The sequence below is a fragment of the Promicromonospora sp. NPDC057138 genome (assembly GCF_042670845.1).
Lineage (GTDB): Bacteria > Actinomycetota > Actinomycetes > Actinomycetales > Cellulomonadaceae > Promicromonospora.
Map to the genome: position 1 here is coordinate 1 of NZ_JBHUUX010000052.1, position 42464 is coordinate 42464.

Annotated in this window: 40 protein-coding genes and 1 rRNA gene; 29 read left to right on the top strand and 12 right to left on the bottom strand. The window is 71.7% G+C overall.

Annotated features, from left to right (window positions below):
• Positions 1–74 precede the first annotated feature (74 nt).
• From ACFT2C_RS21975 to ACFT2C_RS21985, 3 genes are all read right to left on the bottom strand, one after another.
• Positions 75–1028, bottom strand: coding sequence for a glycosyl hydrolase family 18 protein (locus tag ACFT2C_RS21975; protein WP_377209209.1), 954 nt, complete (start codon positions 1026–1028; stop codon positions 75–77).
• Between the two features lie 294 nt (positions 1029–1322).
• Complete coding sequence (locus ACFT2C_RS21980) at positions 1323–2771, bottom strand: catalase (RefSeq protein ID WP_377209210.1); 1449 nt, start codon at positions 2769–2771, stop codon at positions 1323–1325.
• A gap of 47 nt (positions 2772–2818) precedes the next feature.
• The gene (locus ACFT2C_RS21985; protein ID WP_377209211.1) at positions 2819–3247 is read right to left on the bottom strand and encodes a Fur family transcriptional regulator; all 429 of its coding nucleotides are present in this window, start codon (positions 3245–3247) and stop codon (positions 2819–2821) included.
• Between the two features lie 284 nt (positions 3248–3531).
• Between ACFT2C_RS21985 and infC the strand changes: the two genes are divergently transcribed.
• The 4 genes from infC to ACFT2C_RS22005 all read left to right on the top strand — a co-directional run bounded on the left by infC (position 3532) and on the right by ACFT2C_RS22005 (position 6249).
• Complete coding sequence (gene infC / locus ACFT2C_RS21990) at positions 3532–4599, top strand: translation initiation factor IF-3 (protein WP_377209245.1); 1068 nt, start codon at positions 3532–3534, stop codon at positions 4597–4599.
• Between the two features lie 103 nt (positions 4600–4702).
• Positions 4703–4897, top strand: coding sequence for a 50S ribosomal protein L35 (gene rpmI, locus ACFT2C_RS21995; RefSeq protein ID WP_129783196.1), 195 nt, complete (start codon positions 4703–4705; stop codon positions 4895–4897).
• A gap of 69 nt (positions 4898–4966) precedes the next feature.
• Entirely contained in the window at positions 4967–5350 is a 384-nt protein-coding gene (rplT, locus tag ACFT2C_RS22000) for a 50S ribosomal protein L20 (RefSeq protein WP_108490904.1), read from the top strand.
• Between the two features lie 62 nt (positions 5351–5412).
• Positions 5413–6249, top strand: a complete 837-nt coding sequence (locus ACFT2C_RS22005; RefSeq protein WP_377209212.1) for a TrmH family RNA methyltransferase — start codon at positions 5413–5415, stop codon at positions 6247–6249.
• A gap of 37 nt (positions 6250–6286) precedes the next feature.
• Here ACFT2C_RS22005 and ACFT2C_RS22010 read toward each other — a convergent pair whose 3' ends face one another.
• The gene (locus ACFT2C_RS22010) at positions 6287–7108 is read right to left on the bottom strand and encodes a MarR family winged helix-turn-helix transcriptional regulator (RefSeq protein ID WP_377209213.1); all 822 of its coding nucleotides are present in this window, start codon (positions 7106–7108) and stop codon (positions 6287–6289) included.
• 167 nt (positions 7109–7275) lie between these two features.
• Between ACFT2C_RS22010 and ACFT2C_RS22015 the strand changes: the two genes are divergently transcribed.
• Positions 7276–7719, top strand: a complete 444-nt coding sequence (locus ACFT2C_RS22015; RefSeq protein WP_377209214.1) for a hypothetical protein — start codon at positions 7276–7278, stop codon at positions 7717–7719.
• A gap of 16 nt (positions 7720–7735) precedes the next feature.
• Here ACFT2C_RS22015 and ACFT2C_RS22020 read toward each other — a convergent pair whose 3' ends face one another.
• Positions 7736–8113 (bottom strand): hypothetical protein, encoded by a 378-nt coding sequence (locus ACFT2C_RS22020; protein WP_377209215.1) that lies wholly within the window; start codon positions 8111–8113, stop codon positions 7736–7738.
• Between the two features lie 15 nt (positions 8114–8128).
• Between ACFT2C_RS22020 and thpR the strand changes: the two genes are divergently transcribed.
• From thpR to ACFT2C_RS22050, 6 genes are all read left to right on the top strand, one after another.
• Positions 8129–8725: an RNA 2',3'-cyclic phosphodiesterase gene (thpR, locus tag ACFT2C_RS22025; protein WP_377209216.1), complete on the top strand. Its 597-nt coding sequence runs from the start codon at positions 8129–8131 to the stop codon at positions 8723–8725.
• Between the two features lie 400 nt (positions 8726–9125).
• Positions 9126–10193, top strand: a complete 1068-nt coding sequence (gene pheS, locus ACFT2C_RS22030) for a phenylalanine--tRNA ligase subunit alpha (RefSeq protein ID WP_377209217.1) — start codon at positions 9126–9128, stop codon at positions 10191–10193.
• Between the two features lies 1 nt (position 10194).
• The gene (gene pheT, locus ACFT2C_RS22035; protein WP_377209218.1) at positions 10195–12786 is read left to right on the top strand and encodes a phenylalanine--tRNA ligase subunit beta; all 2592 of its coding nucleotides are present in this window, start codon (positions 10195–10197) and stop codon (positions 12784–12786) included.
• A complete protein-coding gene (locus ACFT2C_RS22040) occupies positions 12779–13651 on the top strand; it encodes an SDR family NAD(P)-dependent oxidoreductase (RefSeq protein WP_377209219.1) in 873 nt (290 codons plus the stop codon). Before pheT ends, ACFT2C_RS22040 begins: the two co-directional genes overlap by 8 nt.
• Positions 13652–13802: 151 nt before the next feature.
• Positions 13803–15050, top strand: coding sequence for a hypothetical protein (locus ACFT2C_RS22045; protein WP_377209220.1), 1248 nt, complete (start codon positions 13803–13805; stop codon positions 15048–15050).
• A 106-nt stretch (positions 15051–15156) separates the two neighbouring features.
• Positions 15157–16986, top strand: a complete 1830-nt coding sequence (locus tag ACFT2C_RS22050; protein ID WP_377209221.1) for a glycoside hydrolase family 15 protein — start codon at positions 15157–15159, stop codon at positions 16984–16986.
• A gap of 3 nt (positions 16987–16989) precedes the next feature.
• On the opposite strand, the gene ACFT2C_RS22055 is transcribed toward ACFT2C_RS22050, so the two are convergent.
• Positions 16990–17772, bottom strand: coding sequence for an LLM class F420-dependent oxidoreductase (locus ACFT2C_RS22055; RefSeq protein ID WP_377209222.1), 783 nt, complete (start codon positions 17770–17772; stop codon positions 16990–16992).
• 139 nt (positions 17773–17911) lie between these two features.
• Between ACFT2C_RS22055 and ACFT2C_RS22060 the strand changes: the two genes are divergently transcribed.
• Complete coding sequence (locus ACFT2C_RS22060; RefSeq protein ID WP_377209223.1) at positions 17912–18337, top strand: SRPBCC family protein; 426 nt, start codon at positions 17912–17914, stop codon at positions 18335–18337.
• Positions 18338–18370: 33 nt separating this feature from the next.
• On the opposite strand, the gene ACFT2C_RS22065 is transcribed toward ACFT2C_RS22060, so the two are convergent.
• From ACFT2C_RS22065 to ACFT2C_RS22080, 4 genes are all read right to left on the bottom strand, one after another.
• Positions 18371–19129, bottom strand: a complete 759-nt coding sequence (locus ACFT2C_RS22065; protein WP_377209224.1) for a methyltransferase domain-containing protein — start codon at positions 19127–19129, stop codon at positions 18371–18373.
• Positions 19130–19159: 30 nt separating this feature from the next.
• Complete coding sequence (locus tag ACFT2C_RS22070) at positions 19160–19642, bottom strand: OsmC family protein (RefSeq protein WP_377209225.1); 483 nt, start codon at positions 19640–19642, stop codon at positions 19160–19162.
• The gene (locus tag ACFT2C_RS22075) at positions 19639–20274 is read right to left on the bottom strand and encodes a GntR family transcriptional regulator (protein ID WP_377209226.1); all 636 of its coding nucleotides are present in this window, start codon (positions 20272–20274) and stop codon (positions 19639–19641) included. The genes ACFT2C_RS22070 and ACFT2C_RS22075 overlap by 4 nt, the downstream gene beginning before the upstream one ends.
• Positions 20275–20412: 138 nt before the next feature.
• On the bottom strand, positions 20413–21396 hold the full coding sequence (locus ACFT2C_RS22080) for a quinone oxidoreductase family protein (protein ID WP_377209227.1): 984 nt from the start codon (positions 21394–21396) through the stop codon (positions 20413–20415).
• A gap of 92 nt (positions 21397–21488) precedes the next feature.
• On the opposite strand from ACFT2C_RS22080, the gene argC reads away from it, so the two are divergent.
• The 12 genes from argC (at position 21489) to ACFT2C_RS22140 (ending at position 33692) form a co-directional block, all read left to right on the top strand.
• On the top strand, positions 21489–22571 hold the full coding sequence (gene argC / locus ACFT2C_RS22085; protein WP_377209228.1) for an N-acetyl-gamma-glutamyl-phosphate reductase: 1083 nt from the start codon (positions 21489–21491) through the stop codon (positions 22569–22571).
• Positions 22568–23749, top strand: coding sequence for a bifunctional glutamate N-acetyltransferase/amino-acid acetyltransferase ArgJ (argJ, locus tag ACFT2C_RS22090; RefSeq protein WP_377209229.1), 1182 nt, complete (start codon positions 22568–22570; stop codon positions 23747–23749). The genes argC and argJ overlap by 4 nt, the downstream gene beginning before the upstream one ends.
• Positions 23746–24735, top strand: coding sequence for an acetylglutamate kinase (argB, locus tag ACFT2C_RS22095; RefSeq protein WP_377209230.1), 990 nt, complete (start codon positions 23746–23748; stop codon positions 24733–24735). Before argJ ends, argB begins: the two co-directional genes overlap by 4 nt.
• Complete coding sequence (locus ACFT2C_RS22100; protein ID WP_377209231.1) at positions 24732–26027, top strand: acetylornithine transaminase; 1296 nt, start codon at positions 24732–24734, stop codon at positions 26025–26027. Before argB ends, ACFT2C_RS22100 begins: the two co-directional genes overlap by 4 nt.
• Positions 26024–26971 (top strand): ornithine carbamoyltransferase, encoded by a 948-nt coding sequence (gene argF, locus ACFT2C_RS22105; protein WP_377209232.1) that lies wholly within the window; start codon positions 26024–26026, stop codon positions 26969–26971. Before ACFT2C_RS22100 ends, argF begins: the two co-directional genes overlap by 4 nt.
• Positions 26971–27489, top strand: a complete 519-nt coding sequence (locus ACFT2C_RS22110; protein ID WP_377209233.1) for an arginine repressor — start codon at positions 26971–26973, stop codon at positions 27487–27489. Before argF ends, ACFT2C_RS22110 begins: the two co-directional genes overlap by 1 nt.
• Positions 27490–27540: 51 nt before the next feature.
• Entirely contained in the window at positions 27541–28770 is a 1230-nt protein-coding gene (locus ACFT2C_RS22115) for an argininosuccinate synthase (RefSeq protein ID WP_377209234.1), read from the top strand.
• The gene (argH, locus tag ACFT2C_RS22120) at positions 28767–30293 is read left to right on the top strand and encodes an argininosuccinate lyase (RefSeq protein WP_377209235.1); all 1527 of its coding nucleotides are present in this window, start codon (positions 28767–28769) and stop codon (positions 30291–30293) included. Before ACFT2C_RS22115 ends, argH begins: the two co-directional genes overlap by 4 nt.
• Positions 30294–30396: 103 nt before the next feature.
• Positions 30397–30975: a uridine kinase gene (locus tag ACFT2C_RS22125; protein ID WP_377209236.1), complete on the top strand. Its 579-nt coding sequence runs from the start codon at positions 30397–30399 to the stop codon at positions 30973–30975.
• A gap of 62 nt (positions 30976–31037) precedes the next feature.
• Positions 31038–31400 (top strand): PadR family transcriptional regulator, encoded by a 363-nt coding sequence (locus ACFT2C_RS22130; protein ID WP_377209237.1) that lies wholly within the window; start codon positions 31038–31040, stop codon positions 31398–31400.
• Complete coding sequence (locus ACFT2C_RS22135) at positions 31400–32797, top strand: permease prefix domain 1-containing protein (protein WP_377209238.1); 1398 nt, start codon at positions 31400–31402, stop codon at positions 32795–32797. The genes ACFT2C_RS22130 and ACFT2C_RS22135 overlap by 1 nt, the downstream gene beginning before the upstream one ends.
• Before the next feature lie 145 nt (positions 32798–32942).
• The gene (locus ACFT2C_RS22140) at positions 32943–33692 is read left to right on the top strand and encodes a DNA-3-methyladenine glycosylase (protein WP_377209246.1); all 750 of its coding nucleotides are present in this window, start codon (positions 32943–32945) and stop codon (positions 33690–33692) included.
• Here ACFT2C_RS22140 and ACFT2C_RS22145 read toward each other — a convergent pair.
• Positions 33680–34657 carry a RimK family alpha-L-glutamate ligase gene (locus ACFT2C_RS22145; RefSeq protein ID WP_377209239.1) on the bottom strand — a complete coding sequence of 326 codons (978 nt, stop codon included), beginning with the start codon at positions 34655–34657 and terminating at the stop codon, positions 33680–33682. The two genes, ACFT2C_RS22140 and ACFT2C_RS22145, sit on opposite strands and share 13 nt — an antisense overlap.
• Positions 34658–34774: 117 nt before the next feature.
• Entirely contained in the window at positions 34775–36091 is a 1317-nt protein-coding gene (locus tag ACFT2C_RS22150) for an MFS transporter (protein WP_377209240.1), read from the bottom strand.
• A gap of 169 nt (positions 36092–36260) precedes the next feature.
• Here ACFT2C_RS22150 and ACFT2C_RS22155 point away from each other — a divergent pair, with 169 nt between their 5' ends.
• The 5 genes from ACFT2C_RS22155 to ACFT2C_RS22175 all read left to right on the top strand — a co-directional run.
• Entirely contained in the window at positions 36261–38084 is a 1824-nt protein-coding gene (locus ACFT2C_RS22155) for a SpoIIE family protein phosphatase (protein WP_377209241.1), read from the top strand.
• Positions 38081–39340 carry a tyrosine--tRNA ligase gene (gene tyrS, locus ACFT2C_RS22160; protein WP_377209242.1) on the top strand — a complete coding sequence of 420 codons (1260 nt, stop codon included), beginning with the start codon at positions 38081–38083 and terminating at the stop codon, positions 39338–39340. The genes ACFT2C_RS22155 and tyrS overlap by 4 nt, the downstream gene beginning before the upstream one ends.
• Positions 39341–39516: 176 nt before the next feature.
• Positions 39517–39780 carry a hypothetical protein gene (locus ACFT2C_RS22165; RefSeq protein WP_377209243.1) on the top strand — a complete coding sequence of 88 codons (264 nt, stop codon included), beginning with the start codon at positions 39517–39519 and terminating at the stop codon, positions 39778–39780.
• A 34-nt stretch (positions 39781–39814) separates the two neighbouring features.
• Complete coding sequence (glmS, locus tag ACFT2C_RS22170; RefSeq protein WP_377209244.1) at positions 39815–41638, top strand: glutamine--fructose-6-phosphate transaminase (isomerizing); 1824 nt, start codon at positions 39815–39817, stop codon at positions 41636–41638.
• 760 nt (positions 41639–42398) lie between these two features.
• Positions 42399–42464, top strand: a 16S ribosomal RNA gene (locus ACFT2C_RS22175); the annotation flags it as partial.

The window sequence follows — 42464 nt, forward strand, 5'->3', positions numbered from 1 at the left end:
CGGAAGAACGTCTGGTGGTCGGTATTCCGAGGTACCGACCACCTGACGTTCTGCCGATCACCCGCGTCAGCCTCTCAGGAGCCGACGACGTTCGCCGCGTGGGCGAACCAGGTGGCGCGGCCGCCGCCGTCGTAGCCGACGGAGTTGAAGTACTCCCAGCCGAAGACGCCGCCGAAGTCCGGGTGCGCCGCCACCAGCGAGCCGACCGTGGCGTCGAAGGTGGGCCAGTCCACGTACCCGCTGCAGTTCGCAGGGTTGGTGACCGTGCCCGCCACGACGCGGTCGGGGGTGAACCCGTTGGCGAGGATCTGGTCGTAGACCGTGGTGGACCGCAGGTCGCCCCAGCCGCAGTAGAACTGGGTGTTGTACCAGTCGATCCGGTCGCCGGCCCGGCGCTCGAGCTCCGCGTAGGAGAAGCCGCCCGAGAAGCTCGACCGGCCGGCCATGTCCGTCGCCACGGGCGTGAGCGTGACGACGAAGTCGGGGCCGAAGTCGGCGCGCAGCCTGTCGACCAGGTGGATCGTGTCCGCCAGGGAGAACGTCTCCTCGATGTCGAGGTCGACGCCGTCCAGCCCGTAGGCACGCAGGAAGTCGCGCAGGACGGGGTAGTACCGCTCGAAGTCCTCGTGCAGGTAGCGGTAGGTGCCCGGCGCGGCGCCGCCGACGAACGCGCTGACGGTCACCCCCTGGTCCTGCATGGTCGCCAGGTCGTCCCACATGACGCCGAGCTCGGCGTGGTCGGCCGGGATGTCGTTGACCGTGAGGGAGGCGTCGGCGTTCAGGTGGATCGCCCCGACGTTGACGTCGGTGACCGAACCGAGCAGCGGCTTGGGGTCGACGTACCGGCGGACGCCGTCGGAGCCGGTCTCGTAGATCGTCTGGTAGAAGGCCAGGACCCGGTGGGAAGCGGCGGCCGGCTCCGGCTTCGGGTCGTGCTTCGGTGCAGAGGTGGCCGGGCCGGCCGCTGCCGTCAGTGCCAGCAGGCCGGCCGCGAGAGCGGCGCCGATCCGGAAGAGCGAGCGGGACATCGTTGACTCCCTTGATCTCGATGCGGTGTCGTGGGCGTCGTCCGCCCTAAAGCGGTTTAGAGCGCATCGAGGACGGTAACGGGACCAACGACGTCGGGCAAGAAGCCCTGCGAACTCCTGCGGAAACCCCTCATGCCGACTGCTGAGCTGGGTTCAGCAGGCGAACGGCGACCATTGTCGGGCCGATTCCGGTCGCCTGCGGCCTGCTGAACCCAGCTCAGCAGGCCGTGTGCGGCGGGACAGCAGAGGCCGGGTCCCCGACAAGGGGACCCGGCCTCCGGCGGAGAGGGTGGATCAGGCGGAGACCGCCGAGCGCAGCTTGGCGCCCAGCTCCTCGTCGACGTTGGTCCAGTACTGGAAGAAGCGCTCACGGATCTCGTCGACCGTGATGGCCTGGCCCTGACCGGTCAGGGTCTCCAGCAGGCGGGCCTTGGCGCCGTCGTCGTAGACGTCGCGGTAGAGCGTGCCCGGCTGACCGAAGTCGCTGTCCTCGCTGTGCAGCGTGGCGGCGGAGCGGACCAGGGCGCCGTCCGACTCCCAGGCGCCGTCCTGGCCGCGGGCCGGGTCGGCGACGGGGCCGCCGAACGAGTTCGGCGCGTAGTTGGGCGTGCCCACCTCGTTGAAGTGGTGCCGCTGCGAGCCGTCCTGCGAGTAGTTGTGCACCTCGGCGGCGTGCGGCTGGTTCACCGGCACCGACTGGTAGTTGGTGCCCACGCGGTAGCGCTGCGCGTCCGGGTAGGAGAACACGCGGGCCATCAGCATCTTGTCGGGCGAGATGTCGGTGCCCGGGACCTGGTTGGCCGGGGACAGCGCGATCTGCTCGATCTCCGCGAAGTGGTTCTTCGGGTTGCGGTTCAGCGTGAAGTGGCCGAAGTGGATCAGCGGGTAGTCCGCGTGCGGCCAGACCTTGGTCAGGTCGAACGGGTTGAAGCGGTAGGTCTTCGCGTCGTCGTACGGCATCACCTGGACCTTGATGTCCCAGACCGGGTTGTCGCCGCGCTCGATGGCCTCGTAGAGGTCGCGACGGTAGTAGTCCGCGTCGGCGCCGGCGATCTTCTCGGCCTCGTCGCTACCGAGGAACTTCACGCCCTGGCGGGAGATGAAGTGGTACTTGACCCAGAACTTCTCGCCCGCGTCGTTGGTCCACAGGTAGGTGTGCGAGCCGTAGCCGTTCAGCTCGCGCCACGAGGACGGGAGGCCGCGGTCGCCCATGAGGTAGGTGACCTGGTGGGCCGACTCCGGGGACAGGGTCCAGAAGTCCCACTGCATGTCGGCGTCGCGCAGGCCCGACCACGGCAGGCGCTTCTGCGAGTGGATGAAGTCCGGGAACTTGATCGCGTCGCGGATGAAGAACACCGGCGTGTTGTTGCCGACGATGTCGAGGTTGCCCTCGGTCGTGTAGAAGCGCAGGGCGAAGCCGCGCACGTCGCGCCAGGTGTCGGGGGAGCCCATCTCGCCGGCGACGGACGAGAAGCGCAGCGCCACCTCGCCCGCGGCGCCCGGCTGGAAGGCCGCGGCACGCGTGTACTGCGACACGTCACCGGTGATCTCCCACTCGCCGAAGGCGCCGCCGCCCTTGGCGTGCACGATCCGCTCCGGGACGCGCTCGCGGTTGAACTGCGCGAGCTTCTCGACCAGGTAGCGGTCGTGGAGGACCGTGGCGCCGTCGGCGCCGACCGTCAGCGAGTGCGCGTCGCTGACGACCGGCGTACCGGTCTGCGTGGTGGTGTAGGGAGTAGTCATCGCGTGGCTTGCCTTCCTTTGCTGCTTGCGGGGATTCTTTGCTTCGGTCAGCGGCAGTCAGGGCACAGGCCCCAGTAGGTGACCTCGGCGGTCTCGACCACGAAGCCGTGGTCGTCGCTCGGGGTGAGGCACGGCGCGTGGCCGACAGGGCAGTCCACGTCGCCGATGGCGCCGCACGAGCGGCAGACGACGTGGTGGTGGTTGTCGCCGGTGCGGCGCTCGTACCGGGCGGGGTGGCCGGCGGGCTCGATGCGGCGCAGGAGCCGTGCGTCGGTCAGCGCGTGCAGGACGTCGTAGACCGCCTGGACGGACACCGTGCCGAGCGCCGCCCGGACCGAGCCGAGGACGTCGTCCGCCGTGGCGTGCTGCTTGTCGCCCAACGCGTGCAGCGCCGCGACGCGGACGGCGGTCACGCGCAGGCCGACGCCGCGGAGGAGGTCCTCGGGCGTCGTGGCAGCGGGGGCGGTGGACGGCATGCCGAGCACCCTAGACCGTAATCTGGAATGATTCCAGTTGGGCTGCCCGACGCCGCCCCGCCCGGCCCGAGCGGGTGATGTCACACTGTCCGGGCTGGCCCCCGGCGTCGTGGTGTTGTTATGGTGTACGCACGACCGACCCGGTGCGAGCCGGGTGCGCAAAGTGGATCCCATCCCACCCGAGTCACGACAGAGCGCCGCAAGGCGCCGACAGAGTCCGGGTCCTTGGTCGGGTAGGAAGTCTCGACGGCATTCCCGTCGGGTCTGCATACCCTTTCCTCGTGATGGCCTCCACCTGTGTTCAGGGCGGGGGCCATTTCCCGTTCCTGGTGGTCCATCAACGACTTCTTAGGAGCATCACCATCACCGAGCCTCGCATCAACGACCGGATCCGTGTCCCCGAGGTCCGACTCATCGGTCCCGGCGGGGAGCAGGTCGGCGTGGTTGCCACGGCGGTCGCCCTGAAGCTCGCCCAGGACGCTGACCTCGACCTCGTCGAGGTCGCGCCGGACGCCCGCCCGCCTGTCGCCAAGCTCATGGACTTCGGCAAGTTCAAGTACGAGTCCGACATGAAGGCGCGAGAGGCGCGGCGCAACCAGGCGAACACGGTCCTCAAGGAGATCCGGTTCCGTCTGAAGATCGACCCGCACGACTACGGCACCAAGAAGGGCCACGTCGTTCGCTTCCTCTCGGCCGGCGACAAGGTCAAGGTCATGATCATGTTCCGCGGCCGCGAGCAGTCGCGCCCGGAGATGGGTCGTCGCCTGCTGGAGCGCCTCGCGGAGGACGTCTCCGAACTCGGTTTCGTCGAGTCGATGCCGAAGCAGGACGGCCGCAACATGACCATGGTCCTCGGGCCGGTCAAGAAGAAGGCTGACGCCAAGGTCGAGCAGCGCAAGCGCGCTACCGAGATCAACGCAGGCCGGATGACCAAGTCGGAGGCCAAGGCACAGGCCCGCGCGGCGGACGAGCCCGAGGGCTCCGAGCCGGTCGAGGACCTGGTGGACGAGACGGTCGAGGACCTGGTGGACGAGACGGTCGAGACCTCGGTCGAGGAGCCCGCCGCGGCGCCCGAGCCGGTCGCCGAGGCCGAGCCCGTCGTCGAGGCCGAGCCCGTCGTCGAGCCCGAGCCCGTCGTCGAGGCGGAGCCCGAGCCGGTCGCCGAGCCCGAGCCCGTCGCCGAGAAGCCAGCCCCGGCAGCGCCGAAGCCGGCCACCAAGCCCGCGGCCAGGACTGCCACGAAGCCGGCAGCGAAGCCCGCCGCCAAGGCAGCTCCGAAGCCCGTACCGGCCCCCAAGCCGGCGCCGAAGCCCGTGGCCCCCAAGCCGCGTGCGCCCCGCAAGGCCGGCTGAGGCCACGGTCCCCAAGACCACCACGACACCGGGCCGGCCCACCGGCCCTGGTAAACGTCGCCGCTCCAGCAGCGGTCGACCGACATGAGGAGAGACGGCAGTCATGCCGAAGAACAAGACGCACTCCGGCTCCAAGAAGCGGTTCAAGGTCACGGGTAGCGGCAAGGTCATGCGCGAGCAGACCAACGCCCGCCACTACCTGGAGCACAAGTCCAGCCGTCGCACGCGCCGTCTGGCCATGGACCAGGTGGTTGCACCGGCCGACGTCAAGAAGGTCAAGAAGCTGCTCGGTAAGTGACCTTTGTGGTGTGCGCCTGACAGGCGTCACCAAGAACCCTTTTAAGCCCCGAAGTACAAGGAGTCTCACGTGGCACGCGTGAAGCGGGCAGTAAATGCCCAGAAGAAGCGCCGTACAACCCTTGAGCGCGCCGCCGGTTACCGCGGCCAGCGCTCGCGCCTCTACCGGAAGGCGAAGGAGCAGGTCACCCACTCGCTCGTCTACGCCTACCGCGACCGGAAGGCGCGCAAGGGCGACTTCCGCAAGCTGTGGATCCAGCGCATCAACGCTGCGTCCCGCGCGCAGGGTCTGACCTACAACCGCCTCATCCAGGGCCTCAAGGCCGCTGGTGTCGAGGTCGACCGCCGCATGCTCGCCGAGCTCGCGGTCAACGACGTGGCGGCGTTCAACGCCCTCGTCCAGGTTGCCAAGGACGCGCTGCCGGCGGATGTCAACGCCCCGGCCGCTGCCTGAGGTTGAGCAGTTCACCGGACGCCCGGTCAGTGCACTCTTCGGAGGCCCCGACGGCGCTTGACGTGACGCTCGCGAATCCGCGAGCGGACCGCGTCAAGCACGTACGGGCACTGGCCGGGCTTTCGGCGCGCTCCCGGCACGGCCAGTACCTGGTCGAGGGCCCCCAGGGCGTTCGGGAGGCCGTCCGGCACGCGCCGTCGTCCGTCCGCGACGTCTACCTGACGCCGTCGGCCGCGTCGCGGTACCCGGAGATCGTCGACGACGCCCGCTCGGCCGGGCTTTTCCTGCACCTCGGCACCCCCGAGGTCCTCGACGCCATGAGCGCCGACGCCCAGGGCGTGCTCGCCGTCGTGCGGTCCGCCGCGCCGACGCTGCGCGAGGCGCTGGGCGCGCGCGACCCCGAGCGTGCCGGACGGCCCTTGCTGGCCGCCGTGCTCGCCTCCGTTCGCGACCCCGGGAACGCCGGCACCGTCGTCCGGGCCGCCGACGCCGCCGGCGCGGACCTCGTGGTCCTCGCGGGGGAGAGCGTCGACGTGCACAACCCGAAGGTCGTGCGCTCCACCGCCGGGTCGCTGTTCCACCTGCCCGTCGTCACCGGGCTGTCGCTGGAGGCCGCGCTTGCGGAGCTGCGCGCCGCGGGCTGCCACGTCCTCGCGGCGGACGGCGCCGGGCCGCTCGATCTGGACGACCTGCAGGACGCCGCTGGCAGCGGCGCCGGCCCGGACCTCGCCGCGCCGACCGCCTGGGTGTTCGGCAACGAGGCCTGGGGCCTGCCCGAGGAGGACCGCGCACTGGCCGACGCCGTCGTGCGGGTGCCGATCCGCGGCAAGGCCGAGTCGCTCAACCTCGCGACGGCGGCGACCGTCTGCCTGTACGCGAGCAGCCGCGCCCAGCGCTGAGAGCGCCGGCCGCGGCTGAGTACCGGCGCACTCGCCGTCACTCCTCGCCCTGGTCGTCCCGCCGACCGCGCCGGCCACGCCGGCCGTGCGGGCCGTGCGGGCCCGGGTGGTCGGGGTGTCCGGGGTGTCCGCCGGGGCCGCCAGGCCCGCCAGGCCCGCCGAACCAACCCGGTCCGCCGAATCCGCCAGGTCCGCCGAACCCGCCGGGGAACCCGCCGCGTCCGAACCCGGGGCGCATGCGCGGGTCGAACCCGCCGCGGGACCGCCAGAACTCCTCGAACGCCTCGCGACGCTCGCCGAACTCCTCGGCCCAGTCCTGCTCCGCGCGCTCGAGGACCCGGCCCAGGTAGCCGGACAGCTGCGCCACCTCGTCGTCGTCGAGGACGTCCAGCAGCTCCGCCGTCCCGTACGGGGGGCGCTCGGTGGCCTGCTCGGCGGCCTTGCCCGCCTCGGTGAGGCGAACCACGACCACGCGCTTGTCGTCGGCCGAGGGCTCGCGCTCGATCAGCCCCTGCTTCTCCAGCTTGGACAGCAGCTCGGCCGTCGCCTGCCGGGACATGCCCAGCAGGAACGTGAGGTCCTTCTGCGTGGTCTCGGGCTTGAGCTGCAGCAGGGCCAGCACCCGGCCCTGTCCCTGGCTCGGGTCCAGCCACGGGGCTCCGCGCCCGGTGCGCTTCGCGCGCCTGAGCTGGTGCATCTGCAGCATGCCGACCGTCGACAGCCGGTGCATCGCCTCCTGGCGCGGGTCGTCGGTCTCGTGCTCGGTCTCGTGCTCGATCTGGTCGGTGTCGTTCATGGTGGCCTCGCTCTCGTTCGTGCTCTCGTCCGGGGCGTTCTCGTTCTCGTTCGGGTCGTTCATGCTTCTCCTTGGATCGTCAGGCACCTGTCTGTCAGGCGCCTGACAATGACTATGCGCCTCTGTCGTCGAACTTGTCAAGTGCCTGACTGTCGTGTGCCTGACATCTAGCCGAGGAGAGGCGGCGGCGTCGGCGTGATCGCGGGGCGTCCGTCCCCTACGGTGGACGGATGAGGCATATACCGGACCTGCACCGGATCAGTGAGGCCGTGGCCGAGTCGTTCGGCGCGCGGGAGGTCTACGGCGAGCCGATAGAGCGCGACGGGGTGCTCGTCATCCCGGCGGCGCACGTGTGGTCCAGCGGGGGCGCCGGTGCCGGCGGCCCGGACCATGGCGCGGCGACTGCGCCGGACTCGCCCGAGGGCGCGCCCGCCGAGGCGGCCGCGGACCGCTCCGAGCCGGATGCCGGTCCGCATCCCCGACCGGACGGCGGCGGTGGCGGCGTCGGCTTCGGGCGCCGGGCCGAGCCGGCCGGCGCGTTCGTCGTCGAAGGCCAGGCTGTGCGCTGGGTCCCGGCCGTCAACGTGAACCGGATAGTGCTCGGGGGCCAGGTGGCATTCGTGCTCGCGGCGGCGCTCGTCGGATGGGCTGTAGTGCGCCGCCGCCGCGGATGACGTCCGGCGCCCAGGCTCACCCCCGGTTGCCGGTGCTTCGTCCGAACGCGCCGGGACCCGCGTGGAACAGGCCGATCGCCAGGACGCCGAGCGAACCCGAGATCCAGGCGGCGACCGGGTGGTCCGCGGCCGGCGACCACAGGAGCCACAGCGGAGTGGTGGCCAGGGCCAGCCAGCCGGCGACCAGGTTGGGGAGCGGCCCGCTGCCCAGGGCCGACGGGTAGTCCTGCTTGGTGATGCCGCGGACGAAGTGGGGGATGCCGTTGCCGCCCCACACGCCGGCGAGAAAGCTCAGGATGATCGTGGTCAGCATGACGACAAGCATGTCGCAGTCCGACGTCGAACCGCAGGCCATGGTCGGCACAGAAATCATGGCGTGCGGTGAGTTGCGCACGCATAGGATCGTGACGTGCGGTTGTTCACGGCGGTCATCCCGCCCACGAGTGTCAAGGACCATCTCGGGCTCGCCGTCGACGGTGTGCCGGCCTCTCCACGCTGGGTTCCCCGGGAGAGCCTGCACATCACCCTCGCGTTCTACGCGGACCTCCCCGAGGGGACGGTCCCGGAGCTGTGCGAGGACCTGTCCGACGTCGCCCGCAAGCACGGGCCCATCGACCTACGGCTGCGCGGCGCCGGGTCGTTCGGCGCCCGTGTCCTGTGGATCGGCGTCGACGGCGGCACCGGTGCGCTGAAGGACCTGGCGACCGACTGCCTGGCGGCGTCGCCGCGCGAGGTGCCGGACGACGTCAAGCCGCACCGCGCGCACGTCACCGTCGCCCACGCGCGGGCCGGCCAGGTGCGGCCGCCGCGAGGCCGGGACCGCTGGGGCGGGCGTGCGGGCGGCGAGCCGCGCTCGGCGCTGGAGCCCGCCGCCCAGGCGCTGTCCGTGTACGCCGGGCCCGACTGGACGGCGGACTCGTTCGCGCTGGTGGAGTCGCACCCCGGGGAGGGCGCGCAGGGCGGCTCGCGCTACGAGATCGTGGAGACCTGGGCTCTCGAGGGTTGATCGGCGGACGGTAGCCCGCCGCGAGAGGCCCGTCTCCACGGCCGGGACCAGGGCCGCCCCGGCCGTGGAGACAGGGGTTGTCCGAAGCGCTTCGAACATGTGTTGCACCCTACGCCGGCTCACTGACACGCCCAAAAAAGTATGCCAAGCACGCATGCTCCGAACGGGGGAATCGACGTTGCCCGCGCTCACCCCGCCATGGAATGATGGATTCATGCAGCCGATGACCCGCCGATTTATGCGGCCCGCTACGGGCCGTGCGGCGAGCGCTGCGCGCGGGCACTGAGCTGCCCTGTGGACAACGCGTCCTGAGCCCTGGCGGGCACATAGACTCCAGATGCCGGTACGGGTCCCCAGGCAGGGGACAGAGCCGGCTCCCGAATCCGCCAGGAAGGCAAGCATGTCCACGCCCGATGAGAAGGCACCCATCGATCCGCTCGACGAGGCGGCACTCGACGCCGCGGTCAAGGCCGCCCTCGACGACATCGCCAAGGCCGGCGACCTCGACGCGCTGAAGGCTGTTCGTACCCAGCACACGGGAGACCGCAGCGCACTGGCCCTCGCCAACCGCGGGATCGGCGCACTGCCCGGTCCGGACAAGGCGAAGGCCGGCAAGCTCGTCGGCCCGCGCCGCGGCCGGCTCAACCAGGCGATCGCCGCCCGTCAGACGGAGCTGGAGGCCGAGCGCGACGCACGCGTGCTCGCGGAGGAGACGGTAGACGTCACCCTCCCGGTCCAGCGCGCGACGTCGGGCGCCCGCCACCCGATCGAGCTGGTCCAGGAGCGCATCGCCGACTTCTTCGTGGGCCTCGGCTGGGAGATCGCCGAGGGACCCGAGGTCGAGGCCGAATGGTTCAACTTCGACGCGCTGAACTTCGGCCCGGACCACCCGGCCCGGCAGATGCAGGACACGTTCTACGTCGCCGGGGACGGCGCCGCCGACTCGAACCTCGTTCTGCGTACCCACACGTCGCCGGTCCAGGCGCGCTCCCTGCTGGAGCGCGGCGTGCCCCTGTACATCGCGTGCCCCGGCCGGACGTTCCGCACCGACGCGCTCGACCAGACCCACACGCCGGTGTTCCACCAGGTCGAGGGCCTCGCGGTCGACAAGGGCCTGACCATGGCGAATCTCGTGGGCACGCTGGACGCGTTCGCGCGGGCGATGTTCGGGCCGGAGGCCAGGACCCGCCTGCGCCCGGCGTTCTTCCCGTTCACGGAGCCGTCCGCCGAGATGGACCTGTGGTTCCCGCAGAAGAAGGGCGGCGCAGGCTGGATCGAGTGGGGTGGCTGCGGGATGGTCAACCCGAACGTGCTGCGTGCCGCGGGAGTGGACCCGGAGGAGTACACGGGCTTCGCGTTCGGCATGGGCATCGAGCGCACGCTCATGCTGCGCCACTCGATCGCGGACATGCACGACATAGTGGAGGGCGACGTGCGCTTCTCCACCCAGTTCGGGACGGAGATCTGAAGTGCCCCTCATCGTGAAGGACTGGCTCGCGGACCACGTCGAGGTGCCCGCGGACCTCACCGCCGAGCAGCTCGCGGCCGACCTCGTCAAGGTGGGCCTGGAAGAAGAGGCGATCCACGGGGCGGCCGTGACCGGCCCTCTCGTGGTCGGCCGCGTGCTCGAGATGAGCCCCGAGCCCCAGAAGAACGGCAAGACGATCAACTGGTGCCAGGTCGACGTCGGGCCGGAGCACAACATCGACGGGTCCCGCGGCATCGTCTGCGGCGCGCACAACTTCGCGCCCGGCGACCTCGTGGCCGTCGCGCTGCCCGGCACCGTGCTGCCCGGACCGTTCCCCATCGCCGCCCGCAAGACCTACGGACACGTCTCCGACGGCATGATCTGCTCCACCGCCGAGCTCGGCCTGGGCGACGACGGCGCGCACGGCATCATCGTGCTGCCCCGGGACATGGGCTTCGCGGTCGAGGACCTCACCCCCGGCCAGGACGCCACAGCCCTCCTTGGCCTCGGCGACGAGGTCCTGGAGATCAACGTGACCCCGGACCGCGGGTACGCGTTCAGCTACCGCGGCGTCGCGCGCGAGTACGCCCACTCCACGGGCGCGAAGTTCACCGACCGTGGCCTGGCCACGGGCGCCGAGCCGTCCGCGACCCCTGACGGGTTCGAGGTGCGGGTACGGGACGAGGCGCCGATCAACGGCGTCGTGGGCTGCGACCGCTTCGTGACGCGGATCGTGCGCGGCATCGACCCGTCAGCGCCCACGCCCGCGTGGATGAAGCACCGCCTCGAGGGCTCCGGCATGCGGTCCATCTCCCTGGCCGTCGACATCACGAACTACGTGATGCTCGACCTCGGGCAGCCGCTGCACGCCTACGACCTCGTCAAGGTCGCGGCCCCGATAGTGGTCCGCCGGGCCACCGCCGGCGAGCGCCTCACCACCCTGGACGACGCCGACCGCGCCCTGGACGCCGAGGACCTGCTGATCACCGACTCGCCGGACGGCGCGGGCAGCCGCGTGCTCGGCCTCGCCGGCGTGATGGGCGGAGCCTCGTCGGAGGTCAGCGACACCACGACGGACGTGCTCGTCGAGGCGGCCCACTTCGACCAGATCACCGTCGCCCGCACGGCGCGGCGGCACAAGCTCTCCAGCGAGGCCGCCAAGCGCTTCGAGCGCGGTGTCGACCCGCTCCTCCCGCCGGTCGCGGCGCAGCGCGTCGTCGACCTGCTGGTCGAGCTGGGCGGCGGCACCGCCGACCCGGCGGTGAGCGACCTCGACGACACCGCCCAGGGGACCCCGCAGCCGATTGCGCTCAAGGTCACGGAGCCCACTCGGCTCGTGGGCGTCGAGTACACCCCGGAGCAGGTGCGCAGCACGCTCGAGGAGATCGGCTGCACGGTGGCCGACGGTTCCCCGGTGGCCGCCTCTTCGGCGGTCGAGCCCGTCGAGACCCTCACGGTCACCCCGCCGTCCTGGCGGCCCGACCTCACCGAGCCCGCCGACCTGGTCGAGGAGGTCGTGCGCATCCAGGGCTACGACCAGGTGCCGTCGGTGCTCCCGGCCGCTCTGGGCGGCCGCGGGCTCACGACCGAGCAGCGCACGCGCCGCTCGGTCGCCCGCGCCCTGGCCGAGGCCGGCTTCGTCGAGACGCTCAGCTACCCGTTCGTCGGGACCGCCGAGTACGACGCGCTCGGCCTGCCCGACGGCGACCCGCGGCGCGCCTCGCTCCGCCTCGTCAACCCGATGGCCGACGACAAGCCGCTGATGCGGTCGAACCTGCTCGTCACGCTGCTCGACACGGTGCGGCGCAACGTGTCGCGCGGGCTGACCGATCTGGCGGTGTACGAGGTCGGCCTCGTCACCCTGCCGGCAGCGGGTGCCCCCGCGGCGCCCGCGCTGCCCGGCGGGGTGCGGCCCACCGACGAGCAGCTCGCCGCGCTCGCGGCGGCCGTCCCGGAGCAGCCGCGCCGGGTCGCCGGCGTGCTGACCGGCAAGCGCGAGCTGGCCGGCTGGTGGGGCGAGGGCCGCGCGGCCGGCTGGGAGGACGCCCTCGCGGCGGCCCGCCTGGTCGCCGAGCGTGCCCGGGCCGAGGTAGTGGTCGTCCCGGACACCGACCAGATGCCGTGGCACCCGGGGCGCTGTGCCCGCCTGGAGCTCACGGACGGAACCGTCGTCGGTCACGCCGGGGAGCTGCACCCCAAGGTCGTCGAGGCGCTGGGGCTGCCCGCCCGCGCCGCGGCGTTCGAGGTGGACCTGAGCGTCCTGGTCGACGCGGCCTCGGGCGAGCCCGTGGTCGCGGCGCCCGTGTCGGCGTTCCCCGCGGCCAAGGAGGACTTCGCCTTCGTGGTCGGCGACGACGTGCCGGCCGAGGCCGTGCGGTCGGCGATCGTGACGGGCGCCGGTGACCTGCTCGAGGACGTGGCGCTGTTCGACGTCTTCACGGGGGAGCAGGTGGGCGAGGGCAAGAAGTCCCTCGCGTACTCGCTCCGCCTGCGTGCCGCGAACCGGACGCTGTCCGCGAACGAGGTCCGCGCGGTGCGCGACGCCGTCGTGGCGTCGGCGGCCACCAAGGTCGGTGCGGTGCTGCGTGGCTGAGCCCGGCCGGGAGGCCGACCCCGCCGAGACCCTGCCGGCACGCACGGCGCTCGTCACGGGCGCCTCGCGTGGCATCGGCCGGGAGATCGCACTGGGTCTCGCGCGAGCAGGGCTGGACGTTGCCCTGCTCGCCCGGGACGCGGAACGGCTCCGGGCCGTCGCCACGGAGATCCGGGCGCTGGGGGCGACGGCGATCGAGCTGACGGCCGACGTGTCCGACCCGGCGGCGGTGCGCGCCGCCGTCGGGCAGGCAGAGGAGGCGCTCGGGTCGATCGACCTGCTGGTCAACAACGCGGGCGCCATCGAGCCGGAGCACCCCCTGTGGGAGGCCGACCCCGACGAGTGGTGGTCCGTGTTCGAGACCAACGTGCGCGCGCCGTTCCTGTTCAGCCGCTATGCGGTGCCGGGCATGATCGCGCGCGGTGGCGGCCGGGTCATCGACCTGGCCTCCGGAGCGAGCTCGCACGAGATGGGCGGGGGCTACTCCGCGTACAACGCGAGCAAGACCGCGCTGACCCGGATGGGCGCCAACCTCCACGCCGACGGCTTCCGGCACGGGATCCGCGTCTTCGAGCTTGCCCCGGGCGTCGTGCAGACCGACATGACGGCCGGCATGACGCTGCACGAGGGCCGCACCCGGTGGACTCCGGTCGAGCGCGTGACCGACGTCGTGAACGCGATAGCGGCCGGCGAGCTCGACGCCTGCTCGGGGTGGTTCCTGCGCGTCTCGCAGGACACGCCCGAGTCGCTGAAGGCGCTGGCGGCCGACGTCGCGCAGGAGGGCGCCGGGGCGACGGCCCGCCGGCTCCGGGTGCTCCCGGCCGGTAGCCGTGATCCGCTGACGGACGCCCTCACCAAGCGCTGACCAGCGGCTTCGTCGGTGTGGCCCGCCCAGCCGGGCGGCCCCGCCGGCACGGTCGGCGGACACGCGACGTTTCACCCTGGGGTACTGGTGTGAGGGGACGGGCACTCCCTACGGTGTGCAAGCAACCGTCCCCTCACGCAAGGAGACCACCATGCGTCATCGTCGTCGCCCCGCGCTCGCCATCGCGAGCCTGGGCATCTGCGCCCTGCTCGCGTCAGCGGGCCAGGCCGTCGCCACGGAGGCCACGAGCGAGCAGGCGGAGCCGTCCGTCGCGGCCGCCGCGACACCGCTCACCGCGAGCAACTTCCGCTACACGCTGTCGGAGACGTCGTCGTCCCTGATCGGCGCGCTGGACTCGGCGCTGCCGAACGTGACCATGGGAGCGGTGGCCGATGACGCCAACCGCACCCCGAGCTGCGGGAGCGCGCCGTCGGTCACGAACCGCACCGCGTACTACTGCTGGAACACGGGCGACCAGGACACCCCCGACTGGTACCCGCAGGGCATCACCACCAGCTCCGACGCGTACGAGGCCGGGACGTACGACGGCAAGCGCCTCAACCTCGTGAGCTGGTACGACCACGCCGAGGACGGCATCGACAAGGGCGTCCGCGTCAGCGTGTCCAACCTGTCCGCGAGCGCGTCCGCGCCGCCGTACCGGCACATCCTGCTGGTCGAGCCGACCGGGACCACGAGCGCGCCGTCGTACAAGGCGGTCGACGTCCACGCCGGCGGCATCATGTGGTACGGCAACCTGCTGTACGTGGCGGACACGAGCGGTGGCTTCCGCGTGTTCGACCTGGACCACCTGTGGCAGGTCTCGACGGGGAACTCGTCGGCCATCGGGCGCCAGTCCGACGGCTCGTACCACGCGTTCGACTACAAGTACGTGCTGCCGCAGACGGCGAAGTTCACGGACTCGACGGCCGGCGGCTACGCGCAGCTGCAGCACTCGTCGGTCTCGCTCGACCGGACGAGCACGCCCGACTCGGTGATCGTGAGCGAGTACCGCACCTCAACCGATATCGCGAACGGCGCCCAGGTACGCACGATCCGGGTCCCGATCGACTACACAGACCGGTACCTGAAGCCAGCCTCGGACGGCGTCATCAAGGCGACCGAGGCCTACCGAATTGACCTGGAGAGCGTTCAGGGCTCCACCGCGATCAACGGTGAGTTCTTCTACTCGCAGAGCGACGGCACGAACTTCTCGGACCCGAACGCCGACGGCGACCTGCACACGTTCGTGGCGCCGTCCGGCTCGATGGTGCGGCACGGCAACGCGCTCACGGTGGGCTCGGAGGACCTGTCCTACGACCCCACCCGCGACTACCTGTGGTCGCTCGGCGAGCACCCGGGCTACCGGTGGGTGTACGCCGCGGACGCCTCGTCGTTCTGAACGTAGCCCGCACCCGTCGGACGCCCAGGCCACCCAAGGTGACCTGGGCGTCCGGCACGTATGGCCGCCTGGTGAGGACGGCCCGGCGAACCTAGTGTGGGGGTCGATGACCCTCCGAATCGAAGATTACGGAATTGTCGGGGATCTGCAGACCGCTGCCCTGATCGGTCGGGACGGCTCGATCGACTGGATGTGCCTGCCGCGCTTCGACTCCCCGGCGTGCTTCGCGGCGCTGCTGGGTAGCGACGAGCACGGGTCGTGGCGCCTCGGGCCCGAGGCAGGCGGGGAGTGCACCAGCCGCCGCTACCGGGACGGCACCCTGGTCCTGGAGACGGAGTGGGACCGGCCCGAGGGCAGGGTCCGGGTGATCGACCTGATGCCTCCGCGCAGCCACCAGGCCGACGTCGTCCGGATCGTCGAGGGGATCAGCGGGAGCGTCCCGATGACGACCGAGCTGCGCCTGCGGTTCGACTACGGGAACGTCGTGCCCTGGATCACGCAGGACGGCGCGGCCCTGCGGGCCGTGGCCGGCCCTGACTCCGTCCGTCTCGACACCGCGGTCGAGATGACCCGCGACGACGTGGCCGGCGGCTCGGTCCTGCGCGCCCGGTTCACCGTGGGCCCTGGCGAGCGGGTGCCGTTCGTCCTGACGTACCACGCGTCCTACGAGGCCACGAAGGATCCCGTCGAGGCGGATGGGGCGCTCCGGGACACCGAGGAGTTCTGGCAGTCGTGGATCGCGGGGTCCAGCTACGCCGGCCCCTGGGCCGACGCCGTGCACCGGTCCCTCATCACGCTGAAGGCCCTGACCTACGCCCCGACCGGGGCCATAGCGGCGGCCGCCACGACGTCGCTGCCCGAGGAGATCGGCGGCGCGCGCAACTGGGACTACCGGTACTGCTGGCTGCGTGACGCCGCGTTCACCCTGCAGGCCCTGGTCGGTACGGGGTTCATCGACGAGGCGCGTGCCTGGCGGGCGTGGCTCCTGCGCGCCGTCGCGGGCGACCCGGCGGACCTGCAGATCATGTACGGGCTCGACGGGCGACGGCGCCTGCCGGAGTACACGCTCGACTGGCTGCCCGGGTTCGAGGGCTCGATCCCGGTGCGGATCGGCAACGGCGCGGCGGGCCAGCTCCAGATCGACGTGTGGGGCGAGACGCTCGATGCCCTGCACCTGGCGCGCGCGGCAGGCCTGGAGCCCGACGCGGAGTCCTGGCGCATGCAGAAGGCGCTCCTGGACCACCTCGAGGACCACTGGGCCGACCCCGACAACGGGCTCTGGGAGATGCGCGGCCCGCGGCGCGCCTTCGTGCACTCGCGGGTCATGGCCTGGGCCGGGTTCGACCGCGCCGTCCGCGCCGTCGAGGAGGGCGGTCTGGTGGACGAGCCCGTCGAGCGGTGGCGGGCGGTGCGCGACCGCATCCACGCCGAGGTGTGCGCCGAGGGGTTCGACGCGGACCGGAACACGTTCACGCAGTTCTACGGGTCGGAAGGGCTCGACGCGGCCCTGCTGCTGATCGGGCAGGTGGGGTTCCTGCCCTGGGACGACCCGCGCGTCGTCGGCACCGTCGACGCGGTGCAGCGCGAGCTGAGCCAGGACGGGCTCCTGCTGCGGTACGACACCGCGGCCGACGACCGGGTGGACGGCCTGCCCGGCGGTCAGGCGACGTTCCTGGTCTGCAACTTCTGGCTGGTCGACGCGCTGCACGGGATCGGGCGGCGCGAGGAGGCGGTGGCCCTGTTCGAGCGGCTGCTCTCGCTCCGCAACGACCTGGGCCTGCTGAGCGAGGAGTACGACGTGCGCACGGGCCGTCAGCTCGGCAACACGCCGCAGGCGTTCAGCCACCTCGGCCTGGTCAACAGCGCGCTGCGCCTCGGCCAGGGCATGACGGCCCGCGACGTGGAGGCCGGCGTCGTCGAGCAGGTGGAGCTGTAGCGCTCACCCCTGGGCGTCGCGCCAGGCGACCCACTCCTCGACGAGGGACAGGTCGAGGTCGGGCACGCCGAGCCCGATGGTGAACAGCGTGGCGCCCGCCGCCACGAACGGGTCGGCGAGCTCCGCGGGCGAGCCGTGCCGCACCTCGGCCGAGCGCTCCACCAGTGTCGCGGTGTCGCGGCCGACGGCGGCCCCGTGCTCGTCGAGGATCCCGGACTTGCGGACCAGGGTCGGCGCGTCGGAGAACGAGTGCCAGATGTCGGCGTGCTCGGCCACCAGGCGCAGCGTCTTCCTCTCGCCCCCGCCGCCGATCAGGATCGGGATGTCGCGGGTCGGCGCCGGGTTGCCCGCCGCGAGCCGGGCGCGGATGCGCGGCAGTGCCGCGCCGAGGTCGGCGATCCGGGACCCGACGGTCCCGAAGTCGTAGCCGAACTCGACGTAGTCCCGCTCCTTCCAGCCGGCGCCGAGGCCGAGGATCAGCCGGCCGCCCGAGATGTGGTCCACGGTGCGCGCCATGTCGGCGAGCAGGTCGGGGTTGCGGTAGCCCACAGCTGTGACCAGCGCGCCGATCTCGACGCGCTCGGTCTGCTCGGCCCACGCGCCGAGCATGGTCCAGCACTCGAAGTGCTTGCCGTCGGGGTCCCCGTTGAGCGGGAAGAAGTGGTCCCAGTTGAAGACGATGTCGACGCCGGCGTCCTCGCAGCGCAGCACGGCGTCGCGGATCTGGCCGTAGTCGGCGTGCTGCGGGTGGAGCTGGACGGCGATGCGGGCCGGTCGATCGATCATGCCGCAGGGTAGGCCGTCGCGAAGACGTCACGCTAGGGCGCGCCGCCCCGACGTGTGTCGGTCACGTCGGACAGGGTGCCGGTGGGCCGAGACTATGGGTGTGACGCCGGTCGGCGACAACGCGATGACAGGAGCACAGATGCCGAACTACAGCACGTCCACGGAGATCGACGCCACGCCCGAGGCGGTGTGGACGGTCCTGTCCGACGTCGAGCACATGCCCGAGTGGACACCCTCCATGACGTCCGTCGAGATCATCGACGGGCCGAACCCGCCGGACGTCGGCACCCAGGTGCGGATCGAGCAGCCGAAGATGCGGCTCGCGATCTGGCTGGTCGACGAGTGGGACCCGCCGCGGCACTTCGCATGGATCAGCGAGGCCGCCGGCGTCACCACGCAGGCCGAGCACCTGGTGGAGCCGCTGCCCGAGGGCCGTTCCCGGGTGACGCTCGCGATCACGCAGACGGGCGGGCTGGCGTGGCTGCTCGGCGGGCTGACCAGGGGTCGCACGCGGCAGTACGTCAACGCCGAGCTGGGCGGTCTGAAGGCGCGGGTCAAGCCGTAGCCCGGCGCTGCGGCTCAGCCCGGGCGCCCCGGGTCAGCCCCGCACCGCCACCACGAACACCCGTCGGAACGCCAGCGGCGTCCCGTAGGCCCGCCCCGGGTAGGCCTCGCGCAGAGCCGCGCCGAGCTCCTCCCCGAACCGGGTGCGCAGCGCGGGGTCCTTGGCCTCCAGCGCCTGGAGCGTGGGCTGGGCGCCCGTCGCCGAGATCCAGCGCAGCACCGGGTCCGGCCCGTGCAGCAGGTGCGTGTAGGTGGTCTCCCATGCGTCCACCGTCCAGCCTGGCCGGGCCAGGAGGTCCAGGTACTCGGCCGGGTCGGCGGTGGCCCGGCGTTCGACCGGCCCGACGACGTCGGCGTACGGCGCGCGGGCGGCGACCTCCCGCAGCAGGACGTGGCTGGGCGCGTCGTGGTTGCCCGGGACCTGGAAGGCGAACGTCTGTGCCGCCCGGTCAGCGAGCGCGGGCAGCAGGTTGCGATGCCCCGGCACCCATTGCAGCGCGGCATTGCTGATGACGAGGTCGGCGGTGTGGTCGTCGGAGCTGAGGTCGGCGAGCACGTACTCGGTGTCCGGGTCGGCCGCGCGGGCCCGCTCGATCATGGCGGGGGAGGCGTCCGCCCCGGTCACGTGGGCCTCGGGCCAGCGTGCGCGGAGCACGGCGGTGAGGTGCCCGGGCCCGCACCCCAGGTCGAGGACAGTGGCGGGCTCCCCGGGCACCCGGGCGACCAGCTCGGTGAACGGGCGCGACCGCTCGTCCGTGTACTGCAGGTAGGCGCCGGGATTCCAGTCGGCCATCGCCACTCCTCGTCGTCGAGTATCTTGATGTCAAGATACATTACCGACGCGATCGGTTCGGGCGGCCGTCACCGGCTCGTGCCGGACGGGGAAGTTGATCGAGTTGGCGATGAAGCAGGTGTCGTGCGCCTGCTCGTGCAGCGCCGCGGCCCGCTCGACCATGGCCGGGTCGGCGACGGTCACCTCCGGCCGCAGCACGACCTCGGTGAACCGGCCGCTGTTGCCCTCCTCCCGCATGACACCGCTGGCGGCGTCCACGTAGTCGGTGACCACGATGCCGGCCCGTGCGCACAGCGACAGGAAGGTGAGCATGTGGCACTCGGACAGGGAGGCGACCAGCAGATCCTCCGGGTTCCACCGCTCAGGCGTGCCGCGGAATGCGGGGTCGGCGCTGCCCTTCAGCACCGGCTTGCCCTCGACGACCACGTCGTGGTCCCGCGCGTAGCCGCGGTAGCCGGCCCCGGTGTCGCCGCTCCAGCGCACTGTGACCTGATAGTCGTGCTGCCTGCTCATGCTTCTTCTCCTAGTTCGGTGAGAACGGACATCGTGGCCAGGACGTGTTCACGCGCGTGGGCAGCGGCCTCCTGCGGATCGCCGTCCGTGATGGCTTGGATCAGCCGCCGGTGCTCGTCGTCCACCAGGGCCGGCCGGGCGGACGCGGTCAACGAGGCTCGCGTGGAGACGGTGATCTGGTCCCAGATCCGGTCCAGCACCTCCAGCGCCGCTTGGTTGTCCGCGAGCGCGGCGACGGACCGGTGGAACACTCGGTTGTGCCGGACACCCGCGACCAGATCCCCGTGCCGTGTGGCCTCATCGGCCAGGTCGGCGTGCTCGACGAGCCGGGCCAGGCTCGCCGGGGACAGCTCGCCGTCCCGCTGCCGGCGCGCGGCCAGCTCCGCGGTCAACGCTTCCAGGGAGGCGCGCACGAGGTAGGCGTCCCGCAGCGCCTTGGCGTCCAGCTCGACCACTGTCACACCGCGCCGCGCGGCCCGCACCAGGCCGTCGCTCTCCAGCCGCCGCAACGACTCCCGGACCGGCGTGCGGCTGACGCCGAGCCGTTCGCACAGCTCCAGCTCGGTGACCGGCTGCCCGGCGGGATACGTGCCGAGCACGATCAGGCGCCGGACCTCGTCGTAGACGTCCATAGCATGCAATGTATACAAAGAATGGGTCGAGCGGAAGGGCACCGAACTTCCGGCGCGGCAGTCGCGCCCGCAGATCATCCCCGTGTCAGATCGGCAGGTCGCTGGGGTGCCCCGCCGGTCTGACACTGTGCTCGGCCGTCAGGGAACGAGCAGCACCTTGCCGGTCGTGCCACGGCCCTCCAGCGCCTCGTGCGCCGCCCCGGCGTCGGACAGCGGGTACGTGGCCCCGATGCGGACCTCCAGGTCGCCCGACGCCGCGGACCCGAGCACCTCGGAGGTGCGCCACTCGAGCTCGCCGCGGGTGAGCGTGTAGTGGGCGCTCGTCGGCCGCGTGAGGTACAGGGAGCCGCCCTTGTTGAGCCGCTGCGGGTCGACCGGCGGCACCTGGCCGGACGCGGCGCCGAACAGCACCAGCATCCCGCGGATACGCAGGGAGGCGAGGGACGCCTCGAAGGTGGACCTGCCGACGCCGTCGTACACGACGTGCACGCCCTGGCCGTCGGTGAGCCTGCGCACGAGCGGGGGCAGGTCGGCCGTGATGTCGGCCATCTCGGCGTAGTCGATGGTGTGCGTGGCACCGGCCGCCGCGGACAGCGCGGCCTTCTCCGGCGTCGAGACCGTGGTCAGGACCCGCCCGCCGCGCGCGACGGCGAGCTGGGTGGCCAGCAGGCCGACGCCGCCCGCGCCCGCGTGCAGCAGCACGTCGTGCCCGGGCTGCACCTCGAACGTGGACGAGACGAGGTAGTGCGCGGTGATGCCCTGCAAGGTGAGCGCGGCTGCGGTGGTCAGGTCGAGCCCGGCGGGCACGTGCACGACGCCGGACGCGTCCACGGCCACGAGCTCCGCGTACGAGCCGGGCCCGTCGTGCCAGGCGACCCGGTCGCCGATCGCGAAGCCGGTGACGTCGTCGCCCAACGCCTCCACGGTGCCCGCGCCCTCGACGCCCACCACGTGGGGGTACTTCATCGGGTAGACACCGGCGCGGCGATAGGTGTCGATGAAGTTCACTCCCGCCGCGGCGACGCGGACCAGGAGCTGACCTGGACCGGGGGTGGGCTCGGGGAGCTCGGTGTACGACAGGACCTCGGGGCCGCCCGCTTCACGGGCTACGACTGCGTGCATGGTCCGACCCTATGTCGGAGCGAATGTGTAGGGAGCGGCCACGAGGCGGGAACGAGTTTCCCCATCCTGCATAAGTATGTATGCTACCGAATATGTCCAGCAGCCAGCTCATCCGAGTCGCCGTCGCCGGCGCGTCCGGTTACGCGGGCGGGGAGGCCCTGCGCCTCCTGGCGGCCCATCCCTTCGTCGAGATCGGCACGCTCACCGCGCACTCGAACGCCGGATCGAGCCTCGGCGAGGTCCAGCCGCACCTGCGCGGCCTCGCGCACCGCATCCTGGAGCCCACCACCCCGGACGCGCTGCGCGGGCACGACGTCGTGCTGCTCGCCCTGCCGCACGGCGCGTCGGGCCAGGTGGCGGCCCAGCTACCGGAGGACGTCCTCGTCGTGGACCTCGGCGCCGACCACCGGCTGGAGTCCGCGAGCGACTGGGAGCAGTTCTACGGCTCGGCGCACGCCGGGACCTGGCCCTACGGCATGCCTGAGCTGATCCACGCCGAGGCGCCCGGAGCCGACGTCGCGACGGCCGCGCGCCAGCGCGACAAGCTGGCCGGCGCGCGCCGCATCGCGGTGCCCGGCTGCAACGTGACCGCGGTGACCCTGGGCCTGCAGCCCGGCGTCGCGGCGGGCGTGGTGGAGACGAGCGACATCGTGGCCGTGCTGGCCAACGGCTACTCGGGCGCCGGCAAGGCGCTCAAGCCGCACCTCCTGGCGAGCGAGGCGCTGGGCGCCGCGCAGCCGTACGCCGTGGGCGGCACCCACCGGCACGTCCCGGAGATCCAGCAGAACCTGCGGGTCGCCGGCGCCCCGGAGGTGACCATCAGCTTCACGCCCACCCTCGTGCCGATGTCGCGCGGCATCCTCGCGACGGCGACCGCCCGGCTGGCCAAGGGCGTCGACCCGGAGCAGGTTCGCGCCGCGTGGGAGGCCGCGTACGCCGACGAGCCGTTCGTGCATCTGCTCCCCGAGGGCCAGTGGCCCAGCACGGCGATGACGCTCGGCGCCAACACCGCGTGCGTGCAGGTCGCGGTCGACGCGGCGGCCCGCAGGGTCGTCACCGTCACGGCCATCGACAACCTCGTCAAGGGGACGGCGGGCGCCGCCGTCCAGTCCATGAACCTCGCCCTCGGCCTGCGGGAGACCGCCGGCCTCATCACCGAAGGAGTCGCACCGTGAGCGTCACCGCCGCACAAGGGTTCCGGGCGGCCGGGATCACGGCCGGCCTCAAGGCGTCCGGCACGCCGGACCTGGCGCTCGTCGTCAACGACGGCCCCGAGCACTCCGCGGCCGCGGTGTTCACGAGCAACCGCGTCGTCGGCGCGCCCGTCATGTGGTCGCGGCAGGCGGTGAAGGACGGCGTCGCGCGCGCCGTCGTATTCAACTCCGGCGGCGCCAACGTGTGCACCGGTCCGGGCGGCTTCCAGGACGCGCACGCCACCGCCGAGAAGGTCGCGGACGAGCTCGGGATCGGCGCGATCGACGTCCTGGTGGGCTCGACCGGCCTGATCGGCGTGCGGCTCGCCGCCGACAAGCTCCTGGCGGGCGTCCCCGTCGCCGTCGGCGCGCTCGCGGCCGACGACGCCGCGGGCCAGGCCGCCGCGACCGCCATCATGACCACCGACACCGTGCCGAAGACCGCGGTGCGCACGGTCGAGACGCCGTCGGGCACCTTCACCGTGGGCGGCATGGCCAAGGGCGCCGGCATGCTCGCCCCGGCCCTGGCGACGATGCTGTGCGTGATCACCACCGACGCTTCCGTCCCGGCGGAAGCCGCGGACGCCGCCCTGCGGGCAGCCACGAGGGTCACCTTCGACCGCGTCGACTCCGACGGCGCCATGTCCACCTCGGACACCGTGGTGCTGATGGCCTCGGGCGCCGCGGCCGTGACGCCGGACCTCGACGTCCTCACCGAGGCCGTCACCGCGATCTGCGCCGACCTCGCGCGCCAGCTCGTCGCCGACGCCGAGGGCGCGTCCCACGACATCGCCATCACCGTCACGGGCGCCACCACCGAGGACGCCGCGCTCGCCGTCGCGCGCGCCGTGAGCCGGTCGAACCTGGTCAAGGCCGCCGTGTTCGGCAACGACCCCAACTGGGGACGCATCCTGTCGCAGGTCGGCACCGTGCCCGAGGAGGTCGCGCCCTTCGACCCCGCCGAGCTCGACGTCAGCGTCAACGGCGTCATGGTCTGCAAGGCAGGCGGCGCCTACGAGCCCCCGGAGAAGGTCGACATGGCCGGGGCGCGGGACGTCACGTTCACCATCGACCTGCACGCCGGCGACGCCGAGATCACGCTCTGGACCAACGACCTCACGCACGACTACGTCCACGAGAACAGCGCGTACAGCTCATGAGCAGCGACATCGTCAACGGCCTGAGGCCCGACCAGAAGGCCGAGGTGCTGATCGAGGCCCTGCCCTGGCTGCAGGAGTTCTCGGGCGCGCTCGTCGTCGTCAAGTACGGCGGCAACGCGATGCTCGACGCCGAGCTCAAGGCCGCGTTCGCCCAGGACATGGTGTTCCTGCGGCAGGTCGGGCTGCGGCCCGTCGTCGTGCACGGCGGGGGACCGCAGATCAACGCCATGCTCGACCGGCTCGGCATCGCCTCGGAGTTCAAGGGCGGTCTGCGCGTCACCACGCCGGAGGCGATGGAGGTCGTGCGCATGGTCCTGACCGGCCAGGTCAGCCGCGAGCTGGTCGGCCTGATCAACGCGCACGGCCCGGTCGCCGTCGGCCTCTCGGGGGAGGACGGCGGCCTGCTCGGCGCGGAGCGCCGCCACGCCATCGTGCAGGGCGAGCCCGTCGACGTCGGCCTCGTGGGCGACGTCGTCCAGGTGGACCCGCGCGCCGTCGAGGACCTGCTGGAAGCCGGCCGCATCCCCGTCGTGTCCACGATCGCGCCCGACAAGGACGACCCGACCCAGGTGCTGAACGTCAACGCCGACACCGCGGCCTCGGCGCTCGCGGTGGCTCTGGGCGCCAAGAAGCTCATCGTCCTGACCGACGTCGAAGGGCTGTACACCTCCTGGCCCGACCGCGGCTCGCTGGTCGAGCGGATCACGGCGCCCGAGCTGTCCGAGCTCCTGCCCGGACTGGAGTCAGGGATGGTGCCGAAGATGGAGGCGTGCCTGCGCGCGGTCGAGGGCGGCGTGGCCGCCGCGACGGTCATCGACGGCCGCCAGCCGCACAGCGTGCTGCTGGAGGTCTTCACCACGAGGGGCAACGGGACGATGGTGGTTCCGGCACCCCCGGTGGTCGAGCCCGCGCTGGTCGAGCCCGCGCTGGTCGAGCCCGCGCTGGTCGAGCCTGTCGAGACCCTGGAAAGAGGAAGCAACGCATGAGCACGGTGACCCCGGCCGAGCCCTCGGCCCTGTCCACGAACGGCTCCGTCGCCGCCTGGACCGAGCGGTACACCGGCGCGGTGATGGACACGTTCGGCCCGCCGCAGCGAGTACTGGTCCGCGGCGAGGGCGCGTACGTCTGGGACGCGGACGGCAAGCGCTACCTCGACCTGCTCGCCGGCATCGCGGTGAACGCGCTGGGCCACGCCCACCCGACGCTCACGGCGGCGATCAGCGCCCAGCTCGGCACGCTGGGGCACGTCTCGAACTTCTTCGGCACGCCCGCCCAGATCGCCCTGGCGGAGACGCTGCTCCGGGCCGCGGAGGCGCCCGACGGGTCGCGCGTGTTCCTGACCAACTCCGGCACGGAGGCGGTCGAGGCGGCGTTCAAGATGACGCGCCGCGTCGCGACGTCGTCCGGCGTGGGCACCCGCACGCGGGTCCTCGCCCTGGAGGGCGGCTTCCACGGCCGGTCGATGGGCGCCCTCGCGCTGACCGCGAAGGCCGCCTACCGGGAGCCGTTCGAGCCGCTCCCGGGCGGCGTCGAGCACCTGCCGTTCGGCGACCTCGCGGCCCTCGACGCCGCGTTCGCGCCCCAGGCCATCGCGGAGCGCGGCGAGGTCGCCGCCCTGGTGGTCGAGCCCGTCCAGGGCGAGGGCGGGGTGCGGTCCCTGCCGCCCGGCTACCTCGCGGCGGCCCGCCGCCTGACCACGGCGCACGGCGCGCTGCTCGTGCTGGACGAGGTCCAGACCGGCATGGGCCGGTGCGGCTCCTGGTTCGCCTACCAGCAGCCGGAGGTCGGCGGCGGCATAGTGCCCGACGTCGTCACGGTCGCCAAGGGCCTCGGCGGCGGCTTCCCCGTGGGCGCGGTCATCGCGTACGGCGCGGCCGCGCGCCTGCTGGGCCGTGGCCAGCACGGCAGCACGTTCGGCGGGAACCCCGTCGCGGCGGCGGCGGCGCTCGCGACGATCGGCGTGATCGAGCGCGACGGCCTGCTGGCGAACGTGCGGGAGATCGGCGCGCTGCTGCGCCAGGAGATCGAGATGTGCGGCAGCCCGCTCGTCAAGGAGGTCCGCGGGCGCGGGCTGCTGCTCGCCGTCGTGCTCAACGAGCCCGTGGCGCCCCAGGTGGCCGCGGCCGCGCTGGAGGCCGGGCTCATCGTCAACGCCGTGGCGCCCGACGCGATCCGGCTCGCCCCGCCCCTGATCCTGACCGCGGAGCAGGCCACGGAGGCCGCCCGCTTCTTCGCAACGCTGGTCGAGCCTGTCGAGACCGAGGAGAACCCCGCATGACCCGCCACTTCCTGCGCGACGACGACCTGACGCCCGCCGAGCAGAAGGCAGTCCTGGAGCTCGGCCTCGCCCTGCGCGAGGACCGCTACCTCAGCCTGTCGCAGGACGGCCGCCGCCCGCTGGAGGGCCCGCGCGCCGTCGCGTTCATCACGGACAAGCCGACGCTGCGCACCCAGGTGTCCTTCGCGGCGGGCATCGCCGAGCTCGGCGGGTTCCCGCTCGTCGTGGACGGCAACCTCGCCAAGATCGGCGTGCGCGAGTCCATCGCGGACACCACGCGCGTGCTCGACCGGCAGGTCTCCGCGATAGCGTGGCGCACTTTCGGGCAGGACCGCATCGAGGAGATGGCCGCCGTCTCCCGCGTGCCGGTCATCAACGCCCTGACGGACGACTTCCATCCGTGCCAGATCCTCGCGGACCTGCTCACGGTGGCGCAGCTCCGCGGGCTGGATGCCCTGCCGGGCACCACGTTCGCCTACGTGGGCGACGCCGCGAACAACATGGCGAACTCCTACCTGTTGGGCGGCGCCACAGCGGGCATGCACGTCCGGGTCGCGGGCCCGGAGGGCTTCCTGCCCGACGCCGCCGTGGTCGCCCGGGCGCACGAGATCGCCGGTGCGACGGGCGGCTCGGTGACCGTGACGGCGTCGGCCAAGGACGCCGTCGCGGGAGCCGACGTCGTGGCCACCGACACCTGGGTGTCGATGGGCGACGAGGCCGAGGCCGAGGAGCGGGCCAAGCCGTTCTGGGACTTCCAGCTGAACGCGGAGCTGCTCGCTGGCGCCGCCGAGGACGCGCTGGTGCTGCACTGCCTGCCGGCCTACCGCGGCAAGGAGATCACCGCGGAGGTCATCGACGGCCCGCAGTCCGTGGTCTGGGACGAGGCCGAGAACCGGCTGCACGCCCAGAAGGCGCTGCTGGCCTGGCTGCTGGAGCAGGGCTGATGGTCACCAAGCAGACGGTGACGACCGCGACCACCGCGACCACGAAGGCGGCCCGGCACGCCCGGATCACGGCGATCGTGAGCCGCAGCGCCATCCACTCGCAGGCCGAGCTCGCCGGCGCCCTCGCGGCCGACGGCGTGAGCGTCACGCAGGGCACCCTGTCGCGCGACCTGATCGAGCTGCAGGCCGAGAAGGTACGTGGCTCGGACGGCACGCTGGTCTACGCCGTCCCGGGCGAGGGCGGGGACCGCAGCGCGCAGTCGGACGCGAGCGAGGAGTACCTGTCCGCCCGGCTGGCCCGGCTCGCCAAGGAGCTGCTGGTCTCGGCGGAGTCGTCGGGCAACCTCGTGGTCCTCCGAACCCCGCCGGGGGCAGCGAACCTGCTGGCCTCGGCGATCGACCACTCGGTGTTTCCCGGGATGCTCGGCACGATCGCAGGGGACGACACGATCCTCGTCATCGCGCGGGATCCCGACGGCGCCGCGCTGGCGGGACGCTTCCTCGCGCTCAGCGCCTGAAGACACACCACAATCGCACCTGAAACCACCACCGGAAAGAGAACGTCAATCATGACTGAACGCGTCGTGCTCGCCTACTCGGGCGGCCTGGACACCTCCGTCGCCATCGGCTGGATCGCCGAGGCCACCGGGGCCGAGGTGGTCGCCGTGGCCGTCGACGTCGGCCAGGGCGGCGAGGACATGAACGTCATCCGCAAGCGCGCGCTGGACTGCGGCGCCGTCGAGGCGTACGTCGCCGACGCGCGCGACGAGTTCGCCGCTGAGTACTGCATGCCCGCGCTGCGGGCCAACGGCATGTACCTCGACCGCTACCCGCTGGTCTCCGCCATCTCGCGCCCCGTCATCGTGAAGCACCTGGTGCGCGCGGCCCGCCAGTTCGGCGCCTCCACCGTGGCGCACGGCTGCACCGGCAAGGGCAACGACCAGGTCCGGTTCGAGGTGGCCACCACCTCGCTCGCGCCCGACCTGAAGTCGATCGCGCCGGTGCGCGACCTCGCCCTGACCCGCGAGAAGGCCATCGAGTACGCGGAGCGCAACGATCTCCCGATCGCGACCACGAAGAACAACCCGTTCTCGATCGACCAGAACGTGTGGGGCCGCGCCGTGGAGACGGGCTTCCTCGAGGACATCTGGAACGAGCCCACCAAGGACGTCTACTCCTACACCGACGACCCGACGTTCCCGCCGGTCGCCGACGAGGTCATCCTCACGTTCGAGCAGGGCGTCCCGGTGGCGATCGACGGCGTCTCCGTCACCCCGCTGCAGGCCATCCAGGAGATGAACCGCCGCGCCGGCGCGCAGGGCGTGGGCCGCATCGACATCGTCGAGGACCGCCTGGTGGGCATCAAGTCCCGCGAGATCTACGAGGCCCCCGGCGCGATCGCCCTCATCACGGCGCACCAGGAGCTGGAGAACGTCACGCTGGAGCGCGAGCAGGCCCGGTTCAAGCGCCAGGTGGAGCAGCGCTGGAGCGAGCTCGTCTACGACGGCATGTGGTTCTCGCCGCTGAAGAAGTCCCTGGACGTGTTCGTCGACGACACGCAGAAGTACGTGTCGGGCGAGATCCGCATGGTGCTGCACGGCGGCCGGGCCACCGTGACCGGGCGCCGCTCGGAGCAGTCGCTGTACGACTTCAACCTCGCCACCTACGACGAGGGCGACGCGTTCGACCAGTCGCAGGCCCGCGGCTTCATCGAGATCTACGGCCTCACCGCCAAGCTCGCCGCCGCGCGCGACGAGAAGTTCGGCAACGGCGTGGACCTGGGGGTCGGGGCGCTGTGACGGAGCACGACGGCAAGGGCCCCGGCGGCACGGGGAAGGACGTCGCGGGGCACGGCGGCACCGGGAACGACGTCGGACGGCCGACGTCGAGCACCGTCGGCGCGCACTCCGGCCCGAAGGTAGCCCTCTGGGGCGGCCGCTTCGCCGGCGGCCCCGCCCCGGAGCTCGCCGCGCTGTCGCAGTCCACGCACTTCGACTGGAAGCTCGCGCCGTACGACATCGCCGGCTCGAAGGCGCACGCTCGCGTCCTCGCGGGCGCCGGCCTGCTCACCGAGCCGGAGCTCGCGCGGATGATCGACGCGCTGGACATGCTGGAGCAGGACGTCGCCTCGGGCGCCTTCCTCCCGGTGCTCGACGACGAGGACGTGCACACCGCACTGGAGCGCGGCCTGCTGGAGCGCGCCGGTGACGAGCTGGGCGGCAAGCTGCGCGCCGGCCGGTCCCGCAACGACCAGATCGCCACGCTGGTGCGGCTCTACCTGCGCGACCAGGCGCGCACCATCGGCGCGCAGGTCCTGGACCTCGTGGACGAGCTGATCACCCAGGCGATCGCCGCGGGCGACGCGCCCATGCCGGGGCGTACGCACCTGCAGCACGCGCAGCCGGTCCTGCTGGCGCACCACCTGCTGGCGCACGCGTGGCCGCTGCTGCGCGACGTCGACCGCTTCCTCGACTGGGACGTGCGGGCCTCGAAGTCCCCGTACGGCTCGGGCGCGCTCGCGGGCTCGTCGCTCGGCCTGGACCCGGCCGCCGTGGCCGCGGACCTGGGCCTGGAGGGCGGGCCGGTCGAGAACTCGATCGACGGCACGGCGTCGCGCGACGTCGCGGCGGAGTTCGCGTTCGTCGCGGCGATGATCGCCGTCGACCTCTCGCGGTTCGCGGAGGAGATCATCCTCTGGAACACGAAGGAGTTCGGGTTCGTCCGCCTGGACGACGCGTACTCCACGGGCTCGTCGATCATGCCGCAGAAGAAGAACCCGGACATCGCCGAGCTCGCGCGCGGCAAGGCCGGCCGCGTGATCGGCGACCTCACGGGCCTGCTCACCACGCTCAAGGGCCTCCCGCTCGCGTACAACCGCGACCTGCAGGAGGACAAGGAGCCGGTGTTCGACCAGGTCGCGACGCTCACGACGGTGCTGCCCGCGTTCAGCGGCATGGTGCGCACCATGGTCTTCGACACGGACCGCATGGCCGAGCTCGCCCCGCAGGGCTTCTCGCTCGCGACCGACATCGCGGAGTGGCTCGTCAGGCAGGGCGTCCCCTTCCGGGTGGCGCACGAGGTGGCGGGTGCCTGCGTGCAGGAGTGCGAGGCGCGCGGCATCGAGCTGTGGGACCTGTCCGACGAGGACCTCGCCAAGATCTCCGAGCACCTCACGCCCGAGGTGCGCGGCGTCCTCTCGGTCGAGGGCTCGCTCGCCTCGCGCGACGCCGTGGGCGGCACCGCCCCGGTCCGCGTCCGGGAACAGATCGAGGCGGCCAAGGAGCGCTCGACGGAGTACCGCTTCTGGTCCCAGCCGGAGTGACCCGCGAAACTGTCCGGACACACGCTCTACCCCGCCGTCTCGGGAGTGCCGAAGTAGAGCGTGCGTCCGGACAGGCGCTCTACTTCGGGGACTGGAAGGAGTGATGTCCGTGACCGTCTCGGCTGGTGTGCTCGGCGAGCTGCTGGACCTGATCCGGTCCGCCGACGCGCGCCTCGTGTGCGTCGACGGACCGGCCGGCTCCGGCAAGACGACCCTGGCTGCGCAGCTCGCCGACGCGCTGGCGGCCCCGGTGGTCCACATGGACGACCTCTACGAGGGCTGGGCCGGCGGGCCGGACGGCGGCGCGGCGAACCTGCGCCGCTGGGTCCTGGACCCGCTGGCGGCGGGGGAGCAGGTCCGGTACCGCCGCTACGACTGGGTCGACGGCGCGTGGGCCGAGTGGCACGACGTCCCGCCGTCGGCCCACCTCGTGGTGGAGGGGTGCGGCGCGGCCGCGCGCCAGGTGGACGCGCTGGGCGCCTTCCGCATCTGGGTCGAGGCCGACGACGCCGAACGGCTGCGCCGCGGCCTGGAACGCGACGGCGAGGAGGCGCGCGACCACTGGCTGCGCTGGATGGCGGACGAGGCCGCGCACTACGCGCGCGAGCGCACCAGAGAGCGCGCCGACGTGCGCCTGGACGGGTTCGGCGGCGTGTCGAGGGAGAGCAGCCCCAATACCTAGATCTACTAGGCCTAGTGCTGCTAGGGTTCATATCCCTAGCAGCACTAGGCATAGGAGTGCAGGTGCACATCGACAAGGACCTGGTCGCGGCCTCGGCCACACCGCTCGTCCTCGGCATCCTGGCCGACGGCGAGTCGTACGGCTACGCGATCGTCAAGCGCGTCAACGAGCTCTCCGGCGGTCGCATGCAGTGGACCGACGGGATGCTCTACCCCCTGCTCCACCGCCTCGAACGGCTCGGGTACGTGCGGGCGACCTGGGGCACGTCCGAGGCCGGCCGCCGGCGCAAGCACTACGCCCTCACCGAGGCGGGCCGGGAGACCCTCGCCGAGCGCCGACACCAGTGGGCAGTCGTGTCGGAGGCGCTCAAGCAGGTCTGGCAGGACGTCCAGCCCGGCCCCGCCGTCGTCGAGGGGTGGGCGTGATGAGCGAGCACACCCCCGACGGCGACACCGACCGCGCGACCGAGCACGCCGCGCTGGAGGAGCAGCTCGACCAGTGGCGCGGCTACGTCCAGCGCCGCCGCGCGATCTCGGCGGCCGACGTCGACGAGATGGAGGACCACCTGCGCGGCCAGGTCAACGACCTGACGGCGAGCGGGCTCGACGACGAGGAGGCGTTCCTCGTCGCGGTCAAGCGCATGGGCAACCTCGACGAGGTGTCCCGCGAGTTCGCCCGCGAGCACTCCGAGCGGCTCTGGAAGCAGCTCGTCCTGGTCCCGGAGGAGCCCGGCGACAGCGGCCGGTGGCGCGAGCTCGGCGTCGTGCTCACCCTGGCCGTCGCCGCGGGCATCGCGGTCAAGATCCTGCTTGCCGCTGCGGGTGACGACGACCTGGTGCTCGTGCGCAACGGGGTCTTCGCCGTCCTGCCGTTCCTGGCGGGCTACTTCGTGTGGAAGCGACGCGTCCCATGGCGCGTGAGCGCCGTCCTGCTCGCCGCGACGGCCGCGCTCGCCCTGGTGGTGAACCTCTACCCGTTCGAGTCCGGGCCCTACGACGAACCGGGCATGACCCTGTTCCTCGCGATCACCCACACCCCCGTGGTGCTGTGGCTGCTCCTGGGCGTCGTGTACGCGGGCGGCGCGTGGCGGTCCGGCGCGCGGCGCATGGACTTCGTCCGGTTCACCGGCGAGCTCGTCATCTACCTCGCGCTGATCCAGCTCGGCGGCGGCCTGCTCATCGGGCTCACGTTCGGCGTGCTCGACCTCGTCGGCGTGAACTTCGAGCCGTTCCTGACCGACTGGCTCCTGCCGTTCGCGATACCGGGTGCCCTGCTGGTCGGCGCCTGGCTCGTGGAGGCGAAGAAGAACGTCGTCGAGAACATCGCCCCGGTGCTCACCCGCGTGTTCACGCCCCTGACGATCGTGATGCTGGTCGCCATCTTCGTCGTCCTGCTCGTGAACGGCCCGCTCACCTCGGTGGACCGCGACCTGCTCATCCTGATGGACGCGATCCTGGTGCTCGTCCTGTTCCTGCTCCTGTACTCGATCTCGGCCCGCGACCCGCTCGCCCCGCCGGGAATCTTCGACTGGCTGCAGCTGGTGCTCCTCGGCGCGGCGCTCGCGGTCGACGCCGTGGCGCTGACCGCGATGCTCACCCGCATCGCCGAGTTCGGGTTCACCGCCAACAAGGTCGCGGCCCTCGGGCTCAACCTCGTGCTCCTGGTGCACCTGGCGTGGGCGGCCTGGCTCGCCACCGGCTTCGTGCGCGGGCAGCGCACGTTCGGCGCGATCGAGCGGTGGCAGACGCAGTACCTGCCGGTCTACGCGGTCTGGGCGGCGATCGTCGTCGTGGTCTTCCCGCCGGTGTTCGCCTTCGCATAGCCACGCGTCGCCGGTAGTGAGATCGGTGGTCGAGCGTGTCGAGACCCGCTGGAGGTCTCGACAAGCTCGACCACCGGTTTTCACACCCCACGGCCCGGGCGGGCATGATCGGGTGGTGCACGATCCAGCGACAGACGACCTCGGCATGGCCCCCGGCCCCGACTGGTACGCGCGACCGGTCCTCGACGTAGCCAGGGACCTGCTGGGGACCACCCTCACGAGACGCGCGGCCGACGGCGTCGTCTCCCTTCGCCTCACCGAGGTCGAGGCGTACGACGGCGTGACCGACCCGGGCTCGCACGCCTACCGCGGCCGCAACCGCCGGAACGGGACCATGTTCGGCGAGCCCGGGCGGCTGTACGTGTACCGCCACCTGGGCCTGCACCACTGCGTGAACGTGGTGTGCGGTCCGGAGGGCATGCCGGCGGCGGTGCTGCTCCGCGCGGGCGAGGTGCTCGGCGCCCCGGAGTCCGACGGCGTCCGGCTCGCCCGCGCCCGCCGCCTCGCCTCAGGCGTTGTCCCGTCCGACCGCGACCTGGCCCGTGGTCCGGCCCGCCTGGCGGTGGCTCTGGGCCTCGACCTGTCGGACGACGGTGCCGACGTCACCGACCCCGACGGCGAGGTGGTGCTGCGGCTCCAGGCGACCGCTCCGTTGCAGCTCGAGCCCTCGCGGGTCGAGCCCCCGCCGGCCGGCCCCTCGCTGGTCGGCCCCTCGCTGGTCGAGCCTGTCGAGACCACCCCGACCCCCGCCGTCGTCCGGACCGGCCCTCGCGTCGGCGTGAGCGGCGACGGCGGCCGCGCCGACCTGCATCCCTGGCGCCTCTGGCTCGACGGCGAGGAGACGGTCTCCACCTACCGCGCCGCCCAACCCCGACGCCGACGTCAGGCCGGGTAGGTCTCCTCGAGCACGCGGGCCAGGTGGCGCACGATCTCGCGCGGCCCCGACCTCGCGGTTCCCCGCTCGACGTCGCTGTTGTAGTTCGTGTTGGTGTTCACGTCGTACGTCAGCACGCGGCCGTCGGCCGTCCGGATGTTCTCGATGCCGGCGACCTCGATGCCGTGCCGCCTCGTGAACTCGAGGTACTTGCCGACCACCGGGTCGTCGTAGCCCTCGCGCTCGGAGAACAGCCCCCAGTCCTCGTCCGGCGCCATGGAGATGGTCGCGCCGGCCGGCGGGATCGGGCGCCCGGTCTCCGGGTCGATGACGCACGCGTCGGCCGGGCAGAGCTGGAACCCGCCACGCTCCGTGTCGCCGCGGACGGCGTAGACCATCTCGCCGCCGACGATCTCCACGCGGGTGATGCCGCCGTCCGCCGCCACGACGTACTCCTGGACCAGCGTGATGCCGTCAACGGGCTCCTCGTACTCGACGGACTCGACGTAGTCGGCGAGATCCCCGAACGAGTCGAACTTGCGCACCCCCAGCCCCTTGCCGCCCTGGTTGTGCTTGGTGACGAACGGCGTCGGGAACCCCTGCGCGGCCTTCAGCACCTGGTCCCGCCCGACGGCGGCCACGGTGCGCGGCGTGTCGATCCCGGCGGCGCGCAGAGCGGTGAGCTGGTCCACCTTGCTGACCTCGAGCTCCAGCACGCGCCGGCCGTTGACGGTCCGGCGGCCGTACGCCTCCAGCCAGGACAGCACGGCGCGCGAGTAGTCCTTGGTGAGCCCGTGGTCGCGGGTGTGGCTGCTCGCCGAGATGCGGGACCAGAAGATGCCCTCGGGCGGGGCCTCGTCGAGGTCGAGCACGCCGTCGGTCAGCACCCACTCCTCGTACTCGACGCCTTCGGCCGCGAAGGCCTCGGCGAACGGAGGGAACCACTCGGGGTTCTCGTGCAGGGCGTAGATCTTGGGGTTGCTCACAGGGACCTTCCGAACGCACAGCTGCCGTCTATGGAACTCATCAATACTTTCACGGCAGCCGTGCGTCCGGCTGTGTCGTGCGGCACAGGTGCGGCGGCAGCGCCGCCGCCTCCCGTCTTACGGGTTGTCGGCCCGCGGCGCCCCGGAGACCTCGACCGGGTCGCCCGCCGGCTCGTCCGTCGTCGCGGGGGCGGGCTCCGGCGCGATGTCGACCTGCGCGAGGGAGCGCCGCGCCGCCGGGACGGCGAGGATCGCGGCCAGCACCGCGACCAGCAGCACGCCGGCCAGGACCAGGAGCGACTCCACGGAGTACTGGTCCGCCAGCGGGCCGAACACGACCATCGACAGCGGCATCGCGACGGTCATCACGATCCCGACGAAGCCGAACACCCGCCCCTGCATCTCGGGCTCGACCCGCTCCTGGATGATGGTCATGGCCGGGGTGTTGAGGGCCGCGAACATGATGCCGATCAGCAGGCCGAGCGAGAAGAACACCCACATGTTCGTGGACACGCCCAGGCCGGCGACCAGCACGCCCGTGGCGACGACGGAGCCCACCATCAGCCGCACGCGGCGCGTGATCCGCGGCCCGACCGTGGCCATGATGATGCCGCCGAGCAGCATGCCGCCGCCCCAGAACAGCTCGTTGGCCGTCAGCTTCCACACCTCGTCGCCGAACGTGCGGGTGACCATCAGGGGAGTGAGGTAGCTCGGTGCGCCGACCAGGAACATCACCAGCGCGAACAGCGAGACCAGCCACTTCACCGGGGCATTCGAGCCGATGTACCGCACGCCCGCCACCAGATCGCCGAAGTAGCTGACTGGCCCGTCCGCGGCGTCGGACCGCACGAGCCGCGGCACAGTGACCAGCGCGAGCATCCCCACGCCGATGAGCGCGGTCGCCGCGTCCACGAAGAACACGGCGACGATGTCGAAGGACGCGTAGATCACGGCGGCGAGCGCGGGCGCGAGCAGCATCATCCCCGACTGGATCGACTGGAACATGCCGTTGACCCGCATCAGCTGGTCGGTCGGCGCGATCTGAGGGATCATCGCGCTCACGGCCGGCGTCTGGATGCCGGCGAACACGGACCGCACGGCCAGGGCGGCATAGATGACCCAGAGCGAGTCGACGCCGCTGGCCATGAGCAGTGCGAGCCCGAGCGTGGCCACGGCGATGACGGTGTCGGAGCCCATGATCAGGAGCTTGCGGGAGTGCCGGTCGGCCCAGACTCCGCCGAAGATCGACATGAACGCCTGCGGCAGCATGCCGAACACGATGCTCAGCATGAGCACCGACCCGGACCGGGTCTCGATGGTCAGGTGCCACATGACCGCGTACATCACCAGCATCGACCCGAACAGGGAGATCGTCTGCCCGGTCAGGAACAGCGCGACGTTGCGCTTCCAGCCGGGCATGTCGACGTCGCTCATGGCTCCACCCTGCCTGACGGAACGGCCGGGCGCAGAGGCTTTTTGGTCCATGGAACGTCCGACGACGATGCCCGCCAGAACTCATCGCAGCGGACTGACGTCCGCGGGGCCCAGGAACAGCTCGGCCACCGGCAGGGCGACTTCGGGGCGCGCTCGCTAGCATTCGTTTGTGAGAGCGGGATGGTTCGAGGACGCGACCGCGCGCAGCGCGGTCGGCCGCGAGGCCCGGACCGTCGCGTGGGATGCCACGCCGCTGGGTCCGCCGAGCTCGTGGCCGCAGTCGCTGCGCCACGCCGTGCGCCTGTGCTTCTCGACGCGGTTCGCGGTGATGATGGTCTGGGGCCCGGACCTGACGATGATCTACAACGACGGCTATCGGGAGATGCTCGGCTCGGACAAGCACCCCGGTGCGCTGGGCGCATCCGCGCGCGTGGTCTGGGGCGAGATCTGGGACGACATCAGCCCGCTGTTCGACACCGTCCTGACCACGGGGCAGCCGACGCTGAGCCGTGACCTGTACCTGCTGATGAACCGGTCGGGTTACGACGAGGAGACCTACTTCACCTTCTCCTACAGCCCTTTGTCGGACGACGACGGCAGGATCGTCGGCGTGCTGGACATCGCGACCGAGACGACGCAGGGGGTCGTGAACCATCGGCGCCTGGCGACGCTGGGCGCGGTGCACGCAGCCTTGCCGACGACGTTCACGGACCTGCGGAGGTTCGCCCTGCCCGTGGTCAAGGCGCTGTCCATGAGCCCGGACATCTCCCGTGCGGCGGTCTACGACGTGAACGGGCCCGGGGTCGTGCTGGAGTCCGGGGAGGCTCAGGAGGCGGACGAGCTGGCCCTCGTCGTCCGAGCGGTCCGTTCCGGCCGCCGTCAGGTCGCCCACGGCATGGTGGTCAAGCCCGTGCGGTCGGACCGTGGCAGTGGCATGCTCGCCGTCCTCGTCCTGCGCGGGACCACGGTGAGACCGTGGGACGAGGACTACATCCGCTTCATGGTGGTCCTGTCGAGGACGGTCGACGCGGCGCTGCGTGACGGCGTCCGGCGCCGCGCGCACGACGACGCGCTGCGGCTCCGGGCCGTGCGTCTGGAGGAGGAGCGGGCCAGGGCCACCGAGGTGTCCCTCGCGCTCCAGCGGGCCGTGCTGACCGATCCGCCGCAGTTCGACGACCTGGAGGTGGTCGTGCACTACCAGCCGGCCGCGGCCGAGCGGGACATCGGCGGCGACTGGTACGACGCGTTCGCGACGCATGACGGTTCCACGACCCTGGTGATCGGTGACGTGATCGGGCACGACCTCGGTGCCGCGGTCGTGATGGGTCAGCTCCGCGCCCTCGTGCGTGCCATCGGGTACGACAGCCAGGAGACGCCCGCGAGGGTGCTGGAACGCGTCGACGCGGCCATCGACGGGCTCGCGCTCGGGAGCGCGGCGATGGCCACCGTGCTCGTGGCGTGCGTCGAGCAGACGCCCGGGCAACAGCCGGGCCGGCTCCGCACGGTGCGGTGGTCCAGTGCGGGACACCCGCCTCCGATCCTGGTCCGCGCCGACGGCACGTGCGAGATCCTCACGGTTCGGAACGACCTGCTGCTCGGGATGGACCCGGGGGCGCCACGACGGGACCACACGGTCGACATCGGCCCCGGTGACACGCTGGTCCTGTACACGGACGGGCTGATCGAGACGCGGGACAGCGGCCTGCATGCCCGGCTGGACAAGCTCGCCGGTGTCCTCGAGGGAACCCACACCGCGGACCTGGGCTCCGTCGTCCGGACGGCCCTGTCCGGCATGCTGTCCGCCGCGGCCGACGACGACGTCGCGATCGTGATGGTGCGTGCCACCCCGCCCGGCGGCACTTCCTCAGGCCGTGACCCAATAGAGGCGGGCTCAGCCACCGCCGTCGGGCAGACTAGGCCCCCCGGGTCCACGAAGGCCCCCGAGCGGCCCGCCCGGGCCGCACCCACACGAAGCAAGGAGCAACAACGGTGACCGAGATCCTCGACGAGCTGCAATGGCGAGGCCTGGTGGCGCAGTCCACCGACGAGGCCGCGCTGCGTTCTGCACTGTCGGAGGGCACCGTGGACTATTACGTGGGCTTCGACCCCACCGCGCCGTCGCTGCACATCGGCAACCTGGTCCAGATCCTCACCGCGCGCCGGCTGCAGGACGCCGGCCACCGGCCCTACCTGCTCGTCGGCGGCGCGACGGGCCTGATCGGCGACCCCCGCGACTCGGGCGAGCGCACGCTCAACTCGCCCGAGATCGTCGCGAGCTGGGTGGACCGCATCCGCGCGCAGATCGAGCCGCACCTGTCCTTCGACGGCGACAACGCCGCGCGGATGGTGAACAACCTGGACTGGACCGCCCCGATGTCGGCCATCGAGTTCCTGCGCGACGTCGGCAAGCACTTCCGGATGGGCACCATGCTGTCCAAGGACATCGTGGCCAGGCGGCTCGCCTCGGACGAGGGCATCAGCTTCACCGAGTTCAGCTACCAGGTGCTCCAGGGCATGGACTACCGCGAGCTCTACAAGCGGCACGGCATCACGCTCCAGCTCGGCGGCAACGACCAGTGGGGCAACCTGCTGGCGGGTGTGGAGCTGATCCGTAAGGCGGAGGGCGTGAGCGCGCACGCGCTCACCACGCCGCTGATCACCAAGGCGGACGGCACCAAGTTCGGCAAGTCCGAGGGCGGATCCATCTGGCTCGACCCGGACATGACCAGCCCGTACGCCTTCTACCAGTTCTGGCTCAACCAGGCCGACGCCGACGTCGTGAGCTACCTCAAGGTGTTCACCTTCCGCTCGCGCGACCAGATCGCCGAGCTCGAGCGGGAGGTGGCCGAGCGGCCGTTCGCGCGTGAGGCGCAGAAGGCGCTCGCCGGCGACGTCACCACCCTGGTGCACGGCGCGGACGCCACTGAGGCGGTCATCGCGGCGAGCCAGGCGTTGTTCGGCCGAGGCTCGCTCGACGACCTCGACGCCCGGACGCTCGACGGCGCCGTGTCGGAGCTGCCTCGGGTCACGGCCAAGGCCGGCGACCTGGTCGCGGACCTGTTCGTCGGCTCGGGTCTCGTGGCGTCCAAGGGCGCCGCACGCCGGGCGATCGCCGAGGGCGGCGCCTACGTGAACAACGTGAAGGTCGAGTCCGACGACGCCGCGCTCGCCCCCGGGGACCTGCTCCACGGGCGGCACGCGGTGCTGCGCCGCGGCAAGAAGACCCTGGCGGTCGCGACGTCGGAGTGACCCCCTGACCACACCCGGTGCCGGACGGCGGCCGCCTGCTCACGAGCGGGCGGCCGCCGTTCGTCTGCCCGGACCGGATGCTCGGATCTGTCCCTCGAAATCAGCTGAAGTCGGTTCTTGCCCGATTCCGGGCAAGAAGTTGCCGTTCACTCGCCGGATGAGCGAGGCTCGACGACATGAGGACGTCTCCCGACCTCGCCGCCCAGGTGGCGGCGACCACCGGACTCACGCCTGCCGAGGCGGCGCGCGTGATCGGCGACGTGGTCGCCTACTACGCCGAACCGGTGGAGGACGTCGTCCGGCGGCGGCACGCCGAGCTGAAGACCCACGGGGCCAAGAACCCCGAGATCTTCGCGCGGATCGCCGCCGAGCTCGAGTACCAGGTCGTCGCGGCGCCCCGCCTCAGCGAGCGGCAGCTGCGCCGGATGATCTACGGCTGAGCCCGCGCGCCCATCACTTCGAAGGAGCACCAACATGTGTGGAATCGTCGGTTACGTCGGCGGCCAGAACGCGGCCCCGTTGCTTGTCGAGGCGCTCGGCAGGCTGGAGCACCGCGGGTACGACTCGGCGGGCGTCGCCGTCGTCGGCTCGCAGCTGAAGGTCACCAAGCGCGCCGGACGAGTCCGTGACCTGGCCGAGGTGCTGCCCAAGCGGACGTCCGGCCGCGTGGGCATCGGGCACACCCGCTGGGCGACGCACGGGCCCGCGACCGACGTGAACGCCCACCCGCACACCGACGCGAGCGGCAGGGTGGCGGTGGTGCACAACGGCATCATCGACAACGCCGCCGCGCTGCGCGCCCGCCTGACCGACCAGGGGGTGGAGCTCGTCAGCGACACCGACACCGAGGTGTTCGCCCACCTCGTCGCCCTGTCCGACGCCGACACGCTCGAGGGCAAGGTCGTCGACGCGCTGGACGCGGTGGAGGGGACCTACGGGCTGGCCGTGGTGCACGCCGGCTTCCCGGACCGGGTGGTGGTGGCGCGCAACGGCAGCCCGCTGCTGGTCGGCGTCGGGGACAAGGAGATGTTCATAGCCTCCGACCTCGCCGCACTCGTGCGCCACACCACGACCGTCGCGCACCTGGCCGACGGCGAGCTGGCGACCGTCACGGCGTCCGGCTTCACGACGTTCCGGCGCGACCTGACGCGCACGCAGACCACGGCGCGCGAGGTCGACGTCGATCCCAGCGCCTACGAGCACGGCACGATCGACGGGCGCCCGCGCATGTACACCGAGATGCTCGAGCAGCCGGCCAGCGTGGAGCGCGCGCTGCGCGGACGGCTCGACGAACGGTTCGCCACCGCACACCTGGGCGGGCTCGAGATGGACGCCCGCGAGCTGCGCGCGATCAAGCGGGTCAAGATCCTCGGCTGCGGCTCGGCGTACTACGTCGGTCAGATGGGCGCGTCGCTCATCGAGGAGCTCGCGAGGGTCCCCGCCGACGCCGAGGCCGCGAGCGAGTTCCGCTACCGCAGCCCGGTGATCGAGCCGGACACCCTGTACGTGGCGGTGAGCCAGTCCGGCGAGACCATCGACACGCTGCTCGCGGTGGAGGAGATCCGCCGCAAGGGCGGCCGCGTCATCGGCCTGGTCAACGTGGTCGGCTCCGCTGTCGCACGGGCCTGCGACGGCGGGATCTACCTCCACGCCGGGCCGGAGATCGCCGTCGCTTCGACCAAAGCACTCACCACGATGTTCGTCGGCTTCGCGCTGCTGGCGCTCCAGCTCGGGCGTGTCCGCGACCTCTCCGTCGCCGACGGACGCCGGCTCGTCGCGGGTCTGCAGCACCTGCCGGGACACATCGAGCAGGTGCTCGACGGCGAGGAGCAGATCGCACGGACGGCCAAGGTGCTCGCGACGGCGGAGAGCCTGTTCTTCGTGGGCAGGGTCCGGGGATACCCGGTCGCGCGTGAGGGCGCGCAGAAGTTCAAGGAGATCAGCTACCGGCACGCCGAGGCCTACCAGATGTCCGAGCTCAAGCACGGCCCTCTCGCCCTGATCTCGTCGGAGGTACCCACGGTCGCGATCGTGCCCGACGACGAGCTGACCGACCGCAACGTCGCCGCCCTCCACGAGATCGCCGCGCGCGGCGGCCCGCTCGTGGTCGTGACGCACGCCGGCGTGGACCTGGGCGAGCTGCGCGCGGAGCGGATCGAGGTGCCACGCAACGAGCGCGAGCTCGATCCGCTGCTCCTCACGGTGCCGCTGCAGTTGCTCGCGTACCACGCTGCGCTGACGCTGGGACACGACGTCGACAAGCCGCGCAACCTGGCGAAGTCGGTCACCGTGGAGTGACGACGGCGCCGCGGGGCTCGACGACGAGCCCCGCGGTTCTGCCGTTTCGTGGCACCCGCGAGGCGGCTCAACACGGCGATTTGGCGGAGGCGCCGATGGCTGTGTACTGTTCCGGTTGTTCGCCCGGCAGGGAGGTACGGACAGGAAGCGCGAGCAGCGCGACTGGCCGGTCCCGGGGTGGAAACCAACCCAGATCTCGTAGTAGCCTTGTGCGCTCCGGAACTGGGTGGGGGCTTGCCAGATCGCCTCCCCGACTACGGACCCTGACCAGGGTCCTTGCGCCGGAGAACGTGATACGGTAAGTTACAGAGGTTGCCTCCGAGGCGGATGAAGCGGCTAACGCCGCGATCTGCCGGAAGGCTCCCTACCTCGCAGGTCGTCGAAGTTCACGCTTCCGACGATAGCGAAAATGGGTACCAGAATTCATTCGGGCATTCGAATAATTCTCCTGGCCAACTGGCCGGCGGGGATTTGGAAAAGTCCGAAAGAGCCTGGTAAGTTTGAGGAACTGCCCCGGGCAGGGAAGTGATCGGAATGATTGCGACTCTGACGGTGTGCGTCGGTTGTTTGAGAACTCAACAGTGTGCTTGATAGTCAATGCCAATGTTTTATCCCCTTGCGGGTGTGGCTTTGCTGACCGTCTGGTTGGTGGGGTTGCGTGTTGTGAGGGGTTGTTTGGTTAGACCGAATCTAGCCAGAATTGGTCTGGCCGGTATCATTGTTCGCACTCATTCTTCGGGGTGGGTGTGGATGTTTCTCTTTTACGGAGAGTTTGATCCTGGCTCAGGACGAACGCTGGTGGCGTGCTTAACACATGCAAGTCGAA

What these genes read in the sequence shown, in the direction of transcription:
- ACFT2C_RS21985 (WP_377209211.1), bottom strand. Translation starts at nt 3,247, where the DNA reads ATGCCGTCCACCGCCCCCGCTGCCACGACGCCCGAGGACCTCCTCCGC.
- argC (WP_377209228.1), top strand. Translation starts at nt 21,489, where the DNA reads ATGTCCAGCAGCCAGCTCATCCGAGTCGCCGTCGCCGGCGCGTCCGGT.
- ACFT2C_RS22135 (WP_377209238.1), top strand. Translation starts at nt 31,400, where the DNA reads ATGAGCGAGCACACCCCCGACGGCGACACCGACCGCGCGACCGAGCAC.
- ACFT2C_RS22080 (WP_377209227.1), bottom strand. Translation starts at nt 21,396, where the DNA reads ATGCACGCAGTCGTAGCCCGTGAAGCGGGCGGCCCCGAGGTCCTGTCG.
- ACFT2C_RS22050 (WP_377209221.1), top strand. Translation starts at nt 15,157, where the DNA reads ATGACCCTCCGAATCGAAGATTACGGAATTGTCGGGGATCTGCAGACC.
- ACFT2C_RS22100 (WP_377209231.1), top strand. Translation starts at nt 24,732, where the DNA reads ATGAGCACGGTGACCCCGGCCGAGCCCTCGGCCCTGTCCACGAACGGC.
- ACFT2C_RS22110 (WP_377209233.1), top strand. Translation starts at nt 26,971, where the DNA reads ATGGTCACCAAGCAGACGGTGACGACCGCGACCACCGCGACCACGAAG.
- ACFT2C_RS22140 (WP_377209246.1), top strand. Translation starts at nt 32,943, where the DNA reads ATGGCCCCCGGCCCCGACTGGTACGCGCGACCGGTCCTCGACGTAGCC.
- ACFT2C_RS21980 (WP_377209210.1), bottom strand. Translation starts at nt 2,771, where the DNA reads ATGACTACTCCCTACACCACCACGCAGACCGGTACGCCGGTCGTCAGC.
- ACFT2C_RS22065 (WP_377209224.1), bottom strand. Translation starts at nt 19,129, where the DNA reads ATGGCCGACTGGAATCCCGGCGCCTACCTGCAGTACACGGACGAGCGG.
- glmS (WP_377209244.1), top strand. Translation starts at nt 39,815, where the DNA reads ATGTGTGGAATCGTCGGTTACGTCGGCGGCCAGAACGCGGCCCCGTTG.
- argB (WP_377209230.1), top strand. Translation starts at nt 23,746, where the DNA reads ATGAGCAGCGACATCGTCAACGGCCTGAGGCCCGACCAGAAGGCCGAG.
- ACFT2C_RS22115 (WP_377209234.1), top strand. Translation starts at nt 27,541, where the DNA reads ATGACTGAACGCGTCGTGCTCGCCTACTCGGGCGGCCTGGACACCTCC.
- ACFT2C_RS22125 (WP_377209236.1), top strand. Translation starts at nt 30,397, where the DNA reads ATGTCCGTGACCGTCTCGGCTGGTGTGCTCGGCGAGCTGCTGGACCTG.
- argF (WP_377209232.1), top strand. Translation starts at nt 26,024, where the DNA reads ATGACCCGCCACTTCCTGCGCGACGACGACCTGACGCCCGCCGAGCAG.
- ACFT2C_RS22060 (WP_377209223.1), top strand. Translation starts at nt 17,912, where the DNA reads ATGCCGAACTACAGCACGTCCACGGAGATCGACGCCACGCCCGAGGCG.
- ACFT2C_RS22015 (WP_377209214.1), top strand. Translation starts at nt 7,276, where the DNA reads ATGAGGCATATACCGGACCTGCACCGGATCAGTGAGGCCGTGGCCGAG.
- ACFT2C_RS22165 (WP_377209243.1), top strand. Translation starts at nt 39,517, where the DNA reads ATGAGGACGTCTCCCGACCTCGCCGCCCAGGTGGCGGCGACCACCGGA.
- ACFT2C_RS22075 (WP_377209226.1), bottom strand. Translation starts at nt 20,274, where the DNA reads ATGGACGTCTACGACGAGGTCCGGCGCCTGATCGTGCTCGGCACGTAT.
- ACFT2C_RS22045 (WP_377209220.1), top strand. Translation starts at nt 13,803, where the DNA reads ATGCGTCATCGTCGTCGCCCCGCGCTCGCCATCGCGAGCCTGGGCATC.
- rpmI (WP_129783196.1), top strand. Translation starts at nt 4,703, where the DNA reads ATGCCGAAGAACAAGACGCACTCCGGCTCCAAGAAGCGGTTCAAGGTC.
- ACFT2C_RS22055 (WP_377209222.1), bottom strand. Translation starts at nt 17,772, where the DNA reads ATGATCGATCGACCGGCCCGCATCGCCGTCCAGCTCCACCCGCAGCAC.
- ACFT2C_RS22150 (WP_377209240.1), bottom strand. Translation starts at nt 36,091, where the DNA reads ATGAGCGACGTCGACATGCCCGGCTGGAAGCGCAACGTCGCGCTGTTC.
- infC (WP_377209245.1), top strand. Translation starts at nt 3,532, where the DNA reads ATGGCCTCCACCTGTGTTCAGGGCGGGGGCCATTTCCCGTTCCTGGTG.
- ACFT2C_RS22010 (WP_377209213.1), bottom strand. Translation starts at nt 7,108, where the DNA reads ATGAACGACCCGAACGAGAACGAGAACGCCCCGGACGAGAGCACGAAC.
- ACFT2C_RS21975 (WP_377209209.1), bottom strand. Translation starts at nt 1,028, where the DNA reads ATGTCCCGCTCGCTCTTCCGGATCGGCGCCGCTCTCGCGGCCGGCCTG.
- ACFT2C_RS22070 (WP_377209225.1), bottom strand. Translation starts at nt 19,642, where the DNA reads ATGAGCAGGCAGCACGACTATCAGGTCACAGTGCGCTGGAGCGGCGAC.
- pheS (WP_377209217.1), top strand. Translation starts at nt 9,126, where the DNA reads ATGTCCACGCCCGATGAGAAGGCACCCATCGATCCGCTCGACGAGGCG.